Annotated in this window: 49 protein-coding genes (1 of these 49 running past the window's edge); 33 read left to right on the top strand and 16 right to left on the bottom strand. The window is 43.4% G+C overall.

Features of this window, described 5'->3' with window-relative positions; genetic code table 11:
- Nucleotides 1–115: 115 nt before the first annotated feature.
- The 4 genes from ABIC84_RS12560 to ABIC84_RS12575 all read left to right on the top strand — a co-directional run bounded on the left by ABIC84_RS12560 (nucleotide 116) and on the right by ABIC84_RS12575 (nucleotide 3,637).
- The gene (locus tag ABIC84_RS12560) at nucleotides 116–634 is read left to right on the top strand and encodes an N-acetyltransferase family protein (protein WP_426589608.1); all 519 of its coding nucleotides are present in this window, start codon (nucleotides 116–118) and stop codon (nucleotides 632–634) included.
- Between the two features lie 10 nt (nucleotides 635–644).
- On the top strand, nucleotides 645–1,442 hold the full coding sequence (locus ABIC84_RS12565) for a DUF3298 and DUF4163 domain-containing protein (protein WP_429263759.1): 798 nt from the start codon (nucleotides 645–647) through the stop codon (nucleotides 1,440–1,442).
- Nucleotides 1,443–2,699: an aspartate kinase gene (locus tag ABIC84_RS12570; protein ID WP_429263760.1), complete on the top strand. Its 1,257-nt coding sequence runs from the start codon at nucleotides 1,443–1,445 to the stop codon at nucleotides 2,697–2,699.
- A 77-nt stretch (nucleotides 2,700–2,776) separates the two neighbouring features.
- Nucleotides 2,777–3,637 (top strand): YitT family protein, encoded by an 861-nt coding sequence (locus ABIC84_RS12575; protein WP_090524008.1) that lies wholly within the window; start codon nucleotides 2,777–2,779, stop codon nucleotides 3,635–3,637.
- A gap of 95 nt (nucleotides 3,638–3,732) precedes the next feature.
- On the opposite strand, the gene ABIC84_RS12580 is transcribed toward ABIC84_RS12575, so the two are convergent.
- Together ABIC84_RS12580 and ABIC84_RS12585 are read right to left on the bottom strand one after the other, a co-directional pair.
- On the bottom strand, nucleotides 3,733–4,116 hold the full coding sequence (locus ABIC84_RS12580; protein ID WP_429263761.1) for an acyl-CoA thioesterase: 384 nt from the start codon (nucleotides 4,114–4,116) through the stop codon (nucleotides 3,733–3,735).
- 51 nt (nucleotides 4,117–4,167) lie between these two features.
- The gene (locus ABIC84_RS12585; protein ID WP_090524014.1) at nucleotides 4,168–5,166 is read right to left on the bottom strand and encodes a beta-ketoacyl-ACP synthase III; all 999 of its coding nucleotides are present in this window, start codon (nucleotides 5,164–5,166) and stop codon (nucleotides 4,168–4,170) included.
- Between the two features lie 221 nt (nucleotides 5,167–5,387).
- Here ABIC84_RS12585 and ABIC84_RS12590 point away from each other — a divergent pair, with 221 nt between their 5' ends.
- From ABIC84_RS12590 to ABIC84_RS12600, 3 genes are read left to right on the top strand one after another with little or no spacing between them, the layout of a single operon-like run.
- Complete coding sequence (locus ABIC84_RS12590; protein ID WP_426589600.1) at nucleotides 5,388–6,116, top strand: intradiol ring-cleavage dioxygenase; 729 nt, start codon at nucleotides 5,388–5,390, stop codon at nucleotides 6,114–6,116.
- 28 nt (nucleotides 6,117–6,144) lie between these two features.
- Nucleotides 6,145–6,666 (top strand): hypothetical protein, encoded by a 522-nt coding sequence (locus ABIC84_RS12595; protein ID WP_354481495.1) that lies wholly within the window; start codon nucleotides 6,145–6,147, stop codon nucleotides 6,664–6,666.
- 1 nt (nucleotide 6,667) lies between these two features.
- A complete protein-coding gene (locus tag ABIC84_RS12600) occupies nucleotides 6,668–7,369 on the top strand; it encodes a hypothetical protein (RefSeq protein ID WP_429263762.1) in 702 nt (233 codons plus the stop codon).
- Nucleotides 7,370–7,484: 115 nt separating this feature from the next.
- Here ABIC84_RS12600 and ABIC84_RS12605 read toward each other — a convergent pair whose 3' ends face one another.
- The gene (locus ABIC84_RS12605; RefSeq protein ID WP_429263763.1) at nucleotides 7,485–8,249 is read right to left on the bottom strand and encodes an SDR family NAD(P)-dependent oxidoreductase; all 765 of its coding nucleotides are present in this window, start codon (nucleotides 8,247–8,249) and stop codon (nucleotides 7,485–7,487) included.
- A gap of 107 nt (nucleotides 8,250–8,356) precedes the next feature.
- On the bottom strand, nucleotides 8,357–9,148 hold the full coding sequence (locus tag ABIC84_RS12610) for a carbon-nitrogen hydrolase family protein (protein WP_426589592.1): 792 nt from the start codon (nucleotides 9,146–9,148) through the stop codon (nucleotides 8,357–8,359).
- Nucleotides 9,149–9,337: 189 nt separating this feature from the next.
- On the opposite strand from ABIC84_RS12610, the gene ABIC84_RS12615 reads away from it, so the two are divergent.
- The 3 genes from ABIC84_RS12615 (at nucleotide 9,338) to ABIC84_RS12625 (ending at nucleotide 11,729) form a co-directional block, all read left to right on the top strand.
- Complete coding sequence (locus ABIC84_RS12615; RefSeq protein ID WP_429263764.1) at nucleotides 9,338–10,381, top strand: NAD(P)-dependent alcohol dehydrogenase; 1,044 nt, start codon at nucleotides 9,338–9,340, stop codon at nucleotides 10,379–10,381.
- Between the two features lie 148 nt (nucleotides 10,382–10,529).
- Nucleotides 10,530–11,090 (top strand): dihydrofolate reductase family protein, encoded by a 561-nt coding sequence (locus ABIC84_RS12620; RefSeq protein WP_426589590.1) that lies wholly within the window; start codon nucleotides 10,530–10,532, stop codon nucleotides 11,088–11,090.
- A gap of 102 nt (nucleotides 11,091–11,192) precedes the next feature.
- Nucleotides 11,193–11,729, top strand: coding sequence for a hypothetical protein (locus tag ABIC84_RS12625; RefSeq protein ID WP_176623479.1), 537 nt, complete (start codon nucleotides 11,193–11,195; stop codon nucleotides 11,727–11,729).
- 210 nt (nucleotides 11,730–11,939) lie between these two features.
- Here the strand turns inward: ABIC84_RS12625 and ABIC84_RS12630 are convergent, their stop codons facing one another.
- Nucleotides 11,940–13,619 carry a GH39 family glycosyl hydrolase gene (locus tag ABIC84_RS12630; RefSeq protein ID WP_426589587.1) on the bottom strand — a complete coding sequence of 560 codons (1,680 nt, stop codon included), beginning with the start codon at nucleotides 13,617–13,619 and terminating at the stop codon, nucleotides 11,940–11,942.
- 263 nt (nucleotides 13,620–13,882) lie between these two features.
- Between ABIC84_RS12630 and ABIC84_RS12635 the strand changes: the two genes are divergently transcribed.
- The 4 genes from ABIC84_RS12635 to ABIC84_RS12650 all read left to right on the top strand — a co-directional run bounded on the left by ABIC84_RS12635 (nucleotide 13,883) and on the right by ABIC84_RS12650 (nucleotide 17,802).
- Nucleotides 13,883–14,689: a phosphatase PAP2 family protein gene (locus ABIC84_RS12635; RefSeq protein WP_426589585.1), complete on the top strand. Its 807-nt coding sequence runs from the start codon at nucleotides 13,883–13,885 to the stop codon at nucleotides 14,687–14,689.
- A 129-nt stretch (nucleotides 14,690–14,818) separates the two neighbouring features.
- A complete protein-coding gene (locus ABIC84_RS12640) occupies nucleotides 14,819–15,220 on the top strand; it encodes a BlaI/MecI/CopY family transcriptional regulator (protein WP_426589583.1) in 402 nt (133 codons plus the stop codon).
- Between the two features lie 11 nt (nucleotides 15,221–15,231).
- Nucleotides 15,232–16,803 carry a M56 family metallopeptidase gene (locus tag ABIC84_RS12645; RefSeq protein ID WP_426589581.1) on the top strand — a complete coding sequence of 524 codons (1,572 nt, stop codon included), beginning with the start codon at nucleotides 15,232–15,234 and terminating at the stop codon, nucleotides 16,801–16,803.
- Nucleotides 16,804–16,953: 150 nt separating this feature from the next.
- On the top strand, nucleotides 16,954–17,802 hold the full coding sequence (locus tag ABIC84_RS12650) for a hypothetical protein (RefSeq protein ID WP_429263765.1): 849 nt from the start codon (nucleotides 16,954–16,956) through the stop codon (nucleotides 17,800–17,802).
- Nucleotides 17,803–17,948: 146 nt separating this feature from the next.
- Here the strand turns inward: ABIC84_RS12650 and ABIC84_RS12655 are convergent, their stop codons facing one another.
- Nucleotides 17,949–18,527, bottom strand: coding sequence for a Crp/Fnr family transcriptional regulator (locus ABIC84_RS12655; RefSeq protein WP_426589575.1), 579 nt, complete (start codon nucleotides 18,525–18,527; stop codon nucleotides 17,949–17,951).
- A 134-nt stretch (nucleotides 18,528–18,661) separates the two neighbouring features.
- On the opposite strand from ABIC84_RS12655, the gene mgrA reads away from it, so the two are divergent.
- The 10 genes from mgrA to ABIC84_RS12705 all read left to right on the top strand — a co-directional run bounded on the left by mgrA (nucleotide 18,662) and on the right by ABIC84_RS12705 (nucleotide 33,032).
- Nucleotides 18,662–19,657: an L-glyceraldehyde 3-phosphate reductase gene (gene mgrA / locus ABIC84_RS12660; protein ID WP_426589573.1), complete on the top strand. Its 996-nt coding sequence runs from the start codon at nucleotides 18,662–18,664 to the stop codon at nucleotides 19,655–19,657.
- Nucleotides 19,658–19,880: 223 nt separating this feature from the next.
- Nucleotides 19,881–20,591 (top strand): RNA ligase family protein, encoded by a 711-nt coding sequence (locus ABIC84_RS12665; protein ID WP_426589571.1) that lies wholly within the window; start codon nucleotides 19,881–19,883, stop codon nucleotides 20,589–20,591.
- Entirely contained in the window at nucleotides 20,575–21,681 is a 1,107-nt protein-coding gene (locus ABIC84_RS12670) for an AAA family ATPase (RefSeq protein ID WP_429263766.1), read from the top strand. Before ABIC84_RS12665 ends, ABIC84_RS12670 begins: the two co-directional genes overlap by 17 nt.
- Before the next feature lie 501 nt (nucleotides 21,682–22,182).
- Nucleotides 22,183–22,776: an RNA polymerase sigma-70 factor gene (locus ABIC84_RS12675; protein ID WP_429263767.1), complete on the top strand. Its 594-nt coding sequence runs from the start codon at nucleotides 22,183–22,185 to the stop codon at nucleotides 22,774–22,776.
- 56 nt (nucleotides 22,777–22,832) lie between these two features.
- On the top strand, nucleotides 22,833–23,915 hold the full coding sequence (locus ABIC84_RS12680) for a FecR family protein (RefSeq protein WP_426589565.1): 1,083 nt from the start codon (nucleotides 22,833–22,835) through the stop codon (nucleotides 23,913–23,915).
- Between the two features lie 160 nt (nucleotides 23,916–24,075).
- Complete coding sequence (locus ABIC84_RS12685) at nucleotides 24,076–27,420, top strand: TonB-dependent receptor (protein WP_426589563.1); 3,345 nt, start codon at nucleotides 24,076–24,078, stop codon at nucleotides 27,418–27,420.
- A 30-nt stretch (nucleotides 27,421–27,450) separates the two neighbouring features.
- Nucleotides 27,451–29,007, top strand: coding sequence for a RagB/SusD family nutrient uptake outer membrane protein (locus ABIC84_RS12690; protein ID WP_429263768.1), 1,557 nt, complete (start codon nucleotides 27,451–27,453; stop codon nucleotides 29,005–29,007).
- Nucleotides 29,008–29,166: 159 nt separating this feature from the next.
- Complete coding sequence (locus ABIC84_RS12695) at nucleotides 29,167–30,666, top strand: arabinan endo-1,5-alpha-L-arabinosidase (protein ID WP_429263769.1); 1,500 nt, start codon at nucleotides 29,167–29,169, stop codon at nucleotides 30,664–30,666.
- A 538-nt stretch (nucleotides 30,667–31,204) separates the two neighbouring features.
- Nucleotides 31,205–31,639, top strand: coding sequence for a CBS domain-containing protein (locus ABIC84_RS12700; RefSeq protein WP_426589557.1), 435 nt, complete (start codon nucleotides 31,205–31,207; stop codon nucleotides 31,637–31,639).
- Between the two features lie 100 nt (nucleotides 31,640–31,739).
- Nucleotides 31,740–33,032 carry a DUF885 domain-containing protein gene (locus ABIC84_RS12705; protein WP_426589555.1) on the top strand — a complete coding sequence of 431 codons (1,293 nt, stop codon included), beginning with the start codon at nucleotides 31,740–31,742 and terminating at the stop codon, nucleotides 33,030–33,032.
- Between the two features lie 130 nt (nucleotides 33,033–33,162).
- On the opposite strand, the gene ABIC84_RS12710 is transcribed toward ABIC84_RS12705, so the two are convergent.
- Nucleotides 33,163–33,789, bottom strand: a complete 627-nt coding sequence (locus ABIC84_RS12710) for a CatA-like O-acetyltransferase (protein ID WP_426589553.1) — start codon at nucleotides 33,787–33,789, stop codon at nucleotides 33,163–33,165.
- A gap of 143 nt (nucleotides 33,790–33,932) precedes the next feature.
- On the opposite strand from ABIC84_RS12710, the gene ABIC84_RS12715 reads away from it, so the two are divergent.
- Nucleotides 33,933–34,775, top strand: a complete 843-nt coding sequence (locus ABIC84_RS12715) for an isocitrate lyase/PEP mutase family protein (protein ID WP_429263770.1) — start codon at nucleotides 33,933–33,935, stop codon at nucleotides 34,773–34,775.
- Between the two features lie 165 nt (nucleotides 34,776–34,940).
- Nucleotides 34,941–36,185 carry a beta-ketoacyl-ACP synthase II gene (fabF, locus tag ABIC84_RS12720; protein ID WP_429263771.1) on the top strand — a complete coding sequence of 415 codons (1,245 nt, stop codon included), beginning with the start codon at nucleotides 34,941–34,943 and terminating at the stop codon, nucleotides 36,183–36,185.
- 57 nt (nucleotides 36,186–36,242) lie between these two features.
- On the opposite strand, the gene ABIC84_RS12725 is transcribed toward fabF, so the two are convergent.
- Both ABIC84_RS12725 and ABIC84_RS12730 read right to left on the bottom strand, forming a co-directional pair.
- Nucleotides 36,243–37,916 carry a patatin-like phospholipase family protein gene (locus ABIC84_RS12725; protein ID WP_429263772.1) on the bottom strand — a complete coding sequence of 558 codons (1,674 nt, stop codon included), beginning with the start codon at nucleotides 37,914–37,916 and terminating at the stop codon, nucleotides 36,243–36,245.
- Nucleotides 37,917–38,009: 93 nt separating this feature from the next.
- Nucleotides 38,010–38,183, bottom strand: a complete 174-nt coding sequence (locus tag ABIC84_RS12730; RefSeq protein ID WP_429263773.1) for a hypothetical protein — start codon at nucleotides 38,181–38,183, stop codon at nucleotides 38,010–38,012.
- A gap of 126 nt (nucleotides 38,184–38,309) precedes the next feature.
- Here ABIC84_RS12730 and ABIC84_RS12735 point away from each other — a divergent pair, with 126 nt between their 5' ends.
- Nucleotides 38,310–38,702: a VOC family protein gene (locus ABIC84_RS12735; protein WP_429263774.1), complete on the top strand. Its 393-nt coding sequence runs from the start codon at nucleotides 38,310–38,312 to the stop codon at nucleotides 38,700–38,702.
- Between the two features lie 13 nt (nucleotides 38,703–38,715).
- On the opposite strand, the gene ABIC84_RS12740 is transcribed toward ABIC84_RS12735, so the two are convergent.
- Together ABIC84_RS12740 and ABIC84_RS12745 are read right to left on the bottom strand one after the other, a co-directional pair.
- Nucleotides 38,716–39,543 (bottom strand): hypothetical protein, encoded by an 828-nt coding sequence (locus ABIC84_RS12740; RefSeq protein ID WP_429263775.1) that lies wholly within the window; start codon nucleotides 39,541–39,543, stop codon nucleotides 38,716–38,718.
- 14 nt (nucleotides 39,544–39,557) lie between these two features.
- The gene (locus tag ABIC84_RS12745; protein ID WP_426589539.1) at nucleotides 39,558–41,375 is read right to left on the bottom strand and encodes a PAS domain-containing sensor histidine kinase; all 1,818 of its coding nucleotides are present in this window, start codon (nucleotides 41,373–41,375) and stop codon (nucleotides 39,558–39,560) included.
- A gap of 285 nt (nucleotides 41,376–41,660) precedes the next feature.
- On the opposite strand from ABIC84_RS12745, the gene ABIC84_RS12750 reads away from it, so the two are divergent.
- From ABIC84_RS12750 to ABIC84_RS12775, 6 genes are all read left to right on the top strand, one after another.
- Nucleotides 41,661–42,128: a nuclear transport factor 2 family protein gene (locus ABIC84_RS12750; protein ID WP_426589537.1), complete on the top strand. Its 468-nt coding sequence runs from the start codon at nucleotides 41,661–41,663 to the stop codon at nucleotides 42,126–42,128.
- A 122-nt stretch (nucleotides 42,129–42,250) separates the two neighbouring features.
- The gene (locus ABIC84_RS12755) at nucleotides 42,251–45,214 is read left to right on the top strand and encodes a ligand-binding sensor domain-containing protein (protein WP_429263776.1); all 2,964 of its coding nucleotides are present in this window, start codon (nucleotides 42,251–42,253) and stop codon (nucleotides 45,212–45,214) included.
- Between the two features lie 2 nt (nucleotides 45,215–45,216).
- Nucleotides 45,217–45,843 carry a response regulator transcription factor gene (locus ABIC84_RS12760; protein WP_176623533.1) on the top strand — a complete coding sequence of 209 codons (627 nt, stop codon included), beginning with the start codon at nucleotides 45,217–45,219 and terminating at the stop codon, nucleotides 45,841–45,843.
- Nucleotides 45,844–46,302: 459 nt separating this feature from the next.
- Nucleotides 46,303–46,668 carry a VOC family protein gene (locus ABIC84_RS12765; RefSeq protein WP_354481563.1) on the top strand — a complete coding sequence of 122 codons (366 nt, stop codon included), beginning with the start codon at nucleotides 46,303–46,305 and terminating at the stop codon, nucleotides 46,666–46,668.
- 12 nt (nucleotides 46,669–46,680) lie between these two features.
- A complete protein-coding gene (locus tag ABIC84_RS12770; RefSeq protein ID WP_354481566.1) occupies nucleotides 46,681–47,547 on the top strand; it encodes a helix-turn-helix transcriptional regulator in 867 nt (288 codons plus the stop codon).
- 327 nt (nucleotides 47,548–47,874) lie between these two features.
- On the top strand, nucleotides 47,875–48,048 hold the full coding sequence (locus tag ABIC84_RS12775) for a hypothetical protein (protein WP_426589532.1): 174 nt from the start codon (nucleotides 47,875–47,877) through the stop codon (nucleotides 48,046–48,048).
- An 80-nt stretch (nucleotides 48,049–48,128) separates the two neighbouring features.
- Here the strand turns inward: ABIC84_RS12775 and ABIC84_RS12780 are convergent, their stop codons facing one another.
- The 5 genes from ABIC84_RS12780 to ABIC84_RS12800 form a co-directional block, all read right to left on the bottom strand.
- Nucleotides 48,129–50,192, bottom strand: coding sequence for an alpha-galactosidase (locus ABIC84_RS12780; RefSeq protein ID WP_429263777.1), 2,064 nt, complete (start codon nucleotides 50,190–50,192; stop codon nucleotides 48,129–48,131).
- 90 nt (nucleotides 50,193–50,282) lie between these two features.
- Nucleotides 50,283–52,622 (bottom strand): glycoside hydrolase family 95 protein, encoded by a 2,340-nt coding sequence (locus ABIC84_RS12785; RefSeq protein ID WP_429263778.1) that lies wholly within the window; start codon nucleotides 52,620–52,622, stop codon nucleotides 50,283–50,285.
- A gap of 54 nt (nucleotides 52,623–52,676) precedes the next feature.
- Nucleotides 52,677–55,016 (bottom strand): glycoside hydrolase family 95 protein, encoded by a 2,340-nt coding sequence (locus ABIC84_RS12790; protein WP_429263779.1) that lies wholly within the window; start codon nucleotides 55,014–55,016, stop codon nucleotides 52,677–52,679.
- 75 nt (nucleotides 55,017–55,091) lie between these two features.
- Entirely contained in the window at nucleotides 55,092–56,354 is a 1,263-nt protein-coding gene (locus tag ABIC84_RS12795) for an alpha-L-fucosidase (protein WP_429263780.1), read from the bottom strand.
- A gap of 96 nt (nucleotides 56,355–56,450) precedes the next feature.
- A protein-coding gene (locus ABIC84_RS12800; protein WP_429263781.1) for a DUF4998 domain-containing protein crosses the window boundary here: on the bottom strand, nucleotides 56,451–57,671 show its 3' portion. 9 nt of this gene lie beyond the right edge of the window; 1,221 of the gene's 1,230 nt are visible here — the last part of the coding sequence; the start codon falls outside the window, past its right edge; it ends in the stop codon at nucleotides 56,451–56,453.

Consider the following 57,671-nt stretch of genomic DNA (forward strand, 5'->3'; position numbering starts at 1 on the left):
GTTTTGCCCAATGGCGAAGCCCCGTCATTTATAACTCCTCAAAAAAACTTTTTTAAAATCCTTAGGTTAACGGCTATGGTGACAACACCAACAACTGCGAAGCGAAAAGATAAAAATGAATAATACAGAAAATAAAATTGAAAGTCAGCACCCTCTTCAGGGGGCCGGGGGGCTAATTATAAGGGAAGCCATTCAAACCGACTGTCCGCGCCTGATGGAGCTCGTACATGAGCTTGCCCTCTATGAAAAAGCCCCGGATGAGGTTACCGTAACCTTGCAGCATTTTGAAGAAACCGGGTTTGGCCCTAACTCGGTTTGGAAAGCTTTTGTTGCCGAAGTTGACGGCGTTGTGGTTGGTTTTGCCTTGTACTATGTTCGCTACTCCACCTGGAAAGGCTCCCGCATGTACCTGGAAGATCTCATTGTAACTGAAGATATGCGTGGCAAAAAGATCGGCAAACTACTTTTCGACAGGTTGATCCAGGAAGCTAAAGAAAGAGGTTTCAGCGGTATGGTTTGGCAGGTGCTCGACTGGAATGAACCGGCCATTAACTTTTACAATAAGTACGGCGCGAATATTGAGGCGGGCTGGTTAAATGCCTCGCTTTCAAAAGAGCAGTTGTTAAACTACTAATACTATACCTATGAAAAATCTGTGCCTGTTGTTTTTTATCGTGTTGGGGGTGTCATCGTGCCAGTGGGGAGTTCCTAATAAGGTTAACGAAAAATCATTTGATACCCTGCACTATGCTTATAAAGTAATAAAAGCAAGGGCGGCAGATTGCGGCACTAAATCCGATAGCGCCTGCACGGTGGTGAAAATTAATTACCCGGTTTTTGACAGTGCCAAGGCTTTAAATGATACCATAGTTGCTAAGCTCACCTTAATGTTTGCTATGGATGGTAAAGCTGACAGCAGCCTGGAATTGATGACTAAAAATTTCCTGAAGTCATACGATGATTTCAAGAAAACGGATCCCCGGTCGGGAATGTTTTTTACGCTGGATGATTCTGTTAAGGTGATCCACCAGGATTCAAGCCTTACCACGTTGCAGGTGCAGGGTTATACGTACACTGGGGGGGCTCACGGCGGCACATCTGTCACTTTCATTAACTGGGATTCAAAAGCCGGTAAAAACTTAAGACTTGCCGATATTTTTGCAACCGGTTATCATGATAAATTAAATGCCGTTGCCGAGAAAATCTTCAGGAAGAATGAAAAATTAAGTGATACCGCATCACTCGCCGCTAACTATTTTTTTAAGGATAACAAATTCGCGCTCAATACTAATTTTTCCATTACGCCACTTGGGATTAAATTTTTGTATAATCAGTATGACATTAAACCATACGCGGCCGGTATTACCGAATTGTTTATTCCTTACGCACAGATCAAATCATTAGTACAACCGGGTTCGGTTGTAAGTCAATTCATTAAATAAATGCTTGTTTTTAAATTCGGAGGGGCATCAGTTAAAGATGCCGCGGGTGTTACCAACCTTGCTAATGTTGTAAAACAATATACGGGTCAACAATTGCTCATCGTGATATCGGCTATGGGCAAAACTACCAACGCACTTGAAAAGCTCACCAAAGCCTATATGGATCAGGCGGATGATATGCACGGGATCTTTAACGAGATCAAAGAATATCATTACAACATCCTGAGCGGATTATTTGAACCGGGCCACCCTGTATTTGATGAAGTTGCCAATACCTTTGTGGAGATTGACTGGGCCATAGAGGATGAGCCACACGATAGCTATGATTTTGTATATGATCAGATCGTATCCATTGGCGAACTGGTGTCAACCCGGATAGTTAACGCCTACCTGAACCAGGTTGGGCTCAAAAGTAAATGGCTTGATGTACGCGGATATGTGCATACCGATAATACATACAGAGAGGGTATAGTAGATTGGGATAAAACTAAAGCAAGTATCGGTAAGGATCTTCCAACCTTACTTGAAAAAAGTATTGTTGTAACCCAGGGCTTTTTGGGCGGCACCTCCGAAAATTTTACCACCACACTTGGTCGCGAAGGGTCTGATTACACAGCATCTATATTTGCAGCTTGCCTAGGTGCCGAATCGGTTACTGCCTGGAAAGATGTTCCGGGCATCCTGAACGCCGATCCGAGATTTTTTGCTGATACGGTTAAATTTGATGAGCTCTCCTATACGGAAGCCATCGAAATGACCTATTATGGGGCCAGTGTCATCCATCCAAAAACCATCAAACCCTTACAAAATGCTAAAATACCCCTGCTGGTAAAGCCGTTTACAGACCCATCTGCGCCCGGCACAGTAATTAAAGAAGATGGACATAATCAGTTTACCAAGCCGGTGATCATCCTGAAACAAAACCAGGTATTACTGTCAGTATCAGGTAAGGATTACTCTTTTATAACGGAAGATCACCTGAGCGATGTATTTCGCCTGTTTGCCCAAAACAATGTTAAGGTAAATGTGATGCAAACTTCCGCATTAAGTTTTTCGGTTTGTTTCGACCTAAATGAAGAGCGCTTTGAAAAGTTGTTAAATGGTCTTAAAGCGGATTTTAAGGTGAAGTATAATGAGGGTTTAACGCTTATTACAGTACGCCATGACGGGGCGAATACCGTTAAGAAACTAACCGAAGGCAAAACCATTTTGCTGGAGCAAATTAGCAGGAATACGATACAGGTGGTGGTTAGGTAAACGTAAAAAAAGTTGGTTTATAAACATTCGGCTGTGTTTAAATACCGGCCTTTAGCCTCAAAAAGCTATATTTGGGCATGAAGGCAATCAACACCATCAGGGATTCAGCAAATATCGGACTCGGGATTTTATCGGCAGCTTTTGGCCTTAAGGGTTTTTTACTTTCAAGTCATTTTATCGATGGTGGTGCTACCGGCGTTTCCATGCTGATATCTGATATCACCCTCATACCTATATCCATATTGATCTTTGTTATCAACGTGCCTTTTTTGTGGATCGGTTACCGGAAGCTGGGGCTTTGGTTTGCTATTAAAAGTACCGCCGCCATTGCTTTGCTTTCATTATGCCTTGCATTAGTTCAGTTTCCGGATGTTACTCATGATAAATTGCTTACCGCGGTATTTGGTGGTGTATTTATTGGTACCGGCAGCGGGTTGGCCATGCGTGGTGGAGCCGTGCTCGATGGCACTGAAATAGCAGCTGTGCTGGTAAGTAAAAAAACGCAGCTGCTTAAAGTGAGCGACTTTATTTTGCTACTTAACGTTTTGATATTTGGAGTAGCAGCCTCGGTACTTGGTGTTGAACCGGCCATGTACTCAATATTAACCTATATGGCTGCCGCCAAAATGATCGACTTTTTACTCAATGGTATCGAGCAATACTCGGGTGTTACTGTCATCTCAACCAAAAGTGACGCTATAAGACGCGCTATAACTGTCACCCTCGGCCGTGGCGTTACAATCTACCAGGGTAAAAGCGGTTATGGAAAGGATGGCCATGTGAATGATCCCCGTGATATTGTTTTCACTGTAGCCACCCGTTTGGAGATCCCTTCGTTGAAGCAAACTATTTTACGGATAGATCCCAAAGCCTTTATTGTACAACAAAGTATTGACGATACAACAGGCGGGTTGTTGAAGCGCAAGAAACTACATTAAGAAGCTTAAAGCCGAAGGCTGAAAGCGAACATCTTTAAATAATGGCAATAGGATAGCATTTTCTGGCTTTTAGCTGTCCGCTTTAAGCCCTCAGCTTACAAAACGCTTACAGGGTGCTTATGATCATCAATGGCAACAAAGGTAAAAGTGCCGGTGATGGCTTTTTCGCATACAAAGGAGTACATTTCTTCAATATAAATCTCAACCAAAACTTTTAGGCTGGTATTGCCGATATGGGATATACGGCCAACAAGTTCAATAATGGTACCTGCGGGGATAGGACGGTTAAAGTCGATCCTGTCGGATGATACGGTAACCATTTTTTTACGGGTGAAGCGGGTGGCCGTAATGAAAGCCACCTCATCCATCATGGCCATTGCCGAACCGCCAAAAAGCGTGTCATAATGATTGGTATCGCTTGGGAATACGGTTTTGAATATCCGTGATTCGGCTTCTTTAATTCGTTCTTCAGTAGTCATTGAGTTGAATTTTAACTCCCTCTCCAAAGGAGAGGGTTGGGATGAGGTTGATTATCTCAATTTACCCCATTTTAAATAAGTAGCGCCCCATGAAAACCCTGCGCCAAATGCTGTCAGGATTATGTTATCGTTCTCTTTAAAATCTTCTTTATAATCCCACAACGCCAGCGGGATAGTGGCGGCTGTGGTGTTACCATAACGGTCGATGTTGATCTTAACACGGCTTTCAGGCAGGCCCAAAGCATCACCTACGGCATGGATAATGCGATAATTGGCCTGGTGAGGGATTAGCCAGTTGATATCATCTATGGTAAGGCTGTTACGCTGCAGCACAGATGTGCAGCTTTCGGTCATGCCTTTAATGGCCGCTTTAAAAACTACGCGACCGTCCTGACGTATATAGTGCAGTTTACCATCGAGGGTTTCTTCTGATGCAGGGTTCATAGAGCCGCCGCCAGGTACATATAAATGTTCCCGCCCGTGACCATCAGTTTTAAATACACTGTCAATAACGCCCAGATCTTCAGAAGATGGTTCAAGCAATACCGCGCCGGCGCCATCGCCAAAGAGGATACAGGTGTTGCGGTCGGCATAGTTTACAATGGCGCTGTTTTGATCGGCACCGATAACTATTACTTTTTTATAACGGTTGCTTTCAACCAGGCTCGAGCCAAGGGTAAAGGCATAAAGGAAACCACTGCAGGCCGCATTAACGTCAGACGCCCAGGCATTGCTTAAACCGCATTTATCACAAACGATGCTGGCGGTAGAAATAAGCAGATAATCGGGGGTTGAAGTGGCTACAATAACACAGTCAATTTCAGAAGGATCAACTTGGGCATTTTCAAGTAAATTTTTTACCGCAAAGGCAGCCATGTCTGAAGTAGCGAGTGTTCTGTCGGCGAGGATTCTTCTTTCTTTGATCCCTGTACGTGAAACTATCCAGTCGCTGTTAGTTTCAACCATTTTTTCTAAATCACTGTTAGTTAAAATGTTGTCGGGAACATATCCACCTACACCGGTAATCACCGCACTGCTTTTTAATGCCATAAATATTATATACTCTCAAAAAAACATGCAAAGATAGAGAAATTTGACGGTTTAAAGCTGTCATGCAACTGTATGTTTATACAATCTCATCTTTTCGCACACCGATAATTTGCTGTTTATCGACACAAAAACGCATCTAACCGACACATGTTTTAACACTTACTGTACTGCTTTTACTTTTGAATCAACGATTTAGATTAAACTTAAAAGGAGAACAAACAATGGAAAGAAAGAACTTTTTAAAAAGCCTGGTAATTGGCGCAGTGTCATCGTCGGTATTGGTTGAGGCCTGCAAAAAAGATGCTGATACCGTCACAACTACTACCACTTCATCTTCCGGCAGTACCTCGGGTTCAACCGACACAGGCAGTTGCAGTGTTGCGCCTACCGAAACGGAAGGTCCATATCCAACACATTCGCCTGCTTCATATGTAAGGAGCGATATTACCGATGGCCGTACCGGGTATAAACTTACCGTGAAAATTACAATCAACAATAGCAATAATAGCTGTAGCGCGCTATCGTCAGCGTTGGTTGATATCTGGCATTGCGATGCGGAGGGCAATTATTCTGAATATGGCGGCAGCGGTACACAATCAACAAATTATACATCAGTTCATTTTTTACGTGGCAGGCAAACTACCGATTCAAATGGCCTGGTAACTTTTACCTCTATATTTCCAGGTTGGTATACGGGCAGGGCTACGCATATTCACGTTCATGTGTATAACTCATCGGGTACATCATTGAAAGTAACACAGATCGCTTTTCCGGAAGGTTCCGGCACGGCCCTGGCGGCTGTTAATGGTTATGCTAAAGGCTTGAGCGGATATACGTATAATGCGAGTGATAATGTGTTTAGCGATGGATATACGCTTGAAACTGCTACTGTTACCGGTAGCACCACCGCCGGTTTTGTATTGGCTATCAGCTTAAGTGTACCTGCTTAAAAAACCATTTTGTTTTTTGAACCATCATATGCAAAAGCGCGTCATCATTTTATGTTATCGTAAAATCATCGATATCCGGTCGTTCAAGCAATGGGATAAGCTGGTTTTTGAAAGCACCTACCTGGAATTTAAAATGCAGGCCCAGAACTTTAGCCAGGGAACAGCCTATACTTCCTATTCCGAATTGTTAAGAAATGTGCCCAATGCTCAGCGTTTAGCCGGTATGGTTACACCATCGGTTACAGGTTATATTCAGCAGCTTGGCAGTATTATGCCTGATATTTTAAATAATGTTGGCAGACGGTTTCTGACGTTCAGCAAGTTTCAGTTGGAGATCATCAATTCGGATATTAATGATAAGGATAAACACCAGGTCGCGGTTAATTTTTATTCCGAATCGTTGTTTTGGCATGATACCATAGATAATTACCTGCTGATATCCGCTCAACAGGCCGAAAATCAGTTAAATGTCGAAAATAATTGCATATCCACCAACCTTATGCAATTGCAGCCGTATATAAACATAACTTCATTGCAATATCACAATTAACATGGAAAAGATCTCACCGGGGCAAATACATTTGGCCGACCAAAGAGGTTTCACGAAAACCTCAACCCTGCGGCGTTACAGTAGTTTCAATTATGGTAACTATTTTAACGAGCATCGGAAACCCTTTGGCAAGCTGGAAGTATGGAATGATGAAATGCTGGCCGGTGGTAGTTCAATTGATGTAGCTGTCGAAAACTCCGGCTGGTTTGTTGTAATGCCGGTAACCGGCGAAGTATTGTTAAAAAGGGCAAATGGAGATATCCGCCTGATTGATGTTGGAGAGGTGTTTGCAGGTTATACAATTGCCGGTGAGCGTCTTGAATTAACTAATCTTTATAAAAGCGATTGGATCAATTACATTTATTTGCAGTTAAAGGATGATGAGGTTATAAATCTCCCACACGACGCAGTTTTTAAATTTGATATTACCAACAGGCAAAATGAACTGATTGACCTGGTTCCCACCAGCGGAATGCATCCGTTTCGATTGCATGCAGGAGTATTTGGCGGGAGGGTGGATGCCTTTTATCAACTTCAAAATAGTAAATCGTTGTTTTACGCATTTGTACTTGCCGGAGCATTTGAGCTGCAGGGCCGCCTGATGCATGAGCGTGACGGATTGGCATTATGGCAGCTGGAAGAAGCCGACATGGAAGCGTTAAGCAATAACGCGGTGATTGCGATATTGGAAATATTAAAATAAATCGCCTATTGTGGAGACGCATTATAGGCGCCTTCCGTAATATACAGCCGGCTCCTTACAAAAGGGGTACCTCATTAATTTAAAGAGGTACCCGACTAATCAAGATATTTCTCATTTAAATTGCCATACCACCCGATGCTTCAATACGCTGGCCATTAACCCAACGCGCATCTTCAGTACAAAGGAAAGCTACAACGCCGCCAACGTCCTCCGCAACGCCTGGTCTGCCCAGTGCAGTTATGCTGCTTACCATTTTTTGGGTTTCTTCGCTGTTGCGCAAATGGCCGCCGCCAAAATCGGTCATAATGGCGCCTGGGGCAACCACATTGGCCCTGATACCTCTTCCGCCAAGTTCTTTAGCCAGGTAACGGGTGAAAATTTCCACCGCGCCTTTCATAGATGCATATGCCGAAGAACCTGGAACTGATAACCTTGTCAACCCGGATGATACATTGACAATCCCACCGCCATCGGCCATCCACGGGATCAATTTTTGAGTTAAAAAGTATACACCTTTAAAGTGCACATTCAATAAATCATCAAAAAACTCCTCGGTAACATCGCTAATGGCGCTGTAACCGCCTTGCCCGGCATTATTAATTAAAAAGTCGATATGATCGGTGCCAAATTTATCCGTCAAAACTTCACGCAGTTTTTCGGTAAATGCGTCAAAGCTTTTAATTACTCCGGTATTGAGTTGCAATGCTGCTGCCTTTGCGCCGCTTTGTTCTACAAGGCTAACTACCTTTGCTGCTTCCTCTGCATTGGTATTGTAGGTTATAATAACATCTATTCCTTTTTCGGCAAGCCTTAAGGCCATGTCCCTGCCTAAGCCGCGGCTGCCGCCGGTTACCACGGCAATTTTATTTTTGTTTTCCATTTTCTTTTTTGTTTTGATACAAAAGTAAAACAGATGGGAGGGGAGGCGTTTTAATAAATCAATCCATTATTTACAAAATTCAAATAATGGTTAAAATATCGGCGCTTTTAATAATCGTACAACTGTGGTTTAAATCTTTTAGCCAGGTAGCCGGTAGCTTTTTCTAAATCGATATCAGCTATAATTACACCGGTTGTGCCATAAGCCTGGTAAACTAAACAGGTGCCATCCGGTGCTATAACCGAACTGGCCGATTCGGGGTAAAGCGAACCATAATTGGAACTCGCAAAATAGATGGTATTTTCCAGCGCCCGCATCATCATGGCTTTTTCGTAATAAGGGTTGGCCATACTGCCCCATTCGGTAAGCAATACCCCCTCAGTATTACTGCCCGAAAAATGCGGATGGAAAACAATGTGCGCGCCATTACGCGCCGCCCATCTTACCGATTCGGGATAACGGAACCCTTCGTGGCAAATGGTAACACCAAATTTTAAGCCATTTACCTCGAAAATATTTCGTTGTGTGCCCGGCACCCAAATGGCATCTTCCGATGGATCTAACTGGTTTTTAGTTTGGTAGCCGAGTACATCGCCGGTTTGGGATATTACGTGTGCAATATTTAAAAGGCCGGTATCTCCATACCAGTCCATCGGCATAACAACTGCTATATTATTTTCGGCCGCCAATCCGCATACTTCATTCAATGCCGATTGCAGTATCTCCGGCGATGTTGGCTCCGGATCGGTTATCATACCCGGATATCCCGGTATATATGATTCAGGGAAACAGATAACCTCTGCCTGTTGAGATGCTGCATCTTTAATCAGCTTTTCGGCTTGTTGCAGTCCATCATTAATTGATTTCGGGAAAGGCGGAGTGGCAATGGCTATTTTCATGCGGTGTTAATCTATATGCTAAATTAAAGGTTTGCGAATATCTGTGGTTAATATTTATCCTCTCATGTGTCACTTTTTTATTTCAACCCATACTTAGCCGATATTTATAAAATTATCATTGTACATTTGTTATGGAGATCCTTTCCAAACCCAATAAATCATCATTCACACTACTTAACGTTTACTACTATGATTGAAACTAAAGCGTATGCTGCGCAAGATGAAAATACACCGCTTGCCCCCTGGACTTTTGAGAGGCGCGAAGTTGGTGCTCATGACGTGCAGTTTGATATTTTGTACTGCGGCGTTTGCCACTCCGATTTACACCAGATCAAAAACGACTGGTTCCCCGGCATTTTTCCTATGGTGCCCGGACATGAAATTGTTGGCCGCGTAGTTAAAGTTGGCGAGCATGTAAAAGGTTTTAAAGTTGGCGACCTTGCCGCTACCGGCTGTTTGGTTGACTCATGTCGTACATGCGAAAATTGTAAACGCGATTTGGAGCAATATTGCCTTAATGGCAACTCACAAACTTATAATGGCCTTGAACAGGATCATAAAACACCTACTTATGGTGGTTACTCAAACACCATTGTTGTTAATGAGGATTTTGTGCTGCACCTTAAGGTAGGAGTTGACCTCGCCGCCGTTGCCCCGTTGTTATGCGCCGGCATCACAACCTACTCGCCGCTAAGGCACTGGAAGGTAGGCAAAGGCCATAAGCTGGCCGTACTCGGCTTAGGCGGCTTAGGCCACATGGCTGTTAAATTTGGCGTGGCCTTTGGTGCCGATGTTACCGTATTAAGTACATCGCCTAAGAAAGAAGAAGACGCTAAAAAATTAGGTGCCCACCATTTTGTGGTAACTACCGATCCAAAACAGGTTGAAGCAGCTAAAAACTCCTTCGATTTTATTTTGGATACCGTATCGGCCGAGCATGACTTTAACATGTACCTGTCGTTATTACGTACCGATGGCGTTCATATTTGTGTGGGCGTTCCGCCTAAACCAGCTCAGATTGCTGCTTTCAGCTTATTGGGCGGCCGTAAAAGCTTAGCGGGTTCAGGAATTGGCGGTATCAAAGAAACCCAGGAGATGCTTGATTTCTGTGCCGAAAATAACATCGTCTCTGATATTGAAATGATTGATATCAAGGATATTCACACCGCTTATGACCGTATGGAAAAAGGCGATGTGCGTTACAGGTTTGTAATTGATATGGCTACGTTGTAAAGTAATTTATAATTGATAACAGAAGGCCGTGCGGGAGCATGGCCTTTTTACTATAGTCATATTTACACCCTTTAAAAGTCGCTTTAGCCCCCTGCATACGAACGAGCACCGGTTTAATTTTGATATAAAAAATATAACCACTGATATTATGAGAAACTTAGTATTGTTTATGCACATTTCACTCGATGGTATGGTTGCCCGCACTGATGGCGCTATGGACTGGATCAAAGTGAGCAACGAGATGTTTGAGTATGCCAACGCCCGCACACAGGTAGCTGACTCCGCCCTATATGGCCGTAAAACCTTTGAAATGATGGATGCCTACTGGCCAACAGCAGCCAATGGGCCAAACCCCTCAAAGCATACTATTGAACATGCTACATGGTATAATAATACACTTAAGTATGTAGTGTCTGAAACTGCTGCCAAGCAAAATACCGATAAGATTAAATTTATCAGTGATGATGTAAAGGAGCGGATTTCAGACCTCAAAAAACAGGAAGGCGGCGAGATCATCATGTTTGGCAGCCCTGTTCTTGCCCGTTATTTGATGCAGGAAGGATTGATTGATGAATTTTGGCTGTTTATAAACCCAATAGTACTTGGTGCCGGTATTCCGCTGTTTCCTAATACGGAGATAAAGCTCAAACTGGCAAAAAGCACCACTTTCGCCGACGGTGTTCTCGGGGCACATTATATAAAAGAGTAGTGTTTTGCAGGGAGATATCTTCCGTTATAAAAAAATCTGCAACCCGAGGCAACGCCTTTGCTAAAATGGTAGTAATCATTATGTACACAAACATATTATTACATGAAATTACTATCAAAGTTAACAGCAGCGGCCCTTGTGACAGGAGCACTGTTTTTTTCAAATACGGTAAAAGCGCAAACCACTCCAGCAAATGCGTTCCGTTTAGGTTTAGGAATTGAAACCGGCTTGCCTACAGGTGTAGCAAAAATTGGCACTACTTTTACCTTAGGTGGTACAGCCCGTTTACAATACGGTATAAGCAATAGTTTTGCGCTTACTTATACTATGGGCGGGTATCATTTTTTTCAGAAAGAAAATCCTGCTACGGGTAAACGCTATCCAAGCTATGGCGAAATCCCTATTAAATTCGGTTTCAAAGAGTTTTTTGTACCAAGTGTATATGTTGCCGGCGAAGCTGGTATCGCTTATGAAAAACTGGAAGAAGGCTGGGGCCCGCACAGGCTTGATCTTTCGCCTGGTATAGGCTGGGCCAATAAAACCTGGGATGTAAGTGTACGCTATGAAAACTTTTCGGGTGCTAACCAGGATCATTTTGGTATGGTTGGCCTGCGCTTAGCTTACGGATTTGCTTTATAATTTCGCACTTAATGTAACGATTAACTAATATGAACTAACAAACACCCGGCTCACCCAGGTTATGTTAGGTTGACTGGCCCTCTTTCGGTTATTACCGAAAGAGGGTTTTTATTTGTTTTCCAAGTTAACGGTAATTATGCTATCCTGATTTAAGATCAGATGTTAACTACCTGTTAAAATTATGCCACCAGGGCAATTGATGAGTTTAACTTACCAGCTAAACTTTAAAAGAGCCACCCCTTGCCTTGGTAACAATACAGTGGCACCTGCCAGCCCTGATTTAGCCTGTAGCGTAACCTGTTTGCCAAACTGTTGTAATTGCCCCGCTTTTTCAAGTTCCTTAATTTGCGCAGCTGTAGGTTTTTGCGGTGAACCCATCTTTTTCCATACCTCATAAGCATTGCTGTGTTCGTCATCAATGCGGTATTGGGTAAGTTTAACGAAGGTTGGTGGCAGGTGTTCTATCCTGATCTTTACGGTTTTTCCCGCATCGTGCAGGTCATCATCATGGTAGTTCCACAGCAATACGGTCATTTCTTTTTTATCTGCGGCTGCCAAAGCACCGATATCTGTATTATTTCCCCCGATGCTTGAATCAGCTACGGTTTTAAGCGAATACATCTGGTCGCCGGTTACTTTCAGGCGTTTGCCTTTCATCATGCCCAACATCCGGAAAACGTTAATTACCGGTTTATCAACTCCGTTTGTAGCCAAATCGCGGAAGCCATAAAACCAGGGCTGATTTTCAAACTCGAACGACCATGATACCGAGCCCATAAAGTTTACACCTAATGAGTCGGCCAGTTGGTATTCGCGGGCTATGGAAGCTGCTGTATAGCTCGAATACATGGTGCCATTACGGTAAGCATTTGAAGGGTTGGTAGCCATACCGCAGGCGGCGCAACCTTCCGGGTCCGATTCGCCTATTACTATCGGCGTGTTTTTAGTTTCGGGATATGATGCCACAATTTTAAAGCCCTCCCTGATATCGCGGATCTGCGGGGCCATGTTCATGCGCACCCGGCCATTGATCAGCGTAGGCTGCCCTTTGGCATGGAAAGAGATCACATCAATAGGCGACCCTATTTTGCCTGTTGCGTAATTGGTATCAGCAATACAATGTTTGATAAATGCGTTCAGGAATTTCATTCCGCCGGGGCTTGAGCCACCTGCAACTTCCGGTCCGCCCACGTGCGCGGTAGGGAGGGCGCGTTTTACACCATGGGCGGCATAATCGTACAGTTTAAAGAACTCTTTCATGGTACCTTTCCAGTAGCCTATGTTGGGCTCGTTCCAAACTTCCCAGTACCAGCTTTCAACCTCGGCCTGGCCGTAGCGTTGTACACAATGCTTTACCCATTGGTAAACAAGCTCTTCCCATTTGTTATAATCTTTAGGAGGGTACGCCCATCCTGTGTAAACATCATCATAGTTATCGCCCGGTTTCCAGTAATGGCGGTAAGGTTTGGGGTGGGTTGACAAGGCCTCGGGCATAAAACCTATCTGGGCATAAGGTTTCATGCCCAATTTAATGTAGGTGTCAAAAATGCTGTCAACCAAATGCCAGTTATAAACCGGGTTGCCATTAGCGTCTTCGGTATAAGCGTTGGTCGATCCCCACTTTAGGGCTGCCGTGCCATCACCGCTGGTAAGCAGGTTATGAACCCGCATGCGTACAGGTACAGGGCTCAAAGCTGCCAGTTCGGAAAGTAGTTTGCGGCCATCCTTCATGTAAGTGTAGTTAGGTTCATCATGACCAAACCATGCCCAAACGGGGTACATATCGCCAATTTTATCATTTAGGTTGATGGCGATATGGGCCTGTTCCTGGGCAAAAATACGGGTGCCTGTAAGTAATAGGAAGCAGCAGAGGAGTTTGATGGTCTTCATTCAGGTGGTTTGGTGGTTTATAAGGAGTACAGATCAAACATAGGTAATTTTATTTATTGTAAAAAGAACAATTAAAATGAGGGACTGGCCTTTCAATCAATTTTAAATGGCACACAACATATCTAACATAATTTACGTTAACAGCGTGTTAATTTATTGTTTACGTGCTTCAGAAATTATACAGAATTGGACTGTATAATTGTATTTTATCAGCGCTTAATAAGGGGGATTCTTTGCAAAAGTTTAGGTTTTATTTTATTTCGATGCTATTGGCAGCTTCGTTCTCGCTGCCATTATATGCCCAGGTTAAGGATACATTACAAAAAGATACCGTAAAGAAGGATTCTCTGCAGAAAGACTCTGCCAGGAATATCCTGACATTGCCCGATACAGTTAAACATCTTCAAAGTAAGTTTCCCTCATACATACCGCCGGCCGCTTTTATCACTTATGGCCTACTATCGTTAAAAGTAGGATTTATACGTAATATTGATTATCGCGTACGGAATGATATGAACAAGGATCATCCCGGTTTTCGCACCAGTGTTGATAATTCACTCCAATATGCGCCAATAGTTTCAGTTTATGCTTTGAACCTGGTCGGCATTCATGGTAAAAATACATTTATCGACCGTACTATGCTGCTCGTACTTTCCGAAGCCATTTTTGCAGGTTCAACTTTTGGCCTAAAACGCATTACCCATCGTGAGCGGCCTGACGGTTCCGATAAATTTTCGTTCCCTTCAGGCCATACCGGTAACGCCTTTGTTTCTGCCGAGTTTATGGCCCAGGAGTACGGCGACCGCTCGCCCATATACGGTGGTGTGGGCTATGCATTTGCAACTACCACTGCTATTTTGCGTGTATACAACAACAAGCATTGGTTTAGCGACATCATAGCAGGAGCTGGTTTTGGTATTCTGTCAACCAAAGCGGCTTATTACCTCTACCCGCTTATCCGTAATGGTGTATTCCGTGGGGGGAATGAGAAAGGGAAAAACAACAACTCCTTATTGTTGCCAACTTACCAGGACGGCAAGGTTGGGTTAACCTTTGCTAAGAGCTTTTAAACGACTGATCTTATTATTATAATGTACAACCACCTTAGTATTAGGGTGGTTGTTTTGTTTTAGAGTTTTTTTTTAATAAAAAATAACTTAGCTATTGCAACGTACGTTTTTGATACGTATCTTTGGTTTATGAGTTTGTTTAAAAAGGATATTACTGCTGATTTAACGCCAACCAAAACAGAAATGGACGTTTTGCGGGTGTTGTGGCAGCATGGCCCGTCGACAGTGAGGTTTGTGCATGATAAGCTTAATGAACAAAAGGAAGCGGTAATTTACACCAGTACCCTTAAGCTGATGCAGGTAATGAAAGAGAAGGGGATGCTTGAACGTGACGAAACCAATATGAAGCACATTTACAGCGCCGCAGTTGAAGAAGACAAGGTGAAAGGGAACATGCTTGGGCGCTTTGTTGATTCGATGTATAATGGTTCGCCGAGCGATTTGATGGTAGCCTTGCTGGGCAACGACAAAACATCGGCCGAAGAACTCAGAAAAATAAAAGAGCTGCTCAAAAACCTGGACGATAATTAAACTTTACAGATATGTACCTGCTCCTTAACACCAACACCGTTTCCCACAGCCTGATACAGGCTTTTAGCTGGATGCTGATCCATTCACTATGGCAGGGGATGTTGCTGGCAGTTATGAGCGCGGTGGTGATGCTGCTTACCAAAAAAACAAGCGCGGCAGTAAGGTACAACCTGGTACTGGTACAGTTTTTATTATTTGTTGGCGCCTGCCTGTTCACTTTTGTTTGGGAATGGAACAAGCAGCCGCAGCAAGGCAGTTTGGAAATAGGCAACTCCATTGGCAGTCGGGCATCGGCTTTATTAAACCTTAATGCTGATGGGATACGGGCTTTTGCCGGCACCTGTATCGGTTATTTTACAGCCAACGCGCCAATTGTTGTATTGCTTTGGTTTGTGTTTTTCCTGTTCCGGTCGGTACGGATGATGCGCGGGCTCATGTTTGTCCATACCGCAAAACACAGGCAGGTATCCGAGCCTGTTGGCTATTGGAAAAACAGGGTGGAACTGCTTTGCAAAAAGCTGCAACTGAAACAGGCAGTTAAACTACTTGAATCGGGATACGTGAAAATGCCTATGGTTATCGGGCACCTGAAGCCGGTGATCCTGATTCCTGCAGGTTTATTGGCTGGGATGCCGCCCGAGCAGGTGGAGGCTGTACTGCTGCATGAACTGGCGCACATTCGCAGGCATGATTATTTCGTTAACTTTTTACAAACCATTGCCGAAACCGTATTTTTCTTCAATCCCGGCTTGTTATGGATCTCGGCCCTGCTGCGCGATGAGCGGGAAAATTGCTGCGATGATATCGCCATCGCCCAAACAAAAAATAAGCGGGAGTTTATAGAAGCACTCATCAGTTTTAAGGAACATTCGCTTTATGGTACAAACTACGCGGTTGCATTCCCCGGTAAAAAAAATCAGCTGTTGCAAAGGGTAAGCCGCATTCTGAATAATAAAAACAAAACGGTAACCTCGGGCGAAAAGGTATTTTTGATAAGCGGCGTTATTATCCTTTCGGCTATAATAGCAACCGCAGCCATTGCACAGATCCGAAAAGTGAATTATCCTGAAAACGGCAATAATCATACGTATAAACAGGAACAACGCGTAACATCATTTGCCGATACCCAATCTGCAGCGATTGTTAGGCAAGGAGATAAGCCGAAACATTTAAAACATAAATATCTTGCTGCTGCCCGGAAACCCGTTCATGCAAATGGAAACACAGTTATGGCTAATGATGAACCCGTGTCTCCGCAGGAGCAGCTTGAGCGCGATGCATTGGCAGCAAAGCAGCGGGCCGAACAGGATAATCGGCAGTCGGTAAATAATAAAACCGCACTTAACCCCGAACAGGAACAAGCCCGCCGTGCACAGGATCAGGCCAAACGTGACCTGGAGCAGGCGCGGCGCGATCAGGAACAAGCCATGCGTGATCAGGTGCAGGCTAAACTTGACCAGGAACAGGCCGAAAGAGATCAGGCACAAGCAAAGCGCGATCAGGAGCAGGCAAAACGTGATCAGGCACAGGCTAACAAACTAAAGACAGAACCGATAAAAAGTAAAACAAGCGTTCAGGATTAAGTAAAACCTTTCTTATTTAGTCTGTAAAGCAGGGATACATACTGCTTTATAAGCTATAGTAATCAGTCATTTCAATAATCAATTTTAAACTGCCAAATGGGCGGAATGGAAAACTATTGCCCAATTTTTAACCTTTAAATCAACAGAAAAATGAAAACAAATTATTTAAGAAGTGCCCTGTTGCTGATAGCGGCAACGGCATTAACGACTGCAGCAAACGCTCAGAAACCAGGAAAGAAAACGGCCTTAAACTCTTATAACAATTACGATACTTTTGATGGCAAGGGGCGCGAACGTATCCAAACCGACTGGAACGGAAAAACTTACCAAATGGAATTAGCAAACAACAAGCTGGTGGCTTTGGCTGTTGACGGCGAAATTATCCCGTCGACCAAATGGGGTGAATACAGCACAGTTATAGCTGCCATTCGCGAGCAGATCAGGAAGGACAAGATCCAGGCAAAAAAGGATCAGGCACAAGCTAAGCGTGATCAGGAACAAGCCCGGCGCGATCAGCAACAAGCCAAACGTGATCAGGAACAAGCCGCCCGCGACCAGCAGCATGCAAAAGCTGAACAGGGAGAGGCTGAACGCGGCCAGCAACAAGCCAAACGTGATCAGGAACAAGCAGCCAAAGATCAGTTACAGGCCAAACGCGACCAGGAGCAGGCTGCCCGCGATCAGGAACAAGCCAAACGTGACCAGGAACAGGCGCACCTGGATCAAATCCAGGCAAAAAAAGACCAGGAGCATGCGGCCGAAGATCAGCGGGTATTAAAACAGATGACAGATGATTTAGTAGCAGACCATATTATCTCTAATGAAGAGGCCCTGCATGAGCTTTCATTTAACGGTGAAGAATTAATCGTTAACGGAGTGAAGCAACCAGAGAGCGTATTTAAGAAATACAGTGCGAAATATCCACGTTTTGCAAAAGGAAATACCAGCTATGAAAATGGCAAACGGCAGTTTAATGGTTTGCATATTCATAGAGATTAAATATAATGCAGAGGCTATAACCTTAAAAACGTTAAAGGCAAACTAAGGGCGTCATTGCTGTGAGGTACAAAGCAATGACGCTTTTATATATTAAATGCGTGAGTTAAAGTATTAAATTAAAGAGTAAAGCTAAGTCAACTCGCCAGTTACTTTTTCAAACTCCTCGACCTCAGCTTACTCAAAAATTCGGGCGAGATACCAAGATAAGACGCTATATAATGCTGTGGCACCCTTTGCGGGATGTTTGGATAACGGTTAATAAACTCAAGGTATTTTTCCATGGCTGTGGTTGCTATAGTTTTATAAAGCCGTTTTTGAACCACAGTTAAATGCCTTTGCAGCATGAGCCTGAACATGCGTTCCAGTTTGGGAACTTCGTTAAGCAGCTTTTCTTTTGAGTCGCGGGTAAGGATGAGCAGTTCGCAATCTTCCAATGTTTCAATATTCATGTGGGCAGGGCTTTGATCCTGGAAGCTGGCCAGATCGCTTACCCACCAGTCTTCAACCGCGAATTGCAGGGTCACTTCTGCGCCGTTCTCATCAATAATATATTCCCGGATACAGCCTTTGTTTACGTAGGCTTCAAAATTACAAATGTTGCCGGCTGCAAGTAAACGTGTTTTTTTAGGTATTTTCCGGTATTCCAGGATCTCATTAAACAGCGCTGTTTCTTCTGTGGTTAAACTAACCGATCGCGCCGCGTAATTATTGATATTTTGAAACATTGCCCAAATATAAGCCCCGAGCGAGTGATACCCGCGAATATTGACCTGTAAATAATTTTATTTCTTGTTCCAGTTCAATGGATTTTTGGAATAGATAAGTCAATTTTGCCTTATATAATTTTTATCGATCAAATATGACCTATCTACCCAATCAAGACCGTTACCAGGGCATGGAATACCGCCGTTGCGGTAACAGCGGTTTAAAGTTGCCGGCGGTGTCACTTGGCTTGTGGCATAATTTCGGCGGCATCGACAGCCTGGAAAACGCCCGCAATATTTTACGTTTAGCCTTTGATAAAGGCATCACCCATTTTGATTTGGCCAATAATTACGGGCCGCCGGCTGGTTCGGCCGAAGAAACTTTTGGCCGTATCTTAAAAGATGATTTTAAAAGCTACCGCGATGAGCTCATCATATCAAGCAAAGCCGGCTGGGGAATGTGGCCTGGCCCCTACGGCGACTGGGGCTCGAAAAAATATTTGGTAGCCAGTTTGGATCAAAGCCTGAAACGGATGGGTTTGGATTATGTGGACATTTTTTATCATCACCGTCCGGATCCGGAAACACCTATTGAAGAAACAATGGGGGCATTAGACCTGATAGTGCGCCAAGGTAAAGCCCTGTATGTTGGTATCTCAAGCTACAGCGCATCCGAAACTGAAAAGGCAGTTGCCGTGTTGAAAGAACTTGGTACGCCATGCCTAATCCATCAGCCTAAATATTCCATGTTCGACAGGTGGGTTGAAGGTGGTTTGCTTGACGTACTGGAGGATAAAGGTGTAGGCTGTATCCCATTTTCGCCGTTGGCACAGGGTTTATTAACCAATAAATACCTGAAAGGTATCCCCGAAGGCTCGCGGGCTGCTGCCCACCGCGGCAACGGCGCCATTGACGAAGATGCCATAACCGAACAAAATATAGCCAAAGCCGCAAAACTGAATGAAATTGCCCTGCAGCGTGGTCAAAACCTGGCGCAAATGGCATTATCATGGATTTTGAAAGATAAGCGCATCACTTCGGTGTTGATCGGTGCAAGTAAGCCGGAGCAGGTTACTGACTCTATCGGTTGTTTAACCAATACTTCATTTAGTGATGAAGAGCTGAAGCTGATTAACCAGATCCTGGCATAAGACAACCAACTTCGATATAGCGTAATCATTTGTTATTAGCCTTCGGTATAAACCGGAGGCCTTTCTTTTTTTATTACCAGTCAGTTTATTACCTTTGCGCCAGTAATAAAAAAACTCTCAAAAATTTGAGCCATGTAATCTCATTAGCATAAACGTTTAATGAGCTTCCCCATCCCAGGGGAGGAGGTGAATTTCTATTTCTTTTAATTAAAAATTTTACAACATGGCTATATCAAAAAAATATGGTCGTACGTATCATTATCCGTTTTCGCCGGGCACAACCAGCGATGACAGGATACAACACGACTATTGGAAACACATACAAAAAATACCCACGCTTATCCATACTGAAAAGCTGGATGGAGAGAATAACTGCTTGTCAAAGCGCGGTGTTTTCGCGCGTTCGCACGTTGCGCCAACGGTTTCTGCCTGGACTGAGAGCATCCGTAGGTTTTGGCAGTTGATCAAAAATGACTTGGGTGATCTGGAGATCTTCCTTGAAAATCTCTACGCAATTCATTCCATCGAATACCGGAACCTCGAACATCATTTTTATGTGTTCGGTATCCGCGAGCATGACCGTTGGTTAAGCTGGGAAGAGACAAAGTTTTATGCCGCAATGATCGGCTTGCCGACGGTACCTGAACTGGGAAGTGTTCATCTACCTGTTGATCAGTTGAGATTTGAACAGGATGTTTTGACATTGACTAAAAGCAGGGGCACTTTTGAGCCCCATGATGCGGGGGACGGAAAGCCTGCAACTATTGAAGGGATTGTATCCCGCAATGCAGACAGTTATGCGATAGATGATTTTGCGCATAATGTATTTAAATATGTAAGGAAAGGGCACGTTAAAACCGACCAGCACTGGACACGCAGCTGGAAACGTGCGCCATTAAAAAACGAAGGAGGTACCTATGTGGACCATTACTGAAAATAAAGACTGGACATATCTTGAAAGCCATTTTGATTGGGTGGGGCGGATGGAAAGTGTACCGCAGGATACAATATATCATGAGGAGGGTAACGTTGCAATTCACACCAAAATGGTGATTGAAGCATTAGTTGGTCAGCCTGCTTATCAGCAGTTACCTGTACAGGAACAGGAAATACTCTGGGCAGCAGCTTTGCTGCATGATGTTGAAAAATACAGTACTACTGTAATTGAACCGGACGGCAGGATTACCTCAAACGGTCATGCCCGAAAAGGTGCAATGACTGCCCGGCAGATATTATACAGAGAAATAGCGACACCATTTTCAATACGTGAGCAGATTGTTGGGCTGGTGCGCTATCACGGCTTGCCGCTTTGGGTTTTTGAAAAGCCCGATCCGGCAAAGGCTCTCATTATGGCAAGTATGGAAGTTAATACTCAATGGCTGGCCTTGCTTGCCCGTGCCGATGTATTGGGGAGAATCTGTACCGATCAGGATGAAATGCTTTATAAAATAGATTGTTTTGAGGCTTTCTGTCGCGAACAAAGCTGCTGGGGTACTGCCCGTAACTTTGTAACTAACGAGGCGAAAATGTATTATATGCAGCACGAAGATGCTTACCCGAATTATGTACCGTTTGAACAGCCAGCTGCCGAAGTAATATTAATGAGCGGCCTGCCGGGAGCAGGTAAAAATACCTATATCCAAAAGCACTACCCGGATCTGCCGGTTGTATCACTTGATGATATCCGGATAGCACGTGGTATTTCGCCCACAGATAAAAGCGGTAATGGTTTGGTTATTCAGGAAGCTAAGGAGCAGGCCCGCGTGTTTTTAAGAAAGCAAAAAAGCTTTATCTGGAATGCTACCAACATTACCCGGCAAATGCGTTTGCAGTTGATTGAATTATTTGCCACCTACAAAACCGCAGTAAAGATTATTTATGTGGAGGTGCCCTATGCCGGATTACTAAAGCAGAACAGGAACCGCGAAGCAGCCATACCAGATGCGGTACTTGAAAGGTTGATTGATAAGTTGGAAACTCCGGCATTGTGGGAGGCACACGAAGTGATTTATCAATTAGCCTAAGTAGTTAGAAAAGCGCTGCAATTTATGGTGGCGCTTTTTTTGTCAAAATTGGTATTGCTTCTTTGAGACGAAAAAGTGTAAGTTTTATTTGTAACGGTCTTTAAAATTTGCCATCAGTTTTAATTCAAGAATTGTATTAGTTTTATAAGTCGAAAGCAGAGGCTTGGTTTGCTTTATTATTGTTTAAATGACAATTAAAATATTGTATTTTAGAACTCATTAAATTTTCAAAGACCCTCGCATGTTGCTTTGTTTGATTAAGAAGAATTTTTATTGACACGGATGCTTTGTGATAAATAAAACAATTTAGCAGAATATGCTTATAAATTTGATAAAAAATATTTTAATTGTTTTTTGAACAATTAAAATAAATATTATACCTTAGATTTTCATTAGCGTGATAACCTCGCTTTAATGAAGACCAATAGCCAATTATATTGAATTAAACCATACAAGAACTGTTTCACGGTTTTTGATCAAGTAAATACAACCGATAAGGAGATGCTGGACACCGAGATTAGGTACTTACTTAATGATATTGCTCTAAACAGCAGCAGGGCTTCCTTTAAAAGGCTGTACCTGGCTTATTATGGTAAATTATTTAACCTGGCAAAATCACTGGTAAAGCAGGATGAACTTGCCGAAGAAATCACCGATGATGTTTTCATGAACCTTTGGGGGCGCCGGGCTTCGATTGCGGAGATCAGTAACTTTACTTATTACTGCTATACATCGGTTAAAAATAAGTCGCTTACCTGTCTATCCAAAAATCGGCTTAAAAGCGTAAATATTGATGATATAAAGGTAGACGTTGCCGATTCGGGCGCTACAGGTGAAGATAAGCTGGTTTATGAAGATCTTACCAAACTCATCAATACTACTTTAAACAAACTTTCCGAACAATGCCGCCTGGTTTTTAAGCTGATAAAAGAGGACGGCTTGAAATATCGCGAAGTAGCCGAGCTGCTCGATATCTCTATAAAAACAGTTGAATACCATATGGGCAACGCATTGAAAACCCTTGCGCAAGGGTTAAAAGACACCGAAAAAGCGGCGATGCCTGCCAGCCCCGAAAAAATTTCAAAAAATATTTGATCTGCCCACTGGGGTATCCTGATTATTTACAGTCTTTATATATAGAGCCGTAAATAATGATCAACAACATCTGGATACTTATTGGTAAAAAGTTAAATGGTGAAGCTTCGCCCGAAGAATTACTTGAACTTGAACAACTGTTGCAGCAACAGGAAGCCGCCGGTATGTACCCAATGGATGGGCTGGAAGCGATCTGGAAAAATGATCAGCAAACAAGCCAGGATGAAAAGCTGTTAAGCAAATGGGATGCTTTTGAAACCGAACTTGATGTCATTGAAGAAAAGGAAGCTGAAGAAGCCGCTCAAATCATCTCAATCCAAAGCAAAACAAAAAAAAACGGGATCATTAAACTGGGATCGTTATTAGCTGCCGCATGTTTGATGCTGGGCATATTTTGGTTTACACGCAAAGAAACTATCACTACCGGGAAACCCAATGAAATAACTGCTCCTAAAAACGGAATTAGCAAAATTCAATTGCCCGATGGCAGCCGTGTTTGGCTTAATATGGGCAGCAAACTCACTTACAGCAATGATTTTGGTACCGATCAAAGAAGGGTAAGCCTTGTTGGCGAAGCTTTTTTTGATGTGGTTAAAGACGCGCAGCACCCTTTTGTCGTTACTACGTCAACAATCAGCGTCAGGGTGTTGGGTACTAAATTCAATGTGCGTTCATATAATAATGATAAAACATCTGAAGCTGCACTGGTACGCGGAAAAATTGAACTCACTATTTTAAAAAATCCCGAAAAAAAGATCATCCTCAACCCTTCAGAAAAACTTACAATAATTAATAACCAGGAGCCGCAAATTAAAAGCAATACCCCTACAGATAAGGTGGCTGAGGAAACACCACTTATAGCACTGAGCCGTATCCACCAGGCCAAAAAGGACACTTTGCCATCAGAAGCCTTATGGCTTGAAAATAAACTGGCCTTTGACGCTGAAGATTTTGAAAATATCGCCCAAAAAATGGAGCGCAGATATAATGTGAACATCGTTTTTGAAAATGAGGATGTAAAAAAGCTGCGCTTTACCGGTAAGTTTGAAAAAGAATCGATTAATAAGGCTTTATTGAGCCTGCAGAAAACGGCGGCGTTTCGTTATAGAATTGACACTAACCAAATTGTAATTTATTAATTAATAAACCTTTATGAAAGAGCCTATGCGTAAATAAATATCAAATCTTAAACCATAAAAAATGGGAAGATGTTCCCGCATCCCCCCATTATAATGTGGTACAAGTTAACTACCAGTCCTTCTATAAACCAAATAGTTAAAATAACCTTAATGCTAAATTATGAAAAAAAATGCACACCGCATTAACCCATTGCGGCTGAACCAATTTTTGAAAGTACTTCTTATGTTTAAATTTATCTGTATCCTGGTGCTCGTCTCCTCATTGCAGGCGTTTTCAAAAGGATATGGTCAGACCAAGATCAACGTAAATTTCCAAAATGTGTCCCTGAAGAAGGCACTTAAGGAGATAGAAAAGAAGTCTGATTATCGCTTTTTGTATAACGACGATATGTTGTTGAAAAATGACATGCCCGCCAGTTTAAATACAAAAGATGCATCGCTTGAAGAGGTGATGAAAATTGTACTTAGCAATACCAACCTGAGTTATACGCTGGGTGATAATAACCTCGTTATCCTTACCGAAAAAGGCAAGGCAATGGCCCCCGGCACTATTAACGGTAAAGTTACCGACGAGACTGACTTGCCCATGCCTGGTGTAACGGTAAAGGTAAAGGGCACCAATGTAAGCGCCCAAACTGATTTACAGGGGCGTTATACATTAAATATTCCCGATAACAATACCGGTAGTGTAGTACTTGTTTTTTCGTTTGTTGGCTATGCCTCGCAGGAAATAACAGTTAACGGCAACTCGTTGATCAATGTACAGTTAAAAGCAGCATCCAACTCGTTGAACGAAGTAATTGTGGTTGGATATGGCACGCAGAAAAAGGAAAACCTTACAGGTTCGGTTGCTGTGGTAAATCTTAAAGATGCCAATAAACGTGTAACACCGGATGTTGCGAGGGCTTTACAAGGCCAGGTTGCGGGTGTGCAGGTAAACGGCTCGGGTGTGCCGGGCGAAGGCGTTTCTATCCGTATCCGCGGTGTAAGTTCGCTTATCAATAACAACCCGCTTTATATTATTGATGGCGTGCCAACTATGGAACCTTTCGATTTCCCAACCACTGATATCGAAAGTATGCAGGTGATAAAGGATGCTTCGGCGGGGGCAATTTATGGTTTCCGCGGTGCTAATGGTGTGGTGATCATTACTACCAAAAAAGGTAAAAATGGCGCCATGAAGATCAATTACAATGGTTATGCAGGCTTCCAGAAAAATCCCAAAACGCTTTCTGTTACCGATAGGGTAGGTTATCAGAAAATTGCCAACGCTGCCGAAACCAATGCAGGTTTATCCCTGGCCCCGGGCAACGATCCCTCATCAAGCAAATTTATCAGCAATGTAAACACCGACTGGCAAAAATCGGGGTTCAGAACTGGTTATACCCAAAGTCATGACCTGGGCCTATCGGGCGGTAACGAAAACATGAGTTATAACGTTGCCTTTGATTACTTTAACCAAACCGGTACAACTGTATCTGGACCTTCTTATACCCGTTATAACCTCAGCGGCAATATCCAGGGTAAAAAAGGTATCGTATCTTTCGGTACTAAGTTTGCCTATACCGAAGGCGACTATAACAATCTGGCGTATCCTCACTTGCACGGTACCGGTAATCAGATAGTTGACCTGGTGACAGCTATCCCTACCATGCCTATTTATGACCCTAACCGTGTTGGCGGCTACGGAGGTGTTGATCAAAATACACAAAGAGCTATCTCTTTGAATATCATTGGTGTAAATAACCTGCTGAACAGCACCGGGCAACGCAACCGTATGCTGGCATCGGCCTGGATGGAGGTTGAGTTTATTAAAAACCTGAAATACCGCCTAAATGCAAGCTATGATCGTAACGATTTCAAGAATACTTACTTTGATCCTATTTACGATCTTGGCTGGTTCTACCCAAACACTACTGCTTACTACAGAGACGCACGCGGTAATTATTACACCGCACTTATTGAGAATACGTTAAGCTACAAGTTTGATATCAGCAAGCACCATGTGGAGTTATTAGCGGGTACGGCTTATCAAAAGGATAAAAATGATAACCTTACAGGTATTGCGTATAACCTGCCCCAGCCATACCTGTTTGCGTTTGATAATGTGAGCAATACCACCGATAAAACCGTGTTTGGCAACAGTAACGAACGTAAATTTTACTCGCCCATATTTGGTCGTGTAAATTATAACTATGATGACCGTTACCTGCTGACAGCAAACTACCGTCGTGACGGTACATCGCAACTGCCTGAATATAATCGCTTTGGTAATTTTGCAGGTGTATCAGTAGGCTGGAACATCAACAAGGAGAAATTTTTGCACCTGCCCGAAACCATCAGCCAGTTAAAATTAAAAGCCGGTTATGGTACATTAGGTAACGTAAATGCACTTGCATTTTATCCTTACCAGGCGGTAGTAAATGCCAATGCCAGCTATGTATTCGGTAATACACTTGCATCGGGAGCAACCCAAACCCAGGTGTTTGATCAAACCAATAAATGGGAGCAAAAGCAAACAACTAACATTGGTTTGGATTTAAGCCTGTTTCATGATCAGCTAAGCTTTTCGTCAGAGTATTATATCAACAAGATCAAAGGCATCCTGTTATCAGTACCTATCCCGGTTTCGGTAGGGGCTATTAACACGCCGCTGGTTAATGCTGCCTCATTTACCAATAAAGGTATCGAGTTTACGGTAACTTATCGCAGCAGGGATACCGGTCCGTTTAATTACACCATTAGCGCAAACGCTTCAACCGTTAAAAATAAAGTAACATCATTAGGCAATGGCGGTAACCCGATATACGGCGCATACAGCAAAACGGCTGTTGGCGGCGAAGTAGGTGAACTATACGCTTTTAAAACTGAAGGCATTTTTAAAGATGCTGCGGATGTAGCGGCACATGCCACCCAAACAGGAGCAGCCCCGGGCGATGTTAAGTTTGTTGATACCAATAAAGATGGCATCATCAATGATGCCGACCGTGTTTATTTGGGTTCGGCTATTCCTAAATTGTACTATGGCTTTAACTTCAGCGCTAATTATAAAAACTTTGACGCGTCAGTATTTATACAGGGCAACTATGGCAGTAAAATAGCCAATGGTGTGTATCAGTCTTTAATGACCGGTCAGTATACCAATGCCAGCACTGATGAGCTGAATTACTGGACACCAAACAATACCAATACCAACGTGCCGCGTCCAATAATTGGCGATCCTAATGCCAATAACCGCAATTCTGACAGGTTTATTCAAAGCGGCTCATATGCCCGTTTACAAACTGCACAATTGGGTTATACGCTGCCAACGGGTTTATTGAACCGTACGCACGTGATCAGGAGCCTTAGAGTTTACCTGTCGGGACAAAATCTGTACACCATAACCAAGTACAAAGGTTTCGACCCTGATTTTATTAACGATGGTACCATTAACCGTGGTTTTGATTATGGCTCGTTCCCAAATCCACGCACTTTACTGGTAGGCTTACAATTAGGATTATAAAAACTGATTAACGATTTAACATTATTTATAATGAAAACGATATATACAAAGGCAGTATTAACGCTATTGTTGGTAGCTGTATTGGCCATGGGATGTAAAAAGAGCGATCTGACTACGGTAAACCCTAACGCGCAAACAACTCAAACTTTTTGGCAAAATGCCAGCGATGCCGTAAAGGGAATTAACGCGGTATACGGCAGTTTAATCATTGATGGTTCATACATGCGCTTTTCGCCGATAGTAGAAAACACACGGGGCGATGATGCGACAAGCTATAGCCCCTGGGACCAGATCTATAATATGGGTAAGTTTAACATGCAAAGCACCGGCGATGGCGTACTGTTTTCATGGACAGCCTACTACCAGGGTATTTTACGCGCAAATGAAGTGCTGAAGTATGTACCCGCCATTAATATGGATGCCGAACTGAAAAAACGGGTATTAGGACAAGCATATTTCCTGCGCGCCCTGTACTATTTTCACCTGGCCGATTTTTATAAAAACGTGCCTATGCCGTTGGTACCTGCCGGCTCAAGTGCCGATTATTTCCAGAAACAACAACCACAGGATGTAGTTTGGGCACAGGTGATCAGCGATTTTAAAGCGGCCGAAGGCATGCTGCCAACAACTTACAGCGGCTTATCGCCCGACGGACAGATTGGTCGTGCTACAAAAGGTGCGGCATCTGCATACCTGGGTAAAACCTATCTGTTTACAAAAAAATATGCTGAAGCGGCTGCCGAGTTCAAATCAGTTATTGATATGGGTACCTATAGCCTGGTGGCCAATTATTACGATAACTTTTTTGCAAACAATGAAAACAACTCCGAATCGATTTTTGAGGTTCAGTTTTCGACGGTTGCCGGAGGTACAGATCTGGGCTGGGGAGGCGATCCATCATCAGGATGGGGCCGTACATCTGCCCGTGCAATCACTTTTGGCGCGGCGAGTTTCGGTTTTACCGATGTGCAGCCAACGCCTGCATTATACAATGAATATCTGCAGGAAAAAACAACCAGCGGCGGTGTTGATCCCCGTTTGGATGTAACCATGTATTACAACAAACCCGGCGAAAAATTATATAACCAGGATTTTGCCGCCCGCTACGCCGGCAGCTCCTCATTAAATGCCCTGTTTTGCCATAAGTATGAAAACGGCGACAGCGGCCAGGCTGATGAATACGACTGGAGATCGGGCATCAACGAAAGGCTGATGCGTTATGCCGATGTACTGCTGATGTACGCGGAATGTTTGAACGAATTGGGCCAGACAAATGACGCCTATCAATATATCCAGAAAGTGCGCAACCGTGTAGGTTTACCAAACCTGGCCACTGTTAAGCCGGGTATGAGCCAGGCCGAAATGCGCGAGCAGATAGGTCACGAGCGTTTCCTTGAGTTTTCGCTTGAAGGGCACAGGTTTGATGATATCCGCCGCTGGGGCTGGCTGCAGGATGCCACCAAACTGGCCTGGCTAAAAGCGCGCGACCCTGAATTTAATACGTACACACCGGGTAAGGAATATCTGCCAATACCACTTACCGAGGTACAAACTAACGTGGGTTTGGTGCAGAATACGGGGTATTAGAGAAAAAAGAGCGGGTGGAGGCGCGATTCCTTCCCTTGGGAAGGAGGAGGAAGGGGTTTATGAATCACGGTAAATACACTGCTTGCATAAACCCCTCCCCGCCACATCACAATCTATTACACCCCTCTCGAGGGAGGGAATAAAAATTAAGTGCAAGAGATGACAAAGACGATGACTAAAGCGAAAGATCTATACTTAATAGCAGCGTTGGCAACAGTAATGTTTTCCTGCTCAAAAAAGGAAACACCTGCGCCAACTAAAACGGATACTACCACAACTCCACCGGTAACAACCACATTTGATATCAATAGTATCAGTGATACTTATGCGGATATTGCGGCATTTACCTATTATCCTAAGTGGACAGTGTATAACGTGCATGACCCATCCATCAAAAAGTTTGGTGATTATTATTATTGCTATAGTACCGATGTGGCTTTTGGTACTGATGTAAGAGCGGGCCTGCAAATCCGCAGGTCGAAGGATTTGGTGCAGTGGGAGTATGTGGGCTGGGTATTTTCGTCATTACCGGCGCAGGGATCTGCCTATATTACGGGTAAAGGCGGCACGCCTTACAACGCCTTATGGGCGCCTTACGTAATGAAGGTGGGTTCGGAGTACAGATTGTATTATTCGCTTTCATCGCCTGTAGCACGCCTGAGTGTTATCGGCATGGCGACAGCTTCATCGCCTGATGGTCCCTGGACGGAGAAAGGCCTCGTTGTAACATCAGCCAATGATGCCAGTATCCAAACAAACGCTATCGACCCAACCGTAATAACTACAACAACCGGCGAACAGTACATGTATTATGGCTCGGCCTGGGATGGGATCTATATCCTGAAACTTGATCCTTCAACCGGCCTGGCGGCCAATTCGGGCGATAAGGGTAAGCGCATAGCTAACCGCGGTTTTACCGGCGGCAAATACAATGGTAATATTGAAGGTGCTGAAGTGATCTACAACCCCGATCTGAAAAAGTATTTCCTGTTTATCAGTTATGACTGGCTGCAAACCAAGTATAACGTAAGGGTAGGGCGGGGCGATAGCCCGACCGGTCCGTTTTATGATTATAACGGGCATGACATCAATACCGATGAGGATCATGGGCCGATGATCCTTGCCCCATACCAGTTCAGCAACCAAAGCGGCTGGCAGGGCACAGGGCATTGCGCGGTGTTTGATAATGGCAGCGGGCAATATTACATGGCACACCAGGGCAGGCCGGGTATTAACTCGTACTTTATGGACCTGCACGTTCGTAAAATATCATGGACGACCGACGGCTGGCCAATAGTATCGCCCGAGCGATATGCCAATGTTGCTCAAACAACTATAGCATCAACCGATGTGGCAGGAACCTATGAAAAAATTACGCTGAATTATCATATTGTACCGGGTTATGGTACCGAGCAAACCAATCCGGACTTCCAGGTTTCAACAACCTTTAAACTGGACGCTGCCGGTACTATTGATGGTAACGCTGCCGATAAATGGACATTTACCGCTCCATGGCTTGAGCTTAAATACAGCAACGGCGATACGTACAAGCTAAAAGTTGAACGTGAGCGCGACTGGGAAAACAAAATAACATCAACCCTGATATTTACCGGGTTAGATAACCATGGCACTGCCATTTGGGGAAAGAGAAAACAATAGGTTTGTTTTTATATAGGTTGGTAGCCCTTCGGTTTAATTACCGGGGGGCATTTTTAATCAAAGAAACCGAGATTGTTGGTGAAGCTATTTTGTCAGCGCTTTTTATTATTGGGTAACTTATTCAAAAAGTTACGATAAAAACAAAAAAAGAAGTTGTATAAACATGGCGTCAAATCTTCTGTAAAACCTCCATTGTTTTTACTCTTATTAGTTTTATTGTCTGATTTTTAATTAGTTATGTATGTTTTATTGAATGTACTAATTAGCTGATTATCAATTTGTTTCATTTTTACACTGTTCCTTGTTTCACTCTCAAAAAATGGAACAATTGTTTTTTTACAAAAAAGACAGCCGGCATTTTTTTAATTTTTTTTCGGGAATCAAAAAATTGGGGCACCTGATTTGTTACAATATAAGGATTGGTTTAAACTGCATGGCCGAACGGTTTTTTTAGCCTGAATAGATTTTGTTTTCCACAATCCATTGTTTTTCTGTTACTTATTCGTATCTTGAATTTACCAAATTAACCTGAGTATTTATGAAAAGTGTAAAGCATATCCTGGCCCGTAAGGGGAACAACGTTACTGCAGTACCTGCCGATACCACCGTGTTTAACGTGTTGAAACTGATGGCCGAAAAAAACATCGGCTCGGTAGTAGTAACTGAAAATGGCAGGTATATGGGCCTGATGACAGAGAGGGATTACTCCCGTAAAATCATTTTAATGGGTAAACACTCTGATGAAACCACCGCCGGCGAGATCATAAGTACCAATTTCCCGAGGATCACACCCGAATCATCAGTTGATGAATGCATGCTGATCATGAGCGAAAATAATATCAGGTATTTACCGGTGTTTGATGTGGCCGATCAGCTATGCGGTATTATTTCTATGAGTGATGTGGTGTACGAAACTATCTATTCGCAAAGGGAAACCATTGAGCAATTGCATAGCTACATCCAATCAACATAAGCAAAAATGCTTTTGGATTGCTGATAATGGTTAACAGGAGATTTGTTTTTGCATAAATTAATCAAAGCAAATATTTAGGTTTGTTAACCACTCCGTTGTTATGAGGCGACCTCTTGTTTTTTTGTTTTTTATTTTAACTTCTTCTTTTGCTTTTGGTCAGCAAACGTTTGATGCTTTTTGCAATGATTTTGTAGCCGGCTACACCAAATTGCATTTACCACAATTGGAGTTAAGCTACGTAAGTGGCTTAGAGCGTATTGGCACAGCCGCCGATGTGCAAAAGCAACTGGACTTTTTTACAAAAGTCAAAACCGGCTTATCGGCTTTTAAGGCAGATCAGCTCAGCGAATCGGAAAAAGTAGATTATCAGCTGATCCGTTATGAAACAGGCCTCAATTTAGAGCGGATTTCCCTTGAACAGGATTGGTTAAAAAACAAACCGGCGGCTGTTCCTACCAATGGTATTATCAACCTCCCTAACGGAAAAGCCTGGTATGCCTACCTGCTTAAACGCTGGACCAGTGCCAGCGCCACTCCTGATGAGATCTACCAGTTTGGCCTTAGCGAAGTGGCCCGCGTTCAAAAGCATATCGAAGCTATCCGCCAGCAAACCGGGTTAAACGAAGATGCTTTTTATAAGCACCTCAATGATCCGTCCTTTTTTATCAGCGACCCGAAGTTAGTCCAGAAAGCCTTCGAAAATACCAAAGCGGTCATTTATGCCAACATGTCCAAACTGTTTAGCAATACCAACATAGCCCTGCTAAAAATTGTAAAAGGCGAAAGCAGGCAGCTGGCACAAACGCCCGGCTATTACGATAGTAATGCGTTTTACTATAATCTTTTTGATAAGCCATACAATAAACGGCAGGTCGACTGGCTTTTTATGCATGAGGGAGTTCCCGGTCACCATTACGAGGCGAGTACGGAGGCGCAAACCAAAACATCAGCCGTGCAGCAGCTTTTTTATTATATGGGCTTTGCTGAGGGTTGGGCGGCATATACCGAAGAGTTAGGCAAACAACTTGGTGTATACAAAACGCCTTATGATGACCTGGGTAAATGGGAGTGGGATATTGTACGGTCGGTACGCGTACCCTTGGATGTAGCGCTTAATTATTACGGCTGGACAGATGAACAGGCGCTGGCATTTTGGAAAAAGAACATCCGGGGGCAGGATGATATTGCCATGCGCGAAATTGCCCGCATGCGCCGCTGGCCGGCACAGGTAGTTACCTACAAGTATGGCGCATTACAAATACTGCACTGGAAAGAGGAATTGCAGCAAAAACAAGGCGTTAAGTTTAATATCAGGGATTTTCATTCGCGCGTGCTTGATCATGGCTCGCTGCCGTTGTTTATGGTGAAGGAAAATGTGTTTAAAAAAAGTTAAACTTTTTATCTTGTAAATCAATAGATGGAAAGATAGCACCAGAGGTGCTAAAGGTTTGTAGAATAATTATTAAAGATTTATAGGGTTTTAGCGTGCCAGAGGTACGCAACTTCTGCGCGTTTACAGTAGCCTAAAACCCTTTGTTCAGCAGCTCCTGGTAACAATCAATATACTGGCCCACGTGGATGCCATCAATCAATGCGTGATTTACATGGACGGACACCGGCATAGTACGCTTACCATGATGCTCTGTCATTTTTCCAAAGGAAATTTTGGGGCAGCTATCCACAAATGAAAACATCCGCGCGTGCGACAGCGAGGTGAAGTTGATCCAGGGTAGCGAAGAAAAACGGATTACATTGTTTAACGCCTTGCGTTCAAGCAGGTTGTTACTTTGCACCCGTTCAATTTCCTTGTTGGCGTCGCGGGCGAAATCTTCGAACAACGGATGAAAAGGCCATTCACCAAAGCCAAATGTGCCATTAGCCCGCGGCACGGTTGAGCTGGCATCAATCCGGTCATAAATAAAAACATCATCGCCCTCCATACGATATTTGAAAGGCTCAATAATTTGCGATGCCGCTAAAGACTGGTACATGGTGTAAAGGAAAAATGAGATCCCGTTATCCTTCACAAACTTATAGGCGGCTGTTACATCAACGTTTACGTTTACGCCATAATAGGGCTCCTCAAACTGTTTAAAAAAGTTGTAATGCTCTTTCCTGATCCAGTTTTCTATATCTACTTTTTGTTTCATAACCATTGCAACTACAATAATAGGGATATTAAGCCGGAAGTTAGAAGTCGTAAGTATTAAGTCAAAAAGCAAATTTCTGGCTTAAGACTCGTGACTGCAGGCTAACTTTTGTTTAATTTCGATAAACACTAATCTACCTTCAAATGTCATCAGCAATAAACAATTCCCAATATCAAAAAGCCGAAGTTTTTAAAGCACTGCATAAGCGTGATGGTTTATTCATTATCCCCAATCCCTGGGACGCTGGTTCTGCCAAAATTTTAACCGGTTTAGGTTTTGAAGCGTTTACTACTACCAGTGCGGGGTTGGCTTATGCACTGGGCCGGCCGGATGGGTATGCTCTGATCAGTCGCGATGAAACGCTTGATAATGCAAGGGCTATCATCAATGCAACCCATTTACCGGTAGCTGCCGATTTGGAGAATGGTTTTGGCGATACGCCGGAGATTTGTGCCGAAACTATCTTAGCCGCAGCGGGAGTGGGACTGGTTGGCGGTTCAATAGAGGATGCTACGGGGAATGATAAAGATCCCATTTACAATTTCGACCTTTCGGTTGCACGGGTAAAGGCTGCTGTTGAAGCGGCGCGGAGTTTGCCGTTTCATTTTATGCTAACTGCCAGGGCCGAAAATATGATCCACGGGAAAATAGACCTGCAGGACACTATAAAACGCCTTGTTGCTTATGCCGATGCAGGTACCGATGTGCTTTTTGCGCCAGGCCTCAAAACGAGGGAACAAATAAGGGAAGTAGTAAAAGCCGTTGCGCCTAAGCCCGTGAATATTGTACTTGGCGCAGCAGGTTTTGATATTAGCTTCAATGAACTTGCCGATCTGGGTGTAAAAAGAGTAAGCCTTGGTTCGGCATTGGCAAGGGTTGCTTTGGGCGCTTTTCAGCAGGCGGCTGTTGAACTTTCACAGGGAAGTTATGGTTTTATAAATGATGCTGTTCCTTATTCGGAACTAAATAAGATTTTTGGAAAATAATCGAATCTCTTTCCTTGATTTAACCATGATGGTTTTTGAACTGTTTTAACTTTTGGTCATGCCATAACCCGGTAATTTTCAGCATGTAAAACCAGTACATGTTGAATTATCAAAATACCAAGTGGTATATATTTATATCTTTGCGCCGATTTTAATAAAACCATCATGTTAAACAGAGTAGTTATAACAGGTCTGGGCGCTTTAACACCGCTTGGAAATAATGTAGAAACTTATTGGCAAAATTTAATAGCCGGTAAAAGCGGCGCTGCAACCATCACCCGTTTTGATGCATCATTGTTCCGTACGCAATTTGCCTGTGAATTGAAAGATTTCAATATCACAGATCACCTTGATAAGGCCGAATTAAAACGTACAGACACCTTTACCCAGTACGCATTGGTAGCATCTGATGAAGCTATCCTCGATTCGGGTTTTGATTTTAATAAAATGGACCCGTTTGATGTTGGCGTGATCTGGGGCAGCGGACAAGGTGGCATGGAAACTTTTGAAGAGCAGGTAACCGAATATGCCAAAGGTAATGGACAGCCGCGGTTCAGCCCGTTTTTTGTGCCGAAGTTTATATCTAACATGGCATCGGGTATGATCTCTATCCGCAATGGTTTTATGGGGATCAATTATACCACGGTTTCGGCCTGTGCAACGTCCAATACTGCCATTATGGATGCTTTTAATTACATCCGTTTGGGTAAGGCTAAGATCATCGTTACCGGCGGTTCTGAAGCGCCTATAACCCCGGCTTCTATTGGTGGTTTTAGTTCGATGAAAGCCATGTCGGCCCGTAATAATGATCCGCAACACGCTTCAAGGCCATTTGATATTGATCGTGATGGTTTTGTTATGAGCGAAGGCGCAGGTGCTTTGGTGTTGGAAGATTATGAACATGCAGTAGGTCGTGGTGCCCATATTTATGCTGAAGTTACCGGAGCATCTATGACTGCTGATGCATATCACATGACTGCCACTCACCCTGAAGGATTGGGTGCAGCACGTGCCATGCAACAGGCCCTAAATGAATCGGGGTTAAACATTGAAGATGTCGACTATCTGAATATGCATGCCACTTCAACGCCGGTAGGCGATCTTTCAGAGATTAACGCCCTGCTTGCGGTTACAAAAGGCAAAGCAACAGATACTATAATCGGTTCAACCAAATCCATGACTGGCCACCTGCTGGGTGCCGCCGGAGCTATTGAAGCTATTGCAGCCATAAAATCAATTGAAAACCAGGTGATACCACCAACAATCAATACTACAACCCTGGATCCTGCTATTCCAGACAATTTGAAATTTGTATTAAATGATGCCATTAACCATAAAGTAAAAGTAGCTATGAGCAATACTTTCGGCTTTGGCGGGCATAACGGAATAGTGGTATTTAAAGCAGTATAAAGCCATAGAAGCCTTACGAAGTTTTAAGAAACTTCGTAAGGCTGAATTTTTAGACCGCTACGGCAGCAGTTTCCATGTTTTAAGCTCTTCTTTGATCACTACCATTATTTTGTTGGTTACCATGCGATTCAGGATCACTTTAGCGCCTATCCATAATAAGCTTTTGGTAAGCCAGCCCAGGTCTGCCACATTAAGTATAATGGTTTGGATCCGGTCTTTCAAGTCGCTGCTAAACCTGTCGATATCTTTTTCTTTAAGCGTAGGCCAGTTGGTACCCGAACTAAATTTAATATCCGGGAATTTGATATCTTCTTCAAATACAGGGATGATCTGGTAACTATCGTTTTGGGTTGATTTAAATCTGGCCAGATCGGCATTAGCATAACCATCTTTAAAAATAGGGTTGGTGGTAAGCGCTTTGGCTGGTATGGTAAAGTAATCGCGCAAAAAGATCTTACAATTGTGCCGGCCTAAAAAGAAATCATGCACCCTGAATTCTTTATTTAAAAAACCGCTAAATCCGCTCAGCGCACCGCAGGCTATGGCTTGCTCACCGGTTAGATCTGTCGATTTGCCATCGGGCGTATCTACGCGGCGCGATGGCGTGATCAGGTACTGACCTGCGCAATCCTCGTCCATAGCGTCTTTAATATTAACCGCTTTTGAGCGCATTTGCGATAGCATGGATGACAGCGTTAAGCCTATCACATTTGATATAGCCCGTGATTGCGAAATTGGTTTTGGCGGTTGGGTAGGGAAGGGTTCGATCATCAGTACGGTTGAAACAAACTTGTTAAAGTTGTTATAATCAACGCTGGGCTGACCGGTAAGATCGTCTAAAACACTTCGTACTTTATCGAACGGCTCATTGTTGATCATACCACCGTCGACATTCAGGGTTTGGTAGCCGCCTGCATCAATTGGAGTATTGGTTAAGTAGTTGCTTAACCATGGGTTATTGTTAACATATTGGGCGTCGCGTTTAACTATCCTTGATTGCAATCCAACCGGAAAGGCGCCGGTGGCCATTGCAGCGTCGGCGGCTATATCTGTGTTAATATTATTTTTCAGGTCAAGCGGCATCCATCCGTTATTATGCCCGGCAATGGCGTTTTCGGTAAGCTCAAAGCATGCGTAATCGTTGTGGATGCGCATATTATACTTGGTACGCTGCAGCGATGATGAATTGAACGGAACATTGTAGGCGTAGCCCTGTAGGTTTGTAAGCGTGGTAAAGATCTTTAAGCCGGGTTTAATATAAGCGGGCAGCGGTTGCCATTGTTTTGGATCGGCAGCAACTACGCGTTTGGCAACATCATTGATAAAATCAGAATTAAGTGCCGATATTACACCCGAGCTTTTGATGTCGCTGGTATCCAGCATTTTTGTGAACATATCAGCCTGCACAAGGTCAACCCAGGAGTGGTAGAGCTTGTTTTCGGGATGTTCGGCTAAAAGATCTCCGGATGGCTTGTCGATATGGGTTATCGGGTTATTAAGGGAGGATGCGGCCATGATACTGGTCATACCGCCTGCCGACGCGCCGCCCATTACCGGGATCTGCACCCTGTGAGATGGGACACCGGGTTCATTGCGGTGCTTTTCCCATTCGGTTAATGCCTGAAGCAGGTAATCAATAACGCCTGCTGTATAGGCCCCGGCAGACACGGCGCCGGCCATACAAAGTCCTACATAAAATACTTGCTGATCTGAAGTTTTATCTGCTGCCATGAGATAGATATTAGGTTGGGTTGTTAAATTTAAAAAAAGGATCATACAAAATGATACGTGAAACTACGCGAGTTGATAGCGGGTTTTACCCGATCACATGGCTTTATCGGCTTTTTGAGGTTTAGTGTGTTCCCTTGGTTTAAGTTCCCGGTCAATGATCTGCTTTTCAAAGTCTTTTTCGTCTTTACGGTTAGTTTTAACTATCCATATCATTAATGCTATTAACAGGGTTATCACAACGGCTACTATGAAATAATTGATCTGCATGTTTATATATTTGGTTAGCTCAATTTACCCCGGCTGTATTAACTGGCGATTAAATTTGAGTGTGAAATAAAATCAGCCAGGAACCCTGATTTCATGATTGGATAGGATCTAATAAAAAAATATACAATGCAGGCCCATGTAACAGCCATTACTCTTGCAGTTAAAGATCTTGACGAGATCAAGGCATTTTATACCGGCAAATTCGGATGGCAGATGCTTGCCGAAAACGAAAAGGTAATAATGTTAAAGCTTGATAATTTGGTGCTTACCCTATGCAATGAGTTGCTTTTTTCAGAGTACACAAATATAAGCAATAATGCTGAAAGCAATCGTTTTTATCTTACTATAAATCTGGCTTCAAAAGCTGATGTTGACGCCAAAATAGCCCAATTGAGGCTGGCAGAAGTACAAGTCTTGAAGCATCCGGCCGAAACTTTCTGGGGCGGGTATGCCGGATTTATTGCCGATCCTGAAGGGAATTGCTGGGAAATCTGCTATAATCCGTTTGTTGAAAATTAATAAATGCTTTTAACTATAGTTGTACATGAATATGGTCGTCATGCCTTACTGCACGGCATCCGTGAAATCGTAGTTTGGGTGTTTTGATGCCCAGGCGGTTTTTTAAATGAGGTTCGATAAATATTTTATTGATGACATTTTGCGATGCAAAGAGGGTTACAAGTGCCTTTGTTCGTAAACTGTCAAAAGTAAAATTAACTTTATTACCCTGGGGAACCATTTTAGTCAAAAAGCTATACTGCCAATAACCCTTTATCAGGCAAGCCTGTGTTGTATTGATTTCCCCGGCGCGCGGTTCTTCACTAATTCCGTATCCGATTGGCGAAGGTGCTTTATCAGTTTCTAAGTTTGTTTTATTATCGATATAAAAAAATGCGAGATCGAGTTTTTTACCATCGTTATGACTCAGATGGGGCATAAGCGGAAACCCATTAATGAACGGAAAGCTCGCGTCAAGATAATTCAGGGTGCTTCCCGGATACTTATCGTTCATTTCGGCGGCTACGGCAAATGCAGCCTGCTTAAGTTGTGGGCGAACATAATTACGATTGAACAGGCAGGTTAGCCGGTTTAGCGGCTTTAAATGATTGATTTGGGAGAACGGGAGCGGCACCCTGCCCGAAAGCCTGGCAAGCGGAGGTACAATTAAAAAAGTGGTAATGCAATATAACACCATAAAAACTACAGCCTTGGTAATTTGGCGGTAATATTTATTATTTACTGTTTTGTTGATTAGTATGTGCAGGCTAATTGAAATGAGATAAACCAACCCACCAATTTGTGTAAAAACAGTGAGCAGGCAAAACAATAAAACGATGATTAGGGGTTTTACTATTTTCAATCGTGATTTAAATTTCAATTTAACGGTATCGTAAACCAAAAGGTACTGCCTTTGCCAACTTCGCTTTCCACACCTATTTGGCCGCCATGGCGTTCAATAATCTCGGCACTGATGTACAAACCAAGCCCAAGCCCCGAGTATTGGATCCCTGATGTGTCAACCCTGTAGTAGCGCTCAAATAAATGCGGGATTTTTTCGGCCGGAATCCCTTTACCAAAATCTTGTACTGATATTTTGGCCATATTATCCTGTTTGGCAATATTGATTATTATGTGGTTGCTTTCAGGCGCGTATTTAACTGCGTTGTTTACAAAGTTAACAACAACCTGGTCAATACGTTGCCTGTCGGCAAATAACTGGAGTTCAGTTTCGCCGGTAAGTACTAATTCATGTGTACCTGCAAGCCTGATATGATCACAGCACTCATTGATCAATTGCGCTGCCGAAAAACTTATTTTATGTAAAGAAAGCTGTCCGGCGGTTATTTTTGATACATTGAGCAAACTATCAACCAATTGCTGCATCTTATTTAAGCTGCTGTTGCCGCGGCTTATAAATTGAGGGATCTTCTCAGATGAAGGATCAACCTTGATCAACCTGTCCAGCAATTGCATCGATGCTTTGATTGACGTCATTGGCGTTTTTAGCTCATGGCTGGCAACGCTGATAAAATCGTCTTTTTGCTGCTGCAAATGTTTAAACTCAGTAATATCAAGCAAAGTGCCCAATATGCGCAATGGTTTGTTTACAGAACCGTAATAAACCTTACCCTGCGTCCTGATCCAGCGTATTGAGCCGTTTGGCCAGATGATCCTCGCTTCATAAAACAGTTTTCCGGTAGTAAGAGCCGTTTTATGGGCATTATTGCGTAATTCCACATCGTCGGGATGCAATGCTTTTAAAAATAAATCGCGGGGTGCATCACGCCCAACGCCAAAAATAATGTTAAACCTTTCAGATGTGAGGATCTCATCCGTAACCAGATCGAGATCAAAGGTGCCAATTTCGGCGGCTTCAACTGCAAGCCTCGCCCTTTCTTCGGCTTCTTCAATTTTACGCCGGGCAAAAAACTTTTCAGTTACATCGATGGCAATAACCATAATGGCGCTGATCTCGCCGTCAAAACCCCTGATGGGCTCGTAAACAAAATCAATAAATACCATTTCTGGTATTCCATTGCGTACCAGTAATAATTTATGCTCTTTGGCAGTAATGGGGCGCCCCGTTTCAATAACATTGTCCATCACGGGGCGGTATAGATCAGCAGTTTCCGGTATGGCATCCCAAATAACCCGGTTTTCCATTTCTGCACGTTTTCGACCAACGAGTTCGAGATATGAATCATTAACTACCTCAATTACCAGGTTGTCGCTGTTAATAATACAGATGCCTACAGGGGCTTGCTTTACCATATTATACAAAGTATGCCTGCTCTCTTCCATCGCCTGCCGGGCGTGCTCAATTTCTGTAACATCGGTTGAGAAACAAATAACACCCACAATTTTACCACGTGTGTTGCGAACCGCCTGAAAAGTAAACTTGTAATAATTAATCTGCCGTTTACCGTTAATTACAAATTCTGCCGGTTCATTGCTGCCATGGTAGGTTTCGCCGCTGTGGTAAACTTTGCTTATCTGGCTGCTAAATGGCTGGCCGTCAAGATCAGGCAGCGCCTCGTCAAATGATTTGCCAATTACTGATTTATCTTTTCCCCAGGCTTTTAAAGCGGCTTCGTTGGCCATAGCGATAAGCTTATTTTTGCCCATACACATGTACACCGGAAAGGGCGATGCCTCAACAATACTTCGGAAAAAGTTTTCAGTAGGTTCCAAGTTACAGTGGGGTTTATATAGGTAAAAGATGCTCTCAAAAATAAAAATATTTTCGTAGAGATTTAAATACCTCCGGAGGCTTCTGATATTGTTTATTGAAATTAAGTAATTGTTTGATTGTTTTTGCAGGTTAATGGGCTAAATGCAAAAAATGTACTAAAAATGACTTTAATAGGCGAAAAGCACCTGCTTTCTTTGCGGCAGTACCATACCTGCCTGCTTAGGTGTGATGTGCATATTTTTTTGATGAAACCCTGCCCACATTTGATCAAAAAAATATCACAAATGAAAAATAAGTTTTTATTGGCATTTATAGTAGGACTATTATCTGTCAGCACCCTTTACGCCAGGCCAGTGGCCGAAACAGAGTACACCAATGTGATCCGCGATTTCATTGACAGTCATATGACCTCCAACTTTAAAAAATTAAAATCAATCATGAGCGATAATTCTGTATTGAAGCTCCCGCGCGGCGAAAAGGTACTTGTACAGGAAAAAGATGATCTGGTGAACATGATGAAAAAGGATGCCGGCACAACACAAAACTGCGCATCAAGCTATGAGGTTCTTGCCAAAAGCGATGCTATGGTGATTGCCAGAGTCGATTTTAATTATGAAAACTGCTCACAGCATGATTACCTGATCATCGAAAAAAATGATAAACAGGATTGGAAAATTACCCAGGTTTGCAAAATGTTTGAGGATATAAAAACACCGTTACCCAACGACAATTCTGTAGTAGCCAAAAACTAAATTTTATTTCCTTAACTGATAATAATTAATCACCCTATTGGGGTGATTTTTTTTATTTTAATTAGCTTTAATTTAACTTTTTAATTGTACCCCCATACAGGTAATTTAAATTACGTTTTTAATTGAATAAGCTATCGCGTTTCCCCGTTTTTCTGGTTTTGTGTTCCCTGGCAGGTATGCTGTTGTTTACAGGCCGGGCCCATGCACAGAAATACATTTTTGCGCACTATGATATTGAGGATGGGCTCATCCAGTCGCAAATAAACAAGCTATCCATGGATACCGACCATCGCCTTTGGATAGGTACCTTTGGCGGGGCCTGCCGTTTTGATGGTAAAGACTTTACCGCATATACCCGCTTAACCGGTTTGCCGGATAACTATGTTGCAACCATTTTTTCGGATAAAGGGGGCTGTACCTGGTTTGGTACCATGAACGGGCTTGCAAGGCTTTACAAGGGCCGGATTATAAGGTATAAACCAGATATCCCGCTGAAGCGTTATTTTGTAGGTAGTATAACTCAGGATGGAGAGGGGACTATCTGGGTAACATCGGCGGGTGCACTATTCAGGATTAAAAATGATAAGATGCAGCATGTGCCTGTGAGTGATGATCCTGACATTTTTGTTACCAGTTTGGCCGTCAACAGCGCCGGCACCCTTTACGCCGCTGTTTATAAAAAAGGCATTTATCGCCTGAAAGGGCAAAAATGGGAACATGCAATAGACATAGGCCCGCGGTATGAAGAGCAGGTTGTTAAACGTATTTTTTTCGATCGTTTTGATAAAAACAAAACATATCTTTTAACCCGCTCAAGCTTGTTATGCGCAAAGGATGGGGTTGCTAAGCCGCTGGATCAAAGAAACGTTACCGGGAAATTAAAAGGCCAGCTTCTATGTATTGAGCAGGATGCCGATGCCAACATTTGGCTGGGTACTGATAATGGTGCCTATTGCATTATGGACGACGATGAGGTGATCCACTATAACTCGTCAAACGGACTTACCGATAACTCTGTCCCTGATATTTATTTTGATGCAGATAAAAACCTGTGGATGGGGAGCCTTGGCAATGGCCTTTACCGCTGCGAAGGCGATAGATATACCGTTTTTGACCGTACACAGGGTATCCCCGAATCAAAGATAATAATGTCGGTGACCGAAGACTGGAACAAAAATGTTTTAATGGGGATAGATGGAGCCGGCCTTTTGCGATATGACGGGAAAAAAACCAGCGAAGTGCCTGTACCAACCGGCTCGCCATATTTAAAAGGGGTGCAGAGTTTATATACGGATAAAAACGGCACTGTTTGGATTGGTACCGGGCAAACCGGTTTATGGCAGTATGATAAAAAGGGTTTCAGGCAGGTAAAAAACAGTTCATCTTTTGCCTGTAATTTTATTACTGCCGATGACAGTGGTATTATATGGCTGGGCACGTCAATGGGCTGTTTCTATTACCAAAACGGCGAGCTGAAACAATTGGAAGGTATTCCCCCTTATTCGTCCGCAATGCTTAGCCTGGGGCGCGATTCTCTTTTGATAGGCACCCAAAACGGCGTTATGCTGGCCGTAAATAAAAAAATAGTTCCAGGGTTTAAACTTAAATCATTTCCGGCTACTGCGGTTTACAGCATGATCCGATATCGCGACTTGCTGCTGGTTGGTACAGATGATAGCGGTTTATACACCTGGGATATGACAACCGGGGCGGTAAATATTTATAATGTTGATGACGGGCTCAAAGCCAATAGTATTTACAGCCTTGCTGCTGATGAACGCGGCCGGCTTTGGATGGGTACCGGTAGGGGAATTAACCGGATGCAATACGACCCTGCAAAGAAAACTTTTTGGGTAATTGATAACATAGGCTCAAAAGAACCGGTGGTAGAGGCCAACCAGAATGCCATTATGCACCGCGGACACGAAATTTGGATCAGTACCACCAAGGCTGTTATGGTGTATAATACCATGACAAAAATGGTTCCCTCGCCACCGCCGCATGTGTTCATTAAATCGGTACAGTTGATGAAGGAGGATGGCGAAAAACGCTCTTCTATCGACCTTAATGACTGGGCTGAGCTTAAACATAATCAAAATCATTTGTCGATATCTTTTCTTGGTGTTTACCTCAAAAATCCTGACGCGGTATCTTACCAGTATAAGCTCGTTGGGCTGGATAGTGCTTTTAGCTCGCCCACGCGCAACAATGTGGTCAATTATCCTTCGCTGCCGCCCGGTACATATACTTTCAAGGTAAAAGCCATAAGCCCCGACGGGCAGGTATCGCCGAAGATGGCCAGTTTCAGTTTTGTGATCATTCCGCCTTTTTATCAAACTTTTACCTTCAGGTTATTAGCCATTATATTTTTAGTTCTGCTGGGTTTCGGGGTGCAAAATTTAGTTCATCAGCGTAAAATAAAACGTCAAAAGGCAATTGAAGCCATGAAGCGGGAAGAAAAATTAAAGATCCGCCAGCAAACAGCCGAAGATTTTCATGACGATCTGGGTAACAAATTAACCCGGATCACCGTCTTATCAGAAATACTGAATGCCAAAATAGATAGAGAGCAAGCGGATCAGCGCGGAATCGTGGATCAGATCAAGCAAAACGCGGCATCACTATACAACGGTACAAAGGATATCCTGTGGGCACTTGATCCTAAAAGCGATAATCTGTATGAAACCCTGAACCACATCCGCGAGATAGGGATAGAGGTTTTTCATGATGTACAGGTTGATTTTGAGTTTGCTGCCGTTGATGAAGATATCCAGCTGGTAAAACTGCCTATGGAATACAGCCGTAACATCACCATGATATTTAAGGAACTGTTAAATAACATCCTTAAACATGCCGATGCCGGACAGGTAGTTTTTGAGCTTGATCAGAGCGATAAAAATGCGATAGCACTCCGGGTTACCGATAATGGTAAGGGGTTTGATAGCAGTGCCACCCATCGCGGCCGGGGGATCAACAACATTAATGCCCGCGCAAAACGGATCAATGCATCACTGCTCATTAATTCGGAAGCAGGCAAAGGCACATCAGTAACATTAAAGTTTAGTAAAAATCAGTTAAGCAATTAAGCATGGCCCGTAACATTAAGGTAAGTATTATTGAGGATGATGAAACCCTGCGCGATGGCTATGCCTTTTTAATTGGTGCTACCGAGGGCTATGATGTGATAAGTACCTATTGTTCATATGATGAAGCTGCTAAAAAAATAGCTGCGGATAAACCCGATGTAATATTGCTTGATATAGAGCTGCCCGGTGTTAACGGTATTGATGCAATCCCTAAATTAAAAAAACTGCTGCCCAATTGCTATATCCTGATCCTTACTGTTTATGAGTCGGAAAAGCAAATCTTTAACGCGCTGGCAAATGGCGCTTCGGGATACCTTACTAAAAACACCCCTTCAGCCAAAATCATCGAATCGATAAAAGAAGTGCGGGAAGGTGGGGGGCCTATGAGCATAAACATCGCGCGCCTGGTAATTCGCTCGTTCCAAAAAAATCAGGAATCTCCGTTATCTAAACGTGAAACCCAGATCCTGGAGCTGATAGGCGAAGGCAAAAGCCGCGGCCAGATAGCTAATGAATTGTTTATTGACCTGGAAACCGTTCGGAGCCACATCAAAAACATCTACCTAAAACTCGATGTAAACTCGCGTGCCGATGCTATTAAGCTGGCAAGGCAGAATAAGCTGATATAGGCTTAGAGGCTGTTAAAAACGATAGTTCTTAAATGTAGAGACGCATAATTGCGTCTCCCGCCTGCAATTTACGGTACCTGATAAACTTTTGAAATTGGCTTGTTCTCCGGGAGACGCAATTATGCGTCTCTACAAAAATATTTCCTTTCATTTTTACAACATCTTAGAGGCGTTCGTGAGGACACGAACGCAGGGATGATTAATTATTTTCCTCCCCGATCTGTGTCCTTTCGAATCATCGCTATAAAATAACTGCCAATAACCCAAACCCTACTAATTCACAAATCCCCCAAATAGGGGGATACTATCCCCCTGCAGGTAAAGTACCTTTGATATGTTAAGTAGTTTTAACTGACCGGCTACTGTAAACCCGCTTCAAAAATTATCCTGTTTGCTGCCCCTGGCCAACAGGTTGGTTTCCATCATTACAATCTGGTTTCTGTTAATAGCTACTGTAAAATGAAATTGAAATATATACCTGTGTATACAGCTGACTTTGAGGGTCAAATTGATTTTTATACTCAAAAATTAGGCTTCAAAGTAACAGGCACAATGACATTTTACGAGGGCAGGGAAAGCACGGTGATCCAGTCGGATAAATTAAATGTGGCGCTGCTTGTAACTAATAATGACGGCAACAGTGATAAGAGTAATATTATCATTAATACTACCGACTGTTTGAGCGATTATCATGTCCTCCGTACTGCTGGCGTATTTTTTTGCAAATCGCCTGCATATTTACCGGCCGGACTGGCAGCCGAATTTTTAGACCCGGCGGGGAACAAATTTATGTTACTGGAAGAAAGAAATTATAACGAACAATAAAATCATATCACAATGGACTATTCAAAAGTATTACGCAACAACAACAAGATTGTAAGTCGCACCGGCGGCCAGAGGCAGGGGCCGCAGTATACTTCAGATTTAAGCCTTCGCTTTGTATTAAGCGGTAATGAACGTTATGATATTGGCCGCAGACATTTGTCCATATATCCCGATTCGTTCCTGATCCTGAACAGGGGTACACAATATTCAACCGATACCGATCTTGGCCAGCAGGTACAATCATTTGCCATCAATTTTGATCAGCAGTTTTTGCAGGATTTTAAAGATTGCTGGACCTTTGACAATGACACTTTGTTAAGTAAAGGCTACGGTAACGGTAAATTACAGCCGGAGTTTAATGAAACCATATATCCGTTTGCCGGCGATATCAAGTACAATGTATGTCACCTGAAACAACACCTGGATAATGGAATGCAGGATGAAATGCTGATCAACGAATACCTGCACCATACGCTCATTAATTATTTTCATATTTATAATGATGAGATCTGCAAAAAAGCCGAAAAGCTCGATTTTTTAAACCAGGGTACCAGGGTTGAGATCCTGCGCCGCCTTAATTTGGCTAAGGAGTACCTGTACAGTAATTATAATCAGAATATTAGCCTTGAAGACCTTGCTGAACATGCCTGCCTTTCGGTTAACCATTTGCTGCGCACATTTAAGCAGGCCTTTGGTTTAACGCCGCACCAGTTTTTAATTCAATTGCGTTTAAAACGGTCATTAATGTTGTTAAAGGATACCCGTTATCCTGTAAATGAAGTAGTTGGTATGGTAGGTTTTGAATGCCCAAGTTCGTTCATCAGGTTATTCCGCACGCATTATAAGATAACACCATTAAAATACAGACAATCAGCATGATAAGAGTTTTCTTTTTGTGTTAAGATGGTGCTTTTCACACATGTGCCACGTATTTAACACACTATGTTTGCAGTACCAGATAGTTTTTTGTTAAGGATATTTGGTCAGTTAATAGTTAATGAAAAAGTCAGTAACGCGAGGTCACTGACTTTTTGTTTTTGAGGGGAGGATGATTACTTTACCGCTTCATTGCCAATAACGGTTGTTACGGTAACTATCTGTTTACGAGCTGAATCCTTTGTTTAAAAGTATGCGAAAATCAACATTTGGCTAATTAACTGTAACATTCGCAAAAAAAGATCGTCTTTTATGTTAAAACCTACTGCTATGAAATTTTTTACCATACTGGCCGTTACCGGCGGATTGTTTTTTACTTCGCTCCAGATAGAAAAGACTAACGTTGCGGGCGTTAAACACAAAAACAAATGCTGTGTAAGCGCAAAAAAATCAAAATGCCCGCTTGCATGCAAACGGGCAAAATCAGCTAAGCTAAACAGTTGAAAACGATACAGGGTTTCATCCCCTCAAAAGGCGTCCGGCGATTAAAGGGGAATCTGTTGCCGGCGCCTTTGCAGTGTTTATTAGTTCAATTCAAATTTTAATAATTCAGCATCTCCTGCTTTTACCAAAACGCTTTTTGTGTTTACGTTAGTGCCTTGCAGTAACGATTTCGCATTTGCTGCTTTTCCGGCCTCCATACCAATCCTTTTCGGGTCGATAGTATACACTTTATCAGTTTCACTATAGTTAAACAGTGCCAGGTAAAAGCTGTTGCCAATTTTTTGCGTGAACTGCTCGGTTGTATCTGTCTCGGTGTTACCTTCAACCGGTCTGAAAGCCTTTCCATTTTGCACAATCTTTAAGACCTCAAGATTTTGATACATAGCTTTTGCTCTGTCACCCCATTGGCCATGGGCAGAGAAATCATCGCCGGTTATAAACGTTCCCGTAATAACTGCCGAGAGCATCCTTGCCCTGTTAGCGCCTTCGCTTTCGGTTGAAAGTACAACATGGTCGGCATCAATGTAATTGTACAGGTAAGTTTGCCACCAGCCGTAATTTACGCTGTTTAACGTATAACGGGTGTCCTTTATCGTTTTAAAGGCATCGCATGCAATACGCCTCATGTGTGCGTAACGCCCGGTTGCCAGGCTGGGAGAAATGGCAGCGTAAACCAGCATCTGATCACCCAACTGATCAATCAAGTGTTCCATCCCCCTTTTATACGCCTGCATACCGGTGGTGATTTTAGGGTCATAAAAATGGCTTGATTCGGCCGCCGCATGACCCAGAAAGTCGATCTTGATCATTTTAAAACCACAGGCTTTTAATTTACCAATTACATAGTCAATATGTTGCAGGGTACCCGGATGGGTTGGGTCTGTTGCGCGGGCACCGTCAATATCGTGGTAGCCGTCACCAACCTTAGTCCAGGTTTCGCCGTAGGTGTAGTTGCTGCCTAAAACTTTGCGGTCGGGGCCGCCTTTCCAGCCCCAGTCGGTAAACGGTGCCCAGTAAACGCCGGGCTGCAGGCTTTTTGATTTACAGTAATCCGCAAATGATTTCAGCTTACCAAAATCACCTTCCCAGCCCCCACTGATCATATTATCCCAAAACGAATCGAGATCAATAAACGCCGTATTACCATTGCGGAATGCAGGGATGCTGTCGGCAAAAAAGTTAGCTACTTTGATAGCTTTATCGTAATTGAGTTTTTCCTGCATAACGCCCCAACTGTTCCAGCCAACAGGGGTGGGCTTTGTCCAGTTAAAAATGTAAGGTGGTTCAGCAATACGGTTGGCTTTACCAAATTCATCCATACCGGTGCGCCAATCAGCAAACCAGCCAACAAACACTTTGGGCGATTTAACGGTATCACCGTTGATATAATCATGTGCTATCTTGTCGCGGTTTACGGCCTCTTCGGTATAACCGCCCCATATCTCAAAGGTATTGGCGCTGTCTTTTTTGGCCATGGTACGCACGCCGGTTTTCCAGATTTCGTGTTCCACAGATCCAAACACTAAACCGTTACGGCTGCTGTTATCAAAAACAGTACCTACTTCGGCGCTGGTATTGGTAAGCGGCGCTTTAAACGCTTTTGAATTATAACTGATAAAGGTATCGTTATCAAAAGGTACAAATAACGAACGGGTATCGCCGGGTATTGTCGCCATATTTCCGGCTATTGGCTCCATATAATTTGTTTTCAGGTTTTTGCCTTCAATATAAAGTTGAACAAAAAAATAGCCTTTATGCGATGGGTAGGTATAAAACACCTGTACCATGTTTGGCAAATTATTGTCGGTTAGTGTAAAGGTATGTTTAACACCCTTGCCAAAGTCATCAGTTATCTGGTTTTTGTTATAAGTGATATGTTTATAATCCCTTGAGATAATGAACTTTCCGTTGATATAGGCTTTACTATAGCAATTGTTAAGTACAGTTTTACCGTTTTCGGTAACAGAAAAGGTGCCGTTTTTTTGATCATAACAGATGATGCCGGCGGGGCTATATGAAAACGATATGCCGCCTTGTTGAGACGTCTGAATAGTGGCCGATGCCGAAACAATTGCCGGTTGCCAAACGCAAAGCAAGCCGGACAATTGCACAGCAATTATAAAACGGTTAAGAAACTTTCGCATGAATTTTGGGTTATTAAATGTATAAGTTCCATTTTATTTATTTGCGTTATGTTTTTTTGAATCATAACGTTTTCTTTACAACTGGTGCTGTTACGCTTTTTGGGCCATTACTTCTTTTAGCATACCGTTTATCTTCATTTTAACCTTTCGGGGTTGGGTGGAAGTAATGCGGTAATTGGTGATTTTGCCATTCTGCCATTTAAAATCAACAGTGAAATTGCCTCTTGCCTTTAAGCCTCTAACCTCGCCTTTTTGTTTCCAATTAGTGGGTACAGATGGTAGCAGCTCAATAAAACCTGCATGACTTTGGATCAGCATTTCGGCCAATGCTGCCGTGGCTCCGAAATTACCATCGATTTGGAATGGAGGCCCAGCAGAAAGCATGTTGGGATAAATACCGCCGCCATCGCCATAATTTATATTGGTGGCAAGGGTAGGATGGATGAGGTCGGTGAATAGTTTGTAAGCACGTTCGCCGTCATGCAGCCTTGCCCACCACGCTATTTTGTAAGCAATGGCAAAACTGGGGCCGTCATCGCCCCGGGCTTCCAGCGTTTTTTTGCTTGCTTCAGCAAGCGCAGGGGTAGCTTCGGGTGTAATAAGCGACGCCGGGTACAGGCCATACAAATGCGAAATGCAGCGGTGATGCGGTTCTATTTCGGCATAATCCTCCAGCCATTCCTGAATCCTGCCATCTTTGGCAATAATACCTGGAGGCGGCAGTTTTTTAAGTTTTTCCTGCAGTATTTTGCAGAAGGCGGCATCTTTTCCCAGCACCTTACCTGCTGCGATCACATTGTTGAACAACTCGCGGATGATTTGGTTATCGATAGTCGGTCCCATGCAGATACTAGCATGTCTGCCGCTTCCATCAGGTATTAAAAATCCGTTTTCGGGCGATGACGATGGCGAAGTTACCAGCCAGCCCGTTTTAGGATCATTGATGAGTATGCTGCTATAAAACAATGCCGAACCTTTCAGTACCGGATAAATATCGCCCAGGTATTTTTTATCGTTTGTGAAATCATAATGCTGCCAAAGATTATCGCATAGCCAGCCCGAGCCAACTTTGCAAATGCCCCATGAAGCCGCTTCGCCGGGTTCTGTCCATCCCCAAATATTGGTTATTACGTGGGCAACCCAGCCATCGGCATTGTAATAAGCTTTGGCTGTTTTTTCGCCGTTTTTTACCATACCTTTTACCAGTTCGGCAAGGGGTAGGTTTAATTCGGACAGGTTGGACACTTCAACCGGCCAATGGTTCATTTGAACATTGATGTCAAGGTGGTAGTCTCCAGTCCATGGTGTTACTATCTGGTTAGCCCAAAGGCCTTGCAGGTTAGGTGGTAACAAGCCAATCCGGGTACTGCAAATGCTCAGGTAACGGCCAAACTGATAGTACAAAACAGGCAAGGCATTATCAGCCTTCGGCGTTTTGTGAAAGTTAGCTAATCGAAGATCTGTTGGAATGGTATCCCTGTAGTTGCCGCCTAAATTGACGGTAACCCGGTTAAATAATTTTTGATAATTGGAAATATGTTGCTGTTTTTCCTGATTATAAGGCTTTTTCATGGCAGCAATCAGTGTACTGCTTACTTTTTGATCATAGTTAAGCTGTTTGTAATCGGTACCTGCCGAAATATAAATAATAGCTTCAGTAGCATTTTTAATCACCAGTGAATTTGAAGTAACGCTTTGGCTGCCGCCTTTTAAACTGGCTTTTACCTTTGCTACGTAACGCGTACCTTTACCATCGATACCATTATCCAATTGCCCGAACATTTCAAGCTGGTTGTTTTGTGAGGTAGTGGTGAAACGTTCCGGCCTATCCATAGTGAGGCTTAGGTTCAGCTTGCCGGGTTTATCAGCGCTGAGTTTAATGATGCTGATATCATCGCCAAAACTGGTAAAATATTCGCGCCTATAGGTAACGCCATCAACTACATAACTGCATTTAGCTACGGCAGTGTTTACTGAAAGCTCCCGGTGATAGTTAGTGTACTTTATATCTTTTGGATCGGCTGCGGCATAGTCAAATGCTATGTTCAGGTTACCCATGGTTTGGTAGCAGCCATAACTTACCCCTGCAGACCCCGGGCCTTTACAAATGAAATCTTTATCAATGATTTCCTGAGCATCTGCGTTTTTACCGGCGAGCAGCAGGGCCCGAATCTGGGGAAGCTTTTTATAGGCCTCGTAATTATTAGCATCTTGCGGTGCGCCCGACCACAACGTGATATCATTAAGGGTGATGGTTTCCTTTTTAACGCCACCATCGGGCATCATACCCAATCTGCCGTTACCTAAGGGAAGGGTTTCTTCCCACTGGTCAGCAGGGCGGTTAAACCAGATTCTTAACGGCTGCGATTGTGCAAAGCACAGACCAGGCAAGCAGACAATTGTAATGTTTAGCAGAAACTTTTTAAACATGGAATACTCTTTGACTGTAGTTGGAAATTCTCCTCTTGAGAATGTTTTTGTTGATTAAATTCTGGTCGCCAGAATATTTTTAACCTCGCCGTTAACTTTTACTTTAACCATACGAGGAGTAGATGAAGTTATTTTGTAGGCAGTTACTTTACCGTCTTTCCATTTCATATCAACGGTGAAATTACCGCGGGCTTTAAGGCCTTTAACCTCGCCCTGCGCTTTCCATGCATCAGGGATAGATGGGATAAAATCAATAAACCCGGCATGGCTCTGGATCAGCATTTCGGCAATACCTGCTGTTGCGCCAAAGTTACCGTCAATCTGAAATGGCGGGCCCGCCGATAACAGATTAGGATATACGCCGCCGCCTGCACCGTAGTTAATATCGGTTTTGATGGTTGGCTTCATCAGTTCCTTAAACAGTTTGTAAGTGCGGTTACCATCATGCAGACGTGCCCACCACAATATTTTGTAGGCGATAGACCAGCTTGGGCCGTCGTCGCCACGTACTTCTAAAGTTTTTTTAGCGGCTTCGGCAAGTGCGGGTGTAGCTTCTGGAGTTATTTCAGATGCAGGGAATAAACCATACAGGTGGGATACGTGGCGGTGTTGCGGTTCTGTTTCTTTGTAATCTTCCAGCCATTCCTGGATGCGGCCGTCTTTGGCTATAATACCCGGAGGGGGAAGTTTTTTTACCTTGGCTGCCAGTGTTTTACTGAATGCTGCATCCGTACCCAGTACTTTACTTGCAGTAATTACATTGTTGAACAACTGGCGGATGATCTGATTATCGATAGTAGGGCCTACGCAGATGCTGGCATGTGTGCCATCGGGCAGATAAAAACTATTTTCGGGCGATGATGAAGGTGAGGTGACCAACCAACCTGTTTTGGCATCACTGATCAGCATACTGTTGTAAAATTGGGCGGCACCTTTCAGTATCGGATAAATTTGTTTCAGGTAATTTTTATCGCCTGTAAAATCATAATGTTGCCACAGGTTATCGCAAAGCCAGCCCGAACCTACCTTACAAATGCCCCATGATGCACTTTCGCCAGGCTCGGTAAAGCCCCAGGGGTTGGTAATTACGTGTGCTACCCAGCCATCGGCGTTGTAATAAGCTTTGGCTGTTTTTTCGCCATGTGGCACCATCCCTTTAACCAGGTCGGCAAGGGGCAGGTTCAGTTCTGACAGGTTAGAAACTTCAACCGGCCATTGGTTCATTTCAATATTAATATCCAGGTGATAATCGCCGTTCCACGGGGTGTGCACTTCGTTAGCCCATAAACCTTGCAGGTTGGGTGGCAACAGGCCTACACGGGTGCTGCAGATGCTCAAATAGCGGCCAAACTGGTAAAACAGAACCGGCAGACTTTTATCGGCGTCAGGGTTGTTGCGAAAAGCGATAAGTCGTTGGTCTGTTGTTAATTTTTCGGCTTTTGAAGTGCCAAGATCAATGTTCACCCTGTTAAATAGCTTTTGAAAGTTGGCTATGTGCTGCTGTTTTTCTGAAGCATAAGGGTTTTTCATAGCGGCCTTTAGTGCGCCGTCCATTTTGCTGAGATATTGCGGATTCTTAAAATCTGTACCCGCCGATATATAAATGATCACCTCGGTTGCGTCTTTAATAACCAGCGAAGTAGGGGTGCTGCTTAATGAACCGCCGGTTAGTTGCGCCTTTACCCTTGCTTTGTAAGCTACGCCTTTGCCGTCGGTACCATTATCCAACTGGCCGATAAGATCAAGCTCGTTACCTGCTGTACTGGTAGCCCCACGTTCCGGGCGACTGATATTAATGCTCAGGTTAAGCATTCCCGGCTTGTCGGCGCTTAGTTTTATCACATCTACATCATTACCAAAACTGGTAAAGTACTCACGTTTGTAAGTGACACCGTTTACCTGGTAAGTAGTTTTGGCAAGCGCGTTATTTAATGATAGCTCGCGCTCGTAGTTATCGTATTTTATGTCTTTGCCCTCAATGCCCTTGTATTGGTAGTTCAGGTTAAGGTCGCCAAGCATCTGGAAGCAACCGAAAGGTACCCCGCCTGATCCTTTTCCCGTGCATACAAATGATTTATCGATAATGGCTTGCGCTTCCACATTTTTACCGGCGGCAAGCAAGCTTCTTATTTCGGGCAGTTTTTTATAAGCTTCGTAGTTATTGGCATCCTGCGACGAACCCGACCACATGGTGATATCATTCAACACTACTTTTTCGGCAGTAACACCGCCATCGGGCATCATCCCTAACCTTCCGTTGCCAAGTGCAACGGTTTCTTCCCAGCGCTGTGCAGGCTGTTTGTACCAAAGTTTTAATTGTTTTGTTTGTGCGTGAGTAAACGTTGTAATACCTGTTATTATTACAGTTATTAGCAGGGGCGTTCTTTTTAGCATGTTTATGTTAATTAGGTTTTCTGTTTTTATTTTATTTACCTGCGGCAATTACAGGGATTTCTTCGGCGTTTTTATTCAGTTCAATACTATAACATTGCTGTTTGCATCGGGTAAGGTTTGTGGCAAATCAATGATATAGCCTGTGGCATCCGGTTTATAATTTACTTTGGTCCCGCCCAGCACATAAGCATTGGTTATATTAATGCCCGGCAGGTTAGGCAGCACGATTTTATCACCTTTTTTCTGAAATATGTGCAAATAGATCTTGTTTCCCTTGCGTGTAACAGCATAGTTATCATTAGGGGCAATGGGCCCGCCTTTGGTACCATAAATGCTTTCACCGTATTTTTTTAACCATAAGCCCATTTGCCGTAATGTTTCAACTTGCCTCACTTCAATGCGGCCATCAGGCATAGGTCCAACATTTAATAGCAGGTTGCCATTACCGGCGGCTGTTTTTACCAGTGTTTGGATACACTCCTGCGCGGTTTTCATTTTATCATTAGGTTTCCATGCCCATTGCTGGCAAATGGTGATACAGCTTTCCCATGGCTCATTCATATTCAGCTGACCGATGCGCTGCTCGGGGGTTAGGTAATCACCTACTGATTGGTCGTTCAGTTTTTCGCTTTCTTTGCCTAATCGGTTGTTCACAATAACGTTTGGATCAACACTTTTGATGAATTTATAAATCTCCTGCCCGTCGGCGTTGGTCCAGGGCTTTTCCCAGTAACCATCAAACCAAAGCAGGTAAGGGTGGTATTTGGTGATGAGTTCTTTCAACTCATTCTTCATTTGCGTTTTAAAAGCTACCATATCGCCCTTAACATTCTTTGTCGAATCGTAAGGATTGTGGATAGGATAGTTAGGATCGTGCCAATCAAGCACGGTATGATAGATGCAAAACAGGATACCCTGTTTTTTGCAAGCCATAGCCAGTTCGGCAACTATATCGCGTTTATATGGTGTTTTGCTGATGTTATAATCAGTAAAAGCGGATGGCCATAAAGCAAAGCCATCATGGTGTTTTGCCGTAATCACCAGGTATTTCATGCCTGCATCTTTGGCGGCTTTTACTATGGCATCGGCATTAAATAAAACCGGGTTAAATTCCTTATACAGGTTATCATAATCATCCTGTGCTACTTCCCTATTTCTGCTCCAGCCAATTTCGGTGCCACGTAAGGTTACCGGCCCAAAGTGGATGAACATGCCGAAACGTTTGGTCATGAAATCGTCCAAAACCGCTTTTGGCGTTTTTACAGGAGCAGCCTGCTGAGCAAAGCTGAGCTTGATTACTAAAAACAGGTAAAGAAAGATAATTGCCGGTTTTTTCATTGCGGAATTTTTAAGGTGAACATTATAGAGGCCAGTCGTTTTTATACTTTTTAAAATATGACCAGGCCGCAAGTCAGCCCGGTCATTGGGGTGTTATTATAGTAGTGCGTTATTCCAGAAGGTAAGTTCACTCATATTGGTGTAGTTACCCTCGTTGTTTGAATTGTGTTTGATCCTAATACGGATGTAACGTACCGGCGGCGGATTAGGATCGAAGTTTACCTTTAACGGTGCGCTGCCGTCGTCGGTCCTTTTAATCTCTTTAAGCAGTTTCCAGCCTTTGGCGGTTGCCTCTGCAGTCCAGCCCGCATCATTAGCTTTTAGGGTAGTAGTAGCGTTGGTAATATCCGCTATGCCCCATACTTCAAAATCATCGGGATTATGACAGCAGTTGCGGCCTGTTTCTTCAATGGCTACAAGGCCCTTGTAAACCGCACCCATATCAAAAGTAATAACTACCGGCAACGGGCCATTGCCATCGCTATGGAAAATGTTAGGGAAACCCTGCGGGCCTGTACTGCCATCCCAGAGTCTGTCGATATCAGTATCTCCTTCATAAGGCTTGGCATCATTGGCTAAATAAACCTTTTTGAATAGTTTTTTATCGCAAACAGCAACGGAATTAATGGTTGGGAAATCCTCATAGTTAGCTACATAAAAGGTGTCAAGAGCATTTACCGTTGGTTTAAAGGCTGACAGGAACTGGATCTTCGTATCCGCCTTATAGTCTGCAAGGGTAACCGACATGCTATCAGCACTAAGTTTTCCGAAACTTTCTTTCCCGGCTTTGTTAGTGTATTTTATGTTTGTGAACACATTATGAGCGCTGGTATCAACCTTTAAGAAATTAAGTGTGAGCTTTCCATCGGCACTAATTCCATATGGATTGGTAACATTATACCCCCTGTTTGATAAGCCCGATTGGTAAATAGGCCCATAAACTCTTACATTGTTGATATCAAGCGGAATAGAGCGGTTGCCTTTGGAGTCGTAGGAGAAAACAGTGAACGAATAAATGTATTCGTTCAGGTTTGGTATAACAACGGTTAAACTATCCGACGTATTATGGTTGGTGGAATTGTAAATGATTGAATCAGCCTTATTGTTCCAGTATATCACGTAACGGGTTATGCTGGGATCGGAGCTTGGATTCCAGGTAAGGGCGGCACGTAAATTTCCGGGGCGGGAGTGGGCATTGGCCACTGTGCCCGGATACTTAACTTCATGACCGTTTAAGTATGATTCAAACCGTGTGTCTTGCTTGCTGCAACCATACAACAGGTATCCAAGCAAACAGAAAGCAGCTATTCTGACAAT

Source organism: Mucilaginibacter sp. 3215 (assembly GCF_050433785.1).
Classification (GTDB): domain Bacteria; phylum Bacteroidota; class Bacteroidia; order Sphingobacteriales; family Sphingobacteriaceae; genus Mucilaginibacter.

Excerpts from the sequence above, each read along its gene's own strand:
- ABIC84_RS12560 (WP_426589608.1), top strand. The coding sequence starts at position 116 with ATGAATAATACAGAAAATAAAATTGAAAGTCAGCACCCTCTTCAGGGG.
- ABIC84_RS12565 (WP_429263759.1), top strand. The coding sequence starts at position 645 with ATGAAAAATCTGTGCCTGTTGTTTTTTATCGTGTTGGGGGTGTCATCG.
- ABIC84_RS12570 (WP_429263760.1), top strand. The coding sequence starts at position 1,443 with ATGCTTGTTTTTAAATTCGGAGGGGCATCAGTTAAAGATGCCGCGGGT.
- ABIC84_RS12575 (WP_090524008.1), top strand. The coding sequence starts at position 2,777 with ATGAAGGCAATCAACACCATCAGGGATTCAGCAAATATCGGACTCGGG.
- ABIC84_RS12580 (WP_429263761.1), bottom strand. The coding sequence starts at position 4,116 with ATGACTACTGAAGAACGAATTAAAGAAGCCGAATCACGGATATTCAAA.
- ABIC84_RS12585 (WP_090524014.1), bottom strand. The coding sequence starts at position 5,166 with ATGGCATTAAAAAGCAGTGCGGTGATTACCGGTGTAGGTGGATATGTT.
- ABIC84_RS12590 (WP_426589600.1), top strand. The coding sequence starts at position 5,388 with ATGGAAAGAAAGAACTTTTTAAAAAGCCTGGTAATTGGCGCAGTGTCA.
- ABIC84_RS12595 (WP_354481495.1), top strand. The coding sequence starts at position 6,145 with ATGCAAAAGCGCGTCATCATTTTATGTTATCGTAAAATCATCGATATC.
- ABIC84_RS12600 (WP_429263762.1), top strand. The coding sequence starts at position 6,668 with ATGGAAAAGATCTCACCGGGGCAAATACATTTGGCCGACCAAAGAGGT.
- ABIC84_RS12605 (WP_429263763.1), bottom strand. The coding sequence starts at position 8,249 with ATGGAAAACAAAAATAAAATTGCCGTGGTAACCGGCGGCAGCCGCGGC.
- ABIC84_RS12610 (WP_426589592.1), bottom strand. The coding sequence starts at position 9,148 with ATGAAAATAGCCATTGCCACTCCGCCTTTCCCGAAATCAATTAATGAT.
- ABIC84_RS12615 (WP_429263764.1), top strand. The coding sequence starts at position 9,338 with ATGATTGAAACTAAAGCGTATGCTGCGCAAGATGAAAATACACCGCTT.
- ABIC84_RS12620 (WP_426589590.1), top strand. The coding sequence starts at position 10,530 with ATGAGAAACTTAGTATTGTTTATGCACATTTCACTCGATGGTATGGTT.
- ABIC84_RS12625 (WP_176623479.1), top strand. The coding sequence starts at position 11,193 with ATGAAATTACTATCAAAGTTAACAGCAGCGGCCCTTGTGACAGGAGCA.
- ABIC84_RS12630 (WP_426589587.1), bottom strand. The coding sequence starts at position 13,619 with ATGAAGACCATCAAACTCCTCTGCTGCTTCCTATTACTTACAGGCACC.
- ABIC84_RS12635 (WP_426589585.1), top strand. The coding sequence starts at position 13,883 with ATGCTATTGGCAGCTTCGTTCTCGCTGCCATTATATGCCCAGGTTAAG.
- ABIC84_RS12640 (WP_426589583.1), top strand. The coding sequence starts at position 14,819 with ATGAGTTTGTTTAAAAAGGATATTACTGCTGATTTAACGCCAACCAAA.
- ABIC84_RS12645 (WP_426589581.1), top strand. The coding sequence starts at position 15,232 with ATGTACCTGCTCCTTAACACCAACACCGTTTCCCACAGCCTGATACAG.
- ABIC84_RS12650 (WP_429263765.1), top strand. The coding sequence starts at position 16,954 with ATGAAAACAAATTATTTAAGAAGTGCCCTGTTGCTGATAGCGGCAACG.
- ABIC84_RS12655 (WP_426589575.1), bottom strand. The coding sequence starts at position 18,527 with ATGTTTCAAAATATCAATAATTACGCGGCGCGATCGGTTAGTTTAACC.
- mgrA (WP_426589573.1), top strand. The coding sequence starts at position 18,662 with ATGACCTATCTACCCAATCAAGACCGTTACCAGGGCATGGAATACCGC.
- ABIC84_RS12665 (WP_426589571.1), top strand. The coding sequence starts at position 19,881 with ATGGCTATATCAAAAAAATATGGTCGTACGTATCATTATCCGTTTTCG.
- ABIC84_RS12670 (WP_429263766.1), top strand. The coding sequence starts at position 20,575 with ATGTGGACCATTACTGAAAATAAAGACTGGACATATCTTGAAAGCCAT.
- ABIC84_RS12675 (WP_429263767.1), top strand. The coding sequence starts at position 22,183 with ATGCTGGACACCGAGATTAGGTACTTACTTAATGATATTGCTCTAAAC.
- ABIC84_RS12680 (WP_426589565.1), top strand. The coding sequence starts at position 22,833 with ATGATCAACAACATCTGGATACTTATTGGTAAAAAGTTAAATGGTGAA.
- ABIC84_RS12685 (WP_426589563.1), top strand. The coding sequence starts at position 24,076 with ATGAAAAAAAATGCACACCGCATTAACCCATTGCGGCTGAACCAATTT.
- ABIC84_RS12690 (WP_429263768.1), top strand. The coding sequence starts at position 27,451 with ATGAAAACGATATATACAAAGGCAGTATTAACGCTATTGTTGGTAGCT.
- ABIC84_RS12695 (WP_429263769.1), top strand. The coding sequence starts at position 29,167 with ATGACAAAGACGATGACTAAAGCGAAAGATCTATACTTAATAGCAGCG.
- ABIC84_RS12700 (WP_426589557.1), top strand. The coding sequence starts at position 31,205 with ATGAAAAGTGTAAAGCATATCCTGGCCCGTAAGGGGAACAACGTTACT.
- ABIC84_RS12705 (WP_426589555.1), top strand. The coding sequence starts at position 31,740 with ATGAGGCGACCTCTTGTTTTTTTGTTTTTTATTTTAACTTCTTCTTTT.
- ABIC84_RS12710 (WP_426589553.1), bottom strand. The coding sequence starts at position 33,789 with ATGAAACAAAAAGTAGATATAGAAAACTGGATCAGGAAAGAGCATTAC.
- ABIC84_RS12715 (WP_429263770.1), top strand. The coding sequence starts at position 33,933 with ATGTCATCAGCAATAAACAATTCCCAATATCAAAAAGCCGAAGTTTTT.
- fabF (WP_429263771.1), top strand. The coding sequence starts at position 34,941 with ATGTTAAACAGAGTAGTTATAACAGGTCTGGGCGCTTTAACACCGCTT.
- ABIC84_RS12725 (WP_429263772.1), bottom strand. The coding sequence starts at position 37,916 with ATGGCAGCAGATAAAACTTCAGATCAGCAAGTATTTTATGTAGGACTT.
- ABIC84_RS12730 (WP_429263773.1), bottom strand. The coding sequence starts at position 38,183 with ATGCAGATCAATTATTTCATAGTAGCCGTTGTGATAACCCTGTTAATA.
- ABIC84_RS12735 (WP_429263774.1), top strand. The coding sequence starts at position 38,310 with ATGCAGGCCCATGTAACAGCCATTACTCTTGCAGTTAAAGATCTTGAC.
- ABIC84_RS12750 (WP_426589537.1), top strand. The coding sequence starts at position 41,661 with ATGAAAAATAAGTTTTTATTGGCATTTATAGTAGGACTATTATCTGTC.
- ABIC84_RS12760 (WP_176623533.1), top strand. The coding sequence starts at position 45,217 with ATGGCCCGTAACATTAAGGTAAGTATTATTGAGGATGATGAAACCCTG.
- ABIC84_RS12765 (WP_354481563.1), top strand. The coding sequence starts at position 46,303 with ATGAAATTGAAATATATACCTGTGTATACAGCTGACTTTGAGGGTCAA.
- ABIC84_RS12770 (WP_354481566.1), top strand. The coding sequence starts at position 46,681 with ATGGACTATTCAAAAGTATTACGCAACAACAACAAGATTGTAAGTCGC.
- ABIC84_RS12775 (WP_426589532.1), top strand. The coding sequence starts at position 47,875 with ATGAAATTTTTTACCATACTGGCCGTTACCGGCGGATTGTTTTTTACT.
- ABIC84_RS12780 (WP_429263777.1), bottom strand. The coding sequence starts at position 50,192 with ATGCGAAAGTTTCTTAACCGTTTTATAATTGCTGTGCAATTGTCCGGC.
- ABIC84_RS12785 (WP_429263778.1), bottom strand. The coding sequence starts at position 52,622 with ATGTTTAAAAAGTTTCTGCTAAACATTACAATTGTCTGCTTGCCTGGT.
- ABIC84_RS12790 (WP_429263779.1), bottom strand. The coding sequence starts at position 55,016 with ATGCTAAAAAGAACGCCCCTGCTAATAACTGTAATAATAACAGGTATT.
- ABIC84_RS12795 (WP_429263780.1), bottom strand. The coding sequence starts at position 56,354 with ATGAAAAAACCGGCAATTATCTTTCTTTACCTGTTTTTAGTAATCAAG.